This window comes from Terrabacter sp. LjRoot27, from assembly GCF_964254175.1.
Lineage (GTDB): Bacteria > Actinomycetota > Actinomycetes > Actinomycetales > Dermatophilaceae > Terrabacter.
Window position 1 is genome coordinate 57,672 of record NZ_CAXUSS020000001.1, and the last position, 57,671, is coordinate 115,342.

Annotated in this window: 36 protein-coding genes (2 of these 36 cut by a window edge); 21 read left to right on the plus strand and 15 right to left on the minus strand. The window is 71.6% G+C overall.

What is annotated here, in order from left to right; genetic code table 11:
- From ACSQ2D_RS00235 to ACSQ2D_RS00290, 12 genes are all read left to right on the plus strand, one after another.
- Positions 1–1,841, plus strand: the 3' portion of a protein-coding gene (locus tag ACSQ2D_RS00235; RefSeq protein ID WP_435984008.1) for an FHA domain-containing protein. The gene continues 958 nt to the left of window position 1, outside the view; the window shows 1,841 of its 2,799 coding nt (coding positions 959–2,799); its start codon lies off the left edge, out of view; its stop codon occupies positions 1,839–1,841.
- Positions 1,842–1,884: 43 nt separating this feature from the next.
- Positions 1,885–3,585, plus strand: coding sequence for a protein kinase domain-containing protein (locus ACSQ2D_RS00240; RefSeq protein ID WP_435984009.1), 1,701 nt, complete (start codon positions 1,885–1,887; stop codon positions 3,583–3,585).
- A 177-nt stretch (positions 3,586–3,762) separates the two neighbouring features.
- A complete protein-coding gene (locus tag ACSQ2D_RS00245; RefSeq protein WP_435984010.1) occupies positions 3,763–4,548 on the plus strand; it encodes a hypothetical protein in 786 nt (261 codons plus the stop codon).
- A complete protein-coding gene (locus ACSQ2D_RS00250; protein ID WP_435984011.1) occupies positions 4,545–10,868 on the plus strand; it encodes an Ig-like domain-containing protein in 6,324 nt (2,107 codons plus the stop codon). The genes ACSQ2D_RS00245 and ACSQ2D_RS00250 overlap by 4 nt, the downstream gene beginning before the upstream one ends.
- 93 nt (positions 10,869–10,961) lie before the next feature.
- On the plus strand, positions 10,962–11,954 hold the full coding sequence (locus ACSQ2D_RS00255; protein WP_435984012.1) for an AAA family ATPase: 993 nt from the start codon (positions 10,962–10,964) through the stop codon (positions 11,952–11,954).
- A 31-nt stretch (positions 11,955–11,985) separates the two neighbouring features.
- Positions 11,986–13,485, plus strand: a complete 1,500-nt coding sequence (locus ACSQ2D_RS00260; protein ID WP_435984013.1) for a DUF58 domain-containing protein — start codon at positions 11,986–11,988, stop codon at positions 13,483–13,485.
- Positions 13,482–16,241 carry a transglutaminaseTgpA domain-containing protein gene (locus tag ACSQ2D_RS00265; protein WP_435984014.1) on the plus strand — a complete coding sequence of 920 codons (2,760 nt, stop codon included), beginning with the start codon at positions 13,482–13,484 and terminating at the stop codon, positions 16,239–16,241. Before ACSQ2D_RS00260 ends, ACSQ2D_RS00265 begins: the two co-directional genes overlap by 4 nt.
- Positions 16,238–20,638, plus strand: coding sequence for an FtsK/SpoIIIE domain-containing protein (locus ACSQ2D_RS00270; RefSeq protein WP_435984015.1), 4,401 nt, complete (start codon positions 16,238–16,240; stop codon positions 20,636–20,638). Before ACSQ2D_RS00265 ends, ACSQ2D_RS00270 begins: the two co-directional genes overlap by 4 nt.
- A 284-nt stretch (positions 20,639–20,922) precedes the next feature.
- A complete protein-coding gene (locus ACSQ2D_RS00275; RefSeq protein ID WP_081633740.1) occupies positions 20,923–21,198 on the plus strand; it encodes a WXG100 family type VII secretion target in 276 nt (91 codons plus the stop codon).
- Between the two features lie 54 nt (positions 21,199–21,252).
- Entirely contained in the window at positions 21,253–21,528 is a 276-nt protein-coding gene (locus tag ACSQ2D_RS00280) for a WXG100 family type VII secretion target (RefSeq protein ID WP_435984016.1), read from the plus strand.
- Positions 21,529–21,720: 192 nt separating this feature from the next.
- Positions 21,721–22,305 (plus strand): RNA polymerase sigma factor, encoded by a 585-nt coding sequence (locus ACSQ2D_RS00285; RefSeq protein ID WP_435984017.1) that lies wholly within the window; start codon positions 21,721–21,723, stop codon positions 22,303–22,305.
- Entirely contained in the window at positions 22,305–22,790 is a 486-nt protein-coding gene (locus tag ACSQ2D_RS00290) for a carboxypeptidase regulatory-like domain-containing protein (protein WP_435984018.1), read from the plus strand. Before ACSQ2D_RS00285 ends, ACSQ2D_RS00290 begins: the two co-directional genes overlap by 1 nt.
- A 22-nt stretch (positions 22,791–22,812) precedes the next feature.
- Here the strand turns inward: ACSQ2D_RS00290 and ACSQ2D_RS00295 are convergent, their stop codons facing one another.
- The gene (locus tag ACSQ2D_RS00295; RefSeq protein WP_435984019.1) at positions 22,813–25,341 is read right to left on the minus strand and encodes a CHAT domain-containing protein; all 2,529 of its coding nucleotides are present in this window, start codon (positions 25,339–25,341) and stop codon (positions 22,813–22,815) included.
- Between the two features lie 166 nt (positions 25,342–25,507).
- On the opposite strand from ACSQ2D_RS00295, the gene ACSQ2D_RS00300 reads away from it, so the two are divergent.
- On the plus strand, positions 25,508–26,830 hold the full coding sequence (locus tag ACSQ2D_RS00300; RefSeq protein WP_435984020.1) for a S8 family peptidase: 1,323 nt from the start codon (positions 25,508–25,510) through the stop codon (positions 26,828–26,830).
- Between the two features lie 72 nt (positions 26,831–26,902).
- On the opposite strand, the gene ACSQ2D_RS00305 is transcribed toward ACSQ2D_RS00300, so the two are convergent.
- Positions 26,903–27,541, minus strand: coding sequence for a peroxiredoxin (locus tag ACSQ2D_RS00305; RefSeq protein ID WP_435984021.1), 639 nt, complete (start codon positions 27,539–27,541; stop codon positions 26,903–26,905).
- 174 nt (positions 27,542–27,715) lie between these two features.
- Here ACSQ2D_RS00305 and ACSQ2D_RS00310 point away from each other — a divergent pair, with 174 nt between their 5' ends.
- Together ACSQ2D_RS00310 and ACSQ2D_RS00315 are read left to right on the plus strand one after the other, a co-directional pair.
- Positions 27,716–28,390, plus strand: a complete 675-nt coding sequence (locus tag ACSQ2D_RS00310) for a DedA family protein (RefSeq protein ID WP_435984022.1) — start codon at positions 27,716–27,718, stop codon at positions 28,388–28,390.
- Between the two features lie 126 nt (positions 28,391–28,516).
- Positions 28,517–29,350, plus strand: a complete 834-nt coding sequence (locus ACSQ2D_RS00315; RefSeq protein ID WP_435984023.1) for a DUF4190 domain-containing protein — start codon at positions 28,517–28,519, stop codon at positions 29,348–29,350.
- A 92-nt stretch (positions 29,351–29,442) separates the two neighbouring features.
- Here ACSQ2D_RS00315 and ACSQ2D_RS00320 read toward each other — a convergent pair whose 3' ends face one another.
- The 11 genes from ACSQ2D_RS00320 to ACSQ2D_RS00370 form a co-directional block, all read right to left on the minus strand.
- Entirely contained in the window at positions 29,443–30,534 is a 1,092-nt protein-coding gene (locus tag ACSQ2D_RS00320) for an inositol-3-phosphate synthase (protein ID WP_435984024.1), read from the minus strand.
- 3 nt (positions 30,535–30,537) lie between these two features.
- A complete protein-coding gene (locus ACSQ2D_RS00325; RefSeq protein ID WP_435984025.1) occupies positions 30,538–31,194 on the minus strand; it encodes a PadR family transcriptional regulator in 657 nt (218 codons plus the stop codon).
- A 167-nt stretch (positions 31,195–31,361) separates the two neighbouring features.
- Positions 31,362–32,453 carry a hypothetical protein gene (locus tag ACSQ2D_RS00330; protein ID WP_435984026.1) on the minus strand — a complete coding sequence of 364 codons (1,092 nt, stop codon included), beginning with the start codon at positions 32,451–32,453 and terminating at the stop codon, positions 31,362–31,364.
- Entirely contained in the window at positions 32,450–32,965 is a 516-nt protein-coding gene (locus ACSQ2D_RS00335) for a SigE family RNA polymerase sigma factor (protein WP_435984027.1), read from the minus strand. The genes ACSQ2D_RS00330 and ACSQ2D_RS00335 overlap by 4 nt, the downstream gene beginning before the upstream one ends.
- 131 nt (positions 32,966–33,096) lie before the next feature.
- Entirely contained in the window at positions 33,097–35,142 is a 2,046-nt protein-coding gene (locus ACSQ2D_RS00340) for a S8 family serine peptidase (protein ID WP_435984028.1), read from the minus strand.
- A complete protein-coding gene (locus tag ACSQ2D_RS00345; protein WP_435984029.1) occupies positions 35,139–37,190 on the minus strand; it encodes a copper resistance CopC/CopD family protein in 2,052 nt (683 codons plus the stop codon). The genes ACSQ2D_RS00340 and ACSQ2D_RS00345 overlap by 4 nt, the downstream gene beginning before the upstream one ends.
- Positions 37,187–37,696 (minus strand): hypothetical protein, encoded by a 510-nt coding sequence (locus ACSQ2D_RS00350; protein ID WP_435984030.1) that lies wholly within the window; start codon positions 37,694–37,696, stop codon positions 37,187–37,189. The genes ACSQ2D_RS00345 and ACSQ2D_RS00350 overlap by 4 nt, the downstream gene beginning before the upstream one ends.
- Before the next feature lie 54 nt (positions 37,697–37,750).
- On the minus strand, positions 37,751–40,696 hold the full coding sequence (locus ACSQ2D_RS00355; protein ID WP_435984031.1) for a multicopper oxidase domain-containing protein: 2,946 nt from the start codon (positions 40,694–40,696) through the stop codon (positions 37,751–37,753).
- 15 nt (positions 40,697–40,711) lie between these two features.
- Positions 40,712–42,079 carry a multicopper oxidase domain-containing protein gene (locus ACSQ2D_RS00360; protein ID WP_435984032.1) on the minus strand — a complete coding sequence of 456 codons (1,368 nt, stop codon included), beginning with the start codon at positions 42,077–42,079 and terminating at the stop codon, positions 40,712–40,714.
- Between the two features lie 3 nt (positions 42,080–42,082).
- Positions 42,083–43,513 (minus strand): multicopper oxidase domain-containing protein, encoded by a 1,431-nt coding sequence (locus ACSQ2D_RS00365; RefSeq protein WP_435984033.1) that lies wholly within the window; start codon positions 43,511–43,513, stop codon positions 42,083–42,085.
- Positions 43,514–43,575: 62 nt separating this feature from the next.
- Positions 43,576–49,818 (minus strand): IPT/TIG domain-containing protein, encoded by a 6,243-nt coding sequence (locus tag ACSQ2D_RS00370; RefSeq protein ID WP_435984034.1) that lies wholly within the window; start codon positions 49,816–49,818, stop codon positions 43,576–43,578.
- A gap of 336 nt (positions 49,819–50,154) precedes the next feature.
- On the opposite strand from ACSQ2D_RS00370, the gene ACSQ2D_RS00375 reads away from it, so the two are divergent.
- From ACSQ2D_RS00375 to rplI, 6 genes are all read left to right on the plus strand, one after another.
- Positions 50,155–52,389 (plus strand): transglycosylase domain-containing protein, encoded by a 2,235-nt coding sequence (locus ACSQ2D_RS00375; RefSeq protein WP_435984035.1) that lies wholly within the window; start codon positions 50,155–50,157, stop codon positions 52,387–52,389.
- Between the two features lie 45 nt (positions 52,390–52,434).
- On the plus strand, positions 52,435–53,778 hold the full coding sequence (locus tag ACSQ2D_RS00380) for a glycosyltransferase 87 family protein (RefSeq protein WP_435984036.1): 1,344 nt from the start codon (positions 52,435–52,437) through the stop codon (positions 53,776–53,778).
- A gap of 260 nt (positions 53,779–54,038) precedes the next feature.
- Positions 54,039–54,326 carry a 30S ribosomal protein S6 gene (rpsF, locus tag ACSQ2D_RS00385; protein ID WP_028785248.1) on the plus strand — a complete coding sequence of 96 codons (288 nt, stop codon included), beginning with the start codon at positions 54,039–54,041 and terminating at the stop codon, positions 54,324–54,326.
- Positions 54,327–54,386: 60 nt separating this feature from the next.
- Positions 54,387–55,004 (plus strand): single-stranded DNA-binding protein, encoded by a 618-nt coding sequence (locus ACSQ2D_RS00390; protein WP_435984037.1) that lies wholly within the window; start codon positions 54,387–54,389, stop codon positions 55,002–55,004.
- Positions 55,005–55,120: 116 nt separating this feature from the next.
- The gene (rpsR, locus tag ACSQ2D_RS00395) at positions 55,121–55,357 is read left to right on the plus strand and encodes a 30S ribosomal protein S18 (RefSeq protein WP_013494395.1); all 237 of its coding nucleotides are present in this window, start codon (positions 55,121–55,123) and stop codon (positions 55,355–55,357) included.
- A 27-nt stretch (positions 55,358–55,384) separates the two neighbouring features.
- Positions 55,385–55,831, plus strand: a complete 447-nt coding sequence (gene rplI, locus ACSQ2D_RS00400; protein ID WP_435984038.1) for a 50S ribosomal protein L9 — start codon at positions 55,385–55,387, stop codon at positions 55,829–55,831.
- 217 nt (positions 55,832–56,048) lie between these two features.
- Here rplI and ACSQ2D_RS00405 read toward each other — a convergent pair whose 3' ends face one another.
- Together ACSQ2D_RS00405 and ACSQ2D_RS00410 are read right to left on the minus strand one after the other, a co-directional pair.
- The gene (locus ACSQ2D_RS00405) at positions 56,049–57,077 is read right to left on the minus strand and encodes a LacI family DNA-binding transcriptional regulator (RefSeq protein WP_435984039.1); all 1,029 of its coding nucleotides are present in this window, start codon (positions 57,075–57,077) and stop codon (positions 56,049–56,051) included.
- Positions 57,074–57,671 carry the 3' portion of a GH1 family beta-glucosidase gene (locus ACSQ2D_RS00410; protein WP_435984040.1) on the minus strand. The gene runs 938 nt beyond the window's last position, so the window shows 598 of its 1,536 coding nt (coding positions 939–1,536); its start codon lies off the right edge, out of view — the gene reads right to left on this strand; its stop codon occupies positions 57,074–57,076. The genes ACSQ2D_RS00405 and ACSQ2D_RS00410 overlap by 4 nt, the downstream gene beginning before the upstream one ends.

The following is a 57,671-nucleotide window of genomic DNA, read 5'->3' on the forward strand; positions in this document are numbered from 1 at the left end:
CAGATTCGGACGTGCAGCCCGAACAGCCGCGGGCGGCCGAGTCCGTGGCACCCGAGCCTCCTGCCGCTCCGGTGCCTGCGCTCCGCCCGTGGACGTCGGTCACCCCTGCCGTGCCCGTGCGTGCCACGCCGCAGACCAGTGGAGGCGTGAGCGGCGAGGCCGACGCGTCCGGCGGGGCGCCGCCGCCGGCCCCCGTCCGCGACGAGGCCGCACCGGAGCCGGGGCGCGCGGAGCCCTCGGCTCCCGCGTCGCCGGAGCCCACGGCTGCGGTGCCGGCGTCACCAGAGCCCGCGGTCCAGGCGCCCCCGGCGTCACCCGCGCCGACGCCGGCAGCAGCCGCGGCACCGGCCGCAGCAGCCGCACCGACGGCACCGACGGCACCCGCGGCACCCGCGGCACCCGTGGCCGACGACCTGCCCGTCGCGGCACCCCGTGACGTCGACTCGACGTGGTCGGCCCGCCCGGTGCTCGACGCGGACCCCGCGTCCCCGCCGTCCCCGGCACCATCGGCGCCGGCCGCGTCCGGCCAAGGCCGTCCGCCGGTCCCCTCGGCCGACCCCGCCGGGACCGACGACGCGGACGACGCGGACGACGACCAGCCCGCCGCACCGCCGAGCTACGACTACCTCTTCGGGCACACCACGGCCGCCGACGAGCACCGCAAGGTGCTCGCGTCGCTGACCCGGCCCGACGACGACGAGACCGGGCACGACGAGGACGACCACCTGCCGGGCCCGTCCGTCCCCGCCGTCGCCGACGCGTCCGACGTCGCGGTCACGAACGAGGCCCCCGCGCCCGAGGTGCCGGCGCGACCGATCCCCTCGGCCCCCGTCGTGCCCGAGGGCGGTCTCATCTCCTCGGTGCCGTGGGCCCGTTCGACCCCGGCCGCAGAGGTCCCCAAGCCCGAGCCGGAGCCACAGGTCCCGACGTTCTCGGGTCGGCACACGCCGCCGCCCGCCCCGAGCCTGCTGCCTCCCATGAACACCCCGCCGCCCGGCGTCCGTGCGCCCGAGGCGACTCCGCTCATCTCGACCGGACCACCACCGGCGACCACCGGCCCCGCGCCGACTCCGGCACCCACCTCGGTGCCCGCGAGCCCCCCACGCCCGCCTGCCACGCCCTCGACGCCGACGGCATACTCCGGCACGGCCCAGCCGCCCGCGGAGCCGACCTTCGACGTGCCCATCTCGCTCCCCGGCGCCGTATCCCCGGCCGCACCGGTCGCCCCGGCGACCCCGGTCGCGGAACCGATCACGCCCACGTCCGCTCCCACCCTCGACGTCGGCGCCGTGACCGACGAGGACGAGACGGAGCTGACCGTGGACCGAAGCGCCCTGCTCGAGGCCCGCAACGCCGCGCAGAACCAGACCTTCTCCGGCCCCAGCGTCCTGGCCGTCCTCTGCTCCACCGGTCACCCGACGCCGCCCCACAGCGACCGCTGCCGGGTGTGCGGCTCGAGCATCCCGCCCCAGGAGCCGTTCACCATGCCGCGCCCACCGCTGGGCGTGCTGCGCCTCTCGACGGGCGACGTCGTGACCCTCGACCGCAGCGTGCTGCTCGGCCGGGCGCCCAAGCTCGGCGACGGCCTGGCCGTCCACGACCGACCGCACGTCGTCAAGGTGCCGAGCCCCGAGCGCGACGTCTCGCGCAACCACGTCGAGGTCATCCTCGAGGGCTGGCACGTGCTCATCCGTGACCTCGGCACGACGAACGGCACGACGGTGACGCTGCCGGGCGAGAGCCCGCTCCGCCTGCGCGCCAACGACCAGCAGGTGCTCGAGCCCGGGTCGCTCGTGTCCATGGCCGACGAGGTCTCCTTCACCTTCGAGGCGGCGTCGTGACGCGCACGCCCGACCACCTGCCGGCCGCGGACGGGGGTGTCTCGTGAAGAAGGGCGCGCCCCCGAAGATCCCGGGCCTCGTCTTCGTCCAGCCGCTCGGCTCGGGCGGGTACGCCGACGTCTTCCTCTACGAGCAGCAGAGCCCCCGCATGCCGGTCGCGGTCAAGGTGCTCAAGTCCGAGGGCCTGACCGACGCGCTGCGCCAGCAGTTCGTCGAGGAGGCCGACACCATGGCCGCCCTCGGCGACCACCCGTACATCGTGCAGGTCTTCCGTTCCGGTGCCTCCGACGACGGCCGTCCCTACCTCGTCATGAAGTACTACCCGCCGCCCAACCTGGCGATGCGGGCCCGCGCCGAGCGCTTCTCGGTCGAGGACGTCCTGCGCACCGGCATCCAGCTCGCGAGTGCCGTCGAGACGGCGCACCGCGCCCGCATCACGCACCGTGACATCAAGCCGGCCAACGTCCTCATCAGCGCCTACGGCGCCCCTGGCCTGACCGACTTCGGCATCGCCGGTCGCGGCGCCCGCGAGGGTGACGTCGAGGCCGAGACCACCGACGACGTCGGCGTCTCGGTGCCGTGGGCTCCGCCGGAGGTGCTCTACGGCCAGAGCAACGGCGACGAGCGCTCCGACGTCTACTCGCTCGCCGCGACGCTCTGGCAGCTGCTCGTGGGCCGTTCGCCCTTCGAGATCCCGGGCGGCGACAACTCGGCGTACGCGTTGATGCCGCGGATCCGCAGCACGGCGCCGCCCGCGACGGGTCGCCAGGACGTGCCGGCCGGCCTCGAGCGCCTGCTGGCCCAGGCGATGGCCAAGGACCCCGCGCACCGACCGGCCTCGGCCCTGGAGTTCGCCCGGGCGCTGCAGGCGGTCGAGCAGCAGCAGCGTCTCAACCGCACGCCCATCGTCGTCCTCGACGAGCAGGGCCACACGACCCTCGTCAGCCAGACCCAGGGCTCACCGACCGGCCGGGGCGGTGACGACGACGACCGGACGCGCATCAAGGCGCCGCAGACCGTGGTCGCGCAGCCCGTCGGTCCGTCGCCGACGATGCTCGACGACGAGACGCGACGCCGCTCGGAGGCCGGGGCGCAGCGCTGGTCGCCGGCCCCGATGCCGAGCCCGAGCCGCCCGGCCGCGGCCGCTCCGGTCCGCCCGGCCGCCGTGACCGATCCGGTCAGGAGCCAGACCGCGCCGCTCGGGGCGGACTCGGCCGAGGAGGCGACGGTCCGCCGCGCCGCGAGCGCGCCCGGGACACAGGCCCTTCCGGCTGCCGCGCCGGCATCGACGTCTCCGCTCGCGAAGCCGGCAGTGCTCTGGGGCCTGGCCGCCGGTGTCGTCGTCCTCGTCGGTCTCGTCGTCTTCCTCCTGCTCCGATCGGGGTCCGGCGACCCGACCCCGGCGACGCCCACACCGAGCGCCACCGTCTCGATGCCGGGTGACGACAGTGCCATCGGCGACGGTGTCTTCGAGAAGCCGACCATCTCGGCGAGGTCCGGTCAGGGCAGCGTCAGCTTCACGTGGAGCTACCCGCAGCCCTCGAAGAAGGACACCTTCCGGGTGTCCTACGGACCGACGCCGTCCGACGCCGGGAACCCGGAGCGGGCCAAGCTCGTCTCCGTCACGGCCAGGACCTACACGGTCAAGGCCCCGAAGGGGACCAAGGTGTGCGCCACGGTCGTCGTGGCCCGCTCCGGCCAGGCCTCTCCGGGGTCCGACGTGCAGTGCGAGACCGCGCAGTGAGGGCGGGCGGTGTCAGCTGCCTGAGTATGCCGGCGGGTGGACACGAAACGGTCGGAACGGCAACCTCGACACAGACACCAGCAAACCACCACAGACGTCCGTAACGCGCAGCGACTGGACATCGTTAGCCGCAGCGCCCGCGCGAGAGCGTGTCGACAGGGATTAGGGGACCTGATCGTGATCCACAGCAAGGTGACCGTCGTGTTCTGCGGCGAGGAGTACTCCGTGTCACCCGACACCGGACTGACCATCGGTCGGACCGGCGACGTCGAGGTGGATGACAACCCCTACCTGCACCGCACCTTCCTCGTCGTGTCGTTCGAGAACGGCTTCTGGTGGCTGAGCAACACCGGCTCGACCCTGACGGCCACGGTCGCCGACGAGCAGGGCCTCTTCCAGGCGTGGCTCAACCCGGGAGCGAAGATCCCGCTCGCGATGAAGCAGCTCATCGTCTGGTTCACCGCCGGCCCGACGACCTACGACTTCGAGATCCACGTGGCGAGCCCGGCCTTCAAGTCGGTGACGGCCGACCCTCCGGCCGAGTCCGACGACGACGAGGTCGGCGCGGCCACGGTCGGGCGGGTGTCGTTCACCCCCGACCAGAAGCTGCTCATCGTCGCGCTCTGCGAGCCGTTCCTGCGCCGCCGTGAGGCGGGTACGAGCCAGATACCCTCCTCGGCGGCCGCCGCCGACCGGCTCGGCTGGACCATCACCCGTTTCAACCGCAAGCTCGACAACGTCTGCCAGAAGCTCGCCGACGCCGGCACGCGCGGCCTGCACGGCGGCGTCGGCAAGCTCGCGACCAACCGCAAGGCACGGCTCGTCGAGCACGCGCTCTCGACCAAGCTCGTCACCGAGGACGACCTCGCCCTCCTCGACGACCCGGTCACCACCGTCACCACGCCAGATGAAGAGAACCGGCCCGACGACCGCATGGCCGTCGCCGAACAGGGGAACGCATGAGCACCGCCGCCACCAAGCGACGGGTCGGAGTCATCTCCACCGTCGTCGTCGCCCTCGTCGCGAGCCTGCTCGTGTGGCTCGCCACCCGCAGTGACGGTGAGATCGTCCGCAAGGCCGACCTCAACGACGGCGGCATCTGGGTCACGAACTCCGAGCAGGCGCGCTACGGCCGCATCAACAAGCCGGCCGGCCAGCTCGACGCCGGTGTCCTGTCCGACGGCTCGACCGGGTCGGGTCTCGACATCTTCCAGGACGGCGCGGCGATCGTCGGCTACTCCAAGGCGAGCAACCAGATCGTCCCGATCAACCCGGCCGAGGGCACCCTCGCCCCCGAGCAGTCGATCGTCGTGCCGAAGCCGAGCACGGCGACCGGCAACCGCGTGTTCACCGCTCCTCTCGTCGACGTGCGGGGCGGCACCATCGCGATGATCGACCCGGCCAAGGGCGAGCTGCGGGCGCAGCGCGTCGACGACCGGAGCGGCATCACCGGCCTCGACGCCCTGCAGACGCAGGCCAAGCCGCTCGCCAAGGTGGGCGGCAACTCCGCCGTCGCCGTCGGCGTCGACGGCACGGTGTATGCCGTGTCCGCCGAGGTCGGCACGGTCACCGTGCTGAGGCCCGAGGGCAACGCGTTCGCGAAGCCGGTCACGACGAAGCTCGGGTTCACGTCGAAGTCGGCGCAGGTGACGGCCGTCGGCAGCCACTGGGCCGTCTGGGACTCCGCCACCGGCAAGCTCTACTCCGACGCCCTCGCCGAGCCCGAGCAGCTGTCGGTCGGCAACGCCGAGCCCGGCAACCCCGCCTTCGCGGCGCTCCAGCAGCCAGGCCCCGACGCGGCCTCCGTCCTCATCCAGGACGAGACGCAGCTGACACAGGTCTCCCTGACCGGCGACAGTCCGACCACCGGTGGCGTGAAGCTGAGCCAGGGCGCTCCGGGGCAGCGGCTCTTCCTCTCCGCGCCCGTGCGCCTGGCGAGCTGCATCCACGCAGCGTGGGCCGGGGCGTCCAACGTCTACTACGGCCGCAACTGCGGCGCCCCCACCGACGCCGACACGGTCGACCTCGGCGCGATGAAGAAGGGCGTGCGCACCGACGGCGTCAAGCTGCGCGTCAACCGCGGACTCATCGTCCTCAACGACCTCGACTCCGGTGACGTGTGGGACATCGACCGCAACCGCGTCAAGATCGACAACTGGAACTCCGTCATCCCGCCGCCGCAGACCGACGACAAGAACAAGAAGAAGGACGAGAACCTCGTCGACGACGAGGTGAGCCGCACGCCGCCCAAGGCGCAGCCGGACAACCTGCAGGTGCGCCCGGGGCGCACCTCGACCCTGCACGTCCTCGACAACGACTCCGACTCGCAGGGCTCGATCCTCGCGATCTCGCCCGGTGACGTCAGCCAGCCGGGGGCCACCGGCATCTCGACGAGCGCCTCGGCCGACGGCCAGACCGTCCAGGTCACCGTGCCCGAGGAGGCCAGCGGCTCGTTCTCCTTCGACTACACCGTCAACAACGGCACGACGGCCAAGAACGGCCGCGCCACCGCGAAGGTGAACGTCCGCATCGTCGGCGCCGACGTCAACACCGCGCCCAAGCTGCGCTCGGGCCAGGCGAAGCTCGCGCAGGCGAAGTACCCCGTCGTGGCCAGCGGCTCGGTCCGCGTCGGCGTCATCGCCGACTGGCGCGACGCCGAGAACGACCCGATCCAGGTCTCGGCGCTCGACCCGGCGACGACCGGCGTCGACGGCTCGGGTGCACTCACCGTCAAGGCGCAGGGCGACAAGGGCGACCAGGTCGTCGACTACCAGGTCGACGACGGCCGCGGTGGCACGCAGAAGGCGTCGGTCACGCTCGACGTCCTGAGCGAGCAGGACAGCAAGGCGGTGCCGCCCAAGACCCAGCCCGACGTGCTGCGCGCCGTCGTCGGCAAGCCGGTGCAGCTCCAGCCGCTCGGCAACGACATCGCCGGTGCCGACCCGACCGACCCGCAGGCCCGCATGCGCCTCGCGCAGGCCGTCAAGGGTCCGGGCCAGCTGACGCTCGACACCAACCTCGACACCAACGTCCTCACGGTGACGGGCCAGACGCCCGGCACCTCGACGGTGACGTATGCCGCCCAGGTGGGTTCCGGTGTCAGCGTCGGTCGCATCCGCGTCGACATCATGCCGAACCCCTCGGTCGACCTGCCGCCCGTCGCGACCCCCGACGCGGCAGTGCTGCGTGGGCAGACGCCGGTCATCGCCGACGTGCTCTCCAACGACTACAGCCCGCGCAGCGACGTCCTCGTCGTCCAGCGCGTCGTCACCGGTGACGCGTGGCTGCGCGTCTCCGTCGTGCAGGGCCGGTGGATCCGGGCTGAGGCCACGGCCCCGCTCGACGGCGACACCCCGCGACGCGGCACCGTCAGCTACACGATCAGCGACGGCACGAAGACCGCCGTCGGCCAGCTGTCCGTCGTGCAGAAGCCGGAGCCCAAGGACAAGGTGCTGCCGACGGTCGTCGACGACGTCGCGACGGTCCGTGTCGGTGACGCCGTGACCATCCCGGCTCTCGACAACGACTCCATGAGCGAGGGCATCCCGCTCAAGCTCGACCCCGCCAGCGTCAAGGTGCTGTCGGGCGGCGGGCAGGCGTTCGCCTCCGGCACCGTCGTGCGCTACGTGCCCGACCAGGAGACCCTCAAGGGTCCGAAGTCGGCGATCCTCGAGTACGCGACCTACCCCGAGGGCCTCCGAGCGCGGGCGGTGACCGGTCGCATCAACGTGACGATCAACCCGCTGCCCGACGCCGTGAAGTACCCCAACCAGCCGCCGTCGGCGCGCAGCTTCTCGGCCAGCGTCACGGCCGGCGACACCCTGGCGATCACGGTGCCGACGAGCGGGGTCGACCCGGACGGTGACCTCACCTTCGTCAGCGGCATCGTCGGCGAGGACGGCAAGGCCGTCGACCTCAAGCTCGGTCGCGTCCTCGGCTTCGGGGCGGCGACGATCCGCTACGAGGCCTACCCGCGCAGCGCCGGCACCGAGGTCATCCGCTACCAGCTGCGCGATCGCTTCGGCCTGACGAGCGAGGGTTTCGTGCGCGTCGGCGTCGTCCAGCCGGGCGACCCGCAGCCGCCCGTGGCCGTCGAGGACGACATCGTCGCCGCCCCCGGTCGCACCGTGCGCGCCGACGTCCTGTCCAACGACCTCATCGCGGCCGGTGACTCGGTCTCGTTCGTCGACCTGTCGACGCTCAACGACGCCGACGTGCTCAAGGACTTCCAGAAGCAGAAGGACGACACCTTCAAGGTCGTCGCGCCCGACGACGGGCCGGCCAAGGTGCTGACCTACGGCATCACCGACGGGCTCTTCGACCCGTCGAAGTCGACGCTCACCGTTCGCGGGCAGAAGGACTTCAACAACCCGCCGATCGCCGTCGACGACACCGGCCTGGCCAAGCAGGGCGAGACCTCCATCCTCGTCGACGCGCTCGCCAACGACCGCGACCTCGACGGGGAGCAGGCCAGCCTCAAGATCACGAAGTTCATCGGCGACGGCGTCGTCCGCGAGGGCCGCAAGCTGCGCATCCAGCTGCGACCGCAGGCGCGCGTCGTGCCCTACGTCATCGAGGACGCCGACGGCGCCTCGGCCATGGCGCTCATCTACGTGCCGGCCGGCACCAACGGTGCGCCCTACGTCGTCGACGGCAAGACCATCAAGATGGGCGCCGACTCCACGGTCGATGTCAGCCTCGCCGACTACGTCGTCGACCCCCGCGGCGGCAAGATCGCCCTCACCTCGCCCGACACGGTGTCGACGTCCCCCGACGAGGACCTCCAGTCGGCCGTGTCCTCCGGCACCGAGCTCAAGCTGACCTCGACCAACGGCTACGTCGGTCCGGCCGCGCTCATGCTCGAGGTGACGAACGCGACGGGTCCGGCCGACAAGGCGGCCCAGACGACGTACGTGACGATCCCGGTCCAGATCGGCCCCGACGTGCCCGTCCTGCGCTGCCCCGACCACGAGGTCAGGCTCGTTGCCGACGGCCCGGCCCGCACCTTCGACATCCCACGGCTCTGCCACGCCTGGCTGCCCACCGGGATGGACGCGAACAACGCCCAGTACGAAGCCACGTGGGACCCGGCCATCGACCGCGTCGACCTGAACCAGGCCGGCGCCGGTGGGCGCCAGGTCGTCCTCCGGGCCCAGCCTGCCGCCCAGGAGGGCTCCACCGGTGCGGTCACGGTCAAGGCCAAGGGCGGCGCGGAGTCCTACAAGATCAAGGTCCGGGTCGTCAGCGCCCCGCCCGCCGCGACCCTGCGTCCCGTGCGGATCGAGGGCCTCATCGCCGGGACGAGCCGCACCGTCAACCTGTCGCAGTACCTCGACAGTCCGCTCACGGCCCCCAAGTGCCAGGTGCAGTCGGCCCGGGTGATCTCGGGCACGGGAGTCAGCGTCACGCAGAACGGCTGCCAGATCACGGTGTCGGCGTCCGACAAGGGCCGCGGCGACGCGCGCATCACGGTGCAGGCCGTCGACGCACCCGGTCGACCCGCGGCGCTCGGCCAGGTCTCCGTCAGCGTCCGCAGCAAGCCCGACCCGATGGCCGCCCCGACCGCGGTCGCCGACCGCATCCTCGGCAGCAGCGCGCGGGTCGACTTCCGCCCGCCCGCCTACGACGGCGGCCTGCCGATCCAGGGCTTCGAGGTCACCGCGATCGGACCGGGCGGCGGCACGAAGGCGTGCTCGTCCTCCCCGTGCACGATCACCGGGTTGACGAACGGTCAGGACTACTCGTTCACCGTCCGCAGCCGCAACCCCGTGGGCTGGTCCGACCAGAGCCCGCGGAGCAACACGGTGCGCCCGGACACCAAGCCCAAGGCGACGTCGATCACCGACATCACGCCGGGCGACCGCAAGCTGACGGTGCGCTGGAGCGAGCCGCCGAACGAGGGCAGCAAGGTGCTCAAGTACCGCGTCCAGTGGGTCAACATCGGCGGCAGCGCCGGCGCGACCGGCCAGGCGGAGGTGCCCGCGCCGGGCCTCACCAAGGTCATCAGCGGCCTCATCAACAACGACGCCTACAACGTCCGCGTCCAGGCCAACAACGAGGCCGGCTGGGGCCCCTTCGGCGCCCAGGTCAAGGCCCAGTCCTTCGGCAAGCCGGCTGCGGTGCCCGCTCCGACGTTGAGCCCGCGGGAGCCCGTGCCCGGCGAGACCAACGCCCAGGTCTCCATCGCCTGGGCGGCGACGGACCCGAACGGCCCACCCATCACGAAGTACGACGTGTTCCGCCGCACCGGCGGCGGCGCCTGGAACCTCATCGCGACCCGCTCCGGCGGTGACTCGCGCGTCGCGAGCGACACCATCCCCTACGAGGGCCAGACGGTCCAGTACGTCGTGACCGCCACCAACGGCGGGCCGGCAACCTCCGACAAGGCCAACTTCTCGAGCTACACGGCCAACGGCTACCCGGACACTCCGACCCTCCTCACGGCAACGACCCCACGTGAGGACAAGACGATCGACATCACCTACCGGATCGGGAGCCCGCACGCCGCTGGGTACGACCGGATCCACTGGACGACCGACGGAGTCACCGGCTCGTTCCCGTGCTCGGGCACCAGCTGCCCGACGGCAGGGACGACGCGGCCCCTCGACACGACGTCGAGGACCATCGCCATCCGGGCCTGCAACTCCGCCGGCTACTGCTCGCCGATGTCCAACGCGATCCGGGTGCACCCGTACGGGCCGACCAACGCCATCCGCAACCCCGGCGAGAACCACGACAACAACAGCATCACGTTCACGTGGAACGCCCCGGTCAACAACGGTCGCCCGATCACGCAGTACCAGGTGACCGGCGACAAGAGCGAGACCTTCGGCGCCAGCCGTGAGTCGACGACGATCGGTGGCCTCGGCTACAGCGACACGCGCACCATCCGGGTGCGTGCCTTCGCCACCGACTCGGGCTGGGGTCCGTACACCTCGATCACCGGCACGACGAACGCCGCGCCCAAGCCCAAGGTCAACTCGGTCTACAAGGGGAGCGGCTGCGGGGCGACGGGCTGCCTCAAGCCGGACGGCACCCAGTGCGGCAGCAACTGCAACCACATCGGCTACAACCTGTCGAACTACAACGGCGCCATCAGCTGCTCGGTCGACAGCTCCGACGGCGGCTGGTCCAACCCCGACAACGGGACGGGCGGCTCGCACGAGCCCAGCAACGGCGGCAACGACTCCAACAAGTTCTTCGGGTTCCCCAACGGCTGGGTCCGCGTGACCTGCTCGTCGTCGAACGGGTCCGACTCAGCGATACGCAATCCCTGGGGGTGACGGCCCGCTCCCGCGAGGGAGCCGGCCGCGCCCCGACCCAGCCACACGGCATACCCCACGATCGATGAAACACATGACAGGAGAACGACACCCATGACGGCCACGCCCACCACAGGTCGCATCACGCAGGAGCAGGTCACCTGGTTCGCGCACACCTTCGACCAGCTCGTCGGCAACATCGAGAAGGCCGTCCTCGGCAAGCAGCACGTCACGCGCCTCGCCCTGACCTGCCTGCTCTCCGAGGGCCACATGCTCCTCGAGGACTTCCCGGGCACCGGCAAGACCCAGCTCGCCCGCGCCCTCTCGGCGACGGTCCAGGGCACGCACAGCCGCATCCAGTTCACGCCCGACCTGCTCCCGAGCGACGTCACCGGCGTGACGATCTACGAGCCGACGAAGCAGACCTTCGAGTTCCACCCCGGCCCGATCTTCGCGACCATCGTCCTCGCCGACGAGATCAACCGCGCCTCGCCGAAGACCCAGTCGGCGCTGCTCGAGGTCATGGAGGAGGGGCGCGTCACCATCGACGGCAAGCCGCACTCCGTCGGTGAGCCCTTCATGGTCATCGCGACGCAGAACCCCATCGAGCAGGCCGGCACCTACCGCCTCCCCGAAGCGCAGCTCGACCGCTTCCTCATGAAGGCGAGCGTCGGCTACCCCGACCACGAGGCGACGATCGCCGTCCTCGCCGACGCCAAGACGCGTGACCGCGCCAAGACGCTGAGCCCGCTCATCGCGAGCAACGTCATCGTCGAGATGTCCAAGCTCGCCGACGAGGTGCACGTCGACCCGGCGATCCTCGGCTACGTCAGCCGCATCGCCGAGGAGTCGCGTCGTCACCCGTCGCTCAAGCTCGGCCTGTCGGTCCGTGGCTGCCTCGCCTACGTGCGCTGCGCCAAGACGTGGGCCGCGAGCCAGGGCCGCACCTACGTCGTGCCCGACGACATCAAGCTGCTCGCCGAGCCGATCCTCAGCCACCGCCTGCTCCTCAACGCCGAGGCGCAGTTCGCCGGGACGACCGTCGAGCAGTGCGTCGACCAGATCCTCGGCGACATCGCGCCGCCGGCCGAGCGCGCCTCGGCCTGACCGCGTCCGCAGAAGCAACCAAGGGGACCGCATGACCCAGCAGGACCAGGGGGCCACGTCGTCGCGTCGCGGCGGCCGCTTCCGTATGCCGTCACGCAAGGGAGCGCCGGCCGGTGCCGGCGCGCCCGTGGCGGCGTCCGCGTCGGCGGCAGGCCCGTCGGCCGGCTCGTCCGCAGCCACGACCGGCGGACGCGCGCGGGCCGTCACGGGCACGACGAGCCGTGGCATCCGCCAGATCACCGCGCCGATCACGCGCTCCATCGAGCAGGTCGCGGGTCAGACCGAGGGCATGTGGCGCCCGCTCGCCGGCGTCCTCCGGTGGGTCTCGCCGCTCGGGTGGACGATCCTCGCGCTCGGTCTCGTCTGCTGGTTCGTCGGGGCCCGCTGGGGCTGGACCGAGCTGCTCATGGTCGCCGCGGCGGCCCTGCTCCTCTTCGCGATCTGCTTCGTCCTGGCCCTCGGTCGCACCAAGGTCCGCATCCTCGCCGAGGTCGACCCGCGCCGGGTCGTCGTCGGCGACCCCGCGACCGGTCGCATCCTCGTCACCAACGAGGCCCGCACCCCGATGCTGCCGATCCTCGTCGAGCTGCCCGTGGGGCTGTCGGCCGCGCGCTTCGTGCTGCCGGCCCTGACCCCGGGCAACGCCCACGAGGAGCTCTTCGTCGTGCCGACCTCGCGCCGCGGCGTCATCCAGGTCGGCCCGGCCACGACGGTCCAGGGCGACCCGCTCGGCCTCATGCGCCGCACGCTGACGTGGACCGAGCGCACCGAGCTCTTCGTCCACCCGCGCACCGTCGCGCTGGAGTCCCTCGGCGCCGGCCTGCTGCGCGACCTCGAGGGCAGCACCACCGAGGACGTCTCGATGAGCGACCTCGCCTTCCACGCGCTGCGCGAGTACCAGCCCGGCGACGACCGCCGCTACATCCACTGGCGCAGCTCGGCCAAGGCGGGCAAGCTGCTCGTGCGCCAGTTCCTCGACACGCGCCGGTCGCACGTGACGATCCTCGTCGACCCCGACCCGGAGCAGTACCGCTCGGGTCACGGCAAGACGGGCCGGGCCGACCGCGACGTCGAGCGCGACGTCATGGCGGCGAACGCCCCGACGGCGATCCAGGCCGACGTCGAGACGGCCATCTCGGTCGGCTCCTCGATCATGGTCCGCGTCATGCTCGACGAGCAGGACTGCACCATCGTCTGCGGCCCGCAGAAGGTCACGAAGTCCGTCCCGCAGATCGGTCTCGACGCCATGTCGCGCGTCGAGCCCGGTCCCGTCGACCTCTTCACGACCTCGCTCGACGCCGCCGAGCTGGCCCCCGACACGAGCACCTGCTTCATCGTCACCGGTCCGCACCGTCCGTTCATCGAGCTGCAGCGCGCGGCCGGGCAGTTCCCGCCCGAGGTGACGCGCGTCATCGTCGTCATCGACCCGCAGGCCGACCACGGCATCCGTCGTGGTGGCGGCCTCGTCATCCTCACGCTCGCCGCGCTCGAGGACCTCCGCACGCTTCTCGTCTCAGGGGTGGCCCGATGAGCTCTCCGATGTCCGCCGGCGCCGCCGGGTCGATCCCGGCCCCGCCCCCGTCCGCACTCGTCACGCCCCCGACCGCGGGTGAGCGCGTCCGCACGCAGCTGGCCCGCCTGCGGCCCAGCACCGCCCACCTCGTCGACGCCGGCTTTACCGTCGTGCTCGTGGGCCTGGCCCTCGTCGGCTTCCGCACGACGTTCTTCGGCCTCGGCTGGCTCTGGGTCGGCCTCGCCGGTCTCGTCATCGGACTGCTCGTCGCGCACGTGACGGCGACCTTCCGGGCACCCGGGGTGCTCACGCTGCTCGCGGTCGCGGCGGCATACCTCCTCCTCGGCGGGCCGCTCGCCGTCCGCGAGGACCTCATCGCGGGGTTCATCCCGTCGGGCGAGACGTTCGCGACCCTCGTGCACATGGCCGTGCCCGGCTGGAAGGAGCTGCTGACCGCGCTCCCGCCCGTCGACTCGGAGGGCCCCTACATGGCCCTGCCGTTCCTCTTCGGGCTCGTCGGGGCGTCGCTGACCTACGGCGTCGCGCGCCGGTGGACCGGCGCCGTCACGGCTCTCGTCGCCCCGGTGCTGCTCCTCGTCGCGTCGATCGTGCTCGGCACGCTGACGCCCGCGGCCGTGCTGCTCCAGGGCGCCGTCTTCGCGCTCGTCGCCATCGGCTGGACGGCGCTGCGCAGCAACCGCAACCGGCCCGCCCTGCAGAACGGCGCCGGGCGCACGACCCGCGCCGTCACGACGGCGGCGCTCCTCGCCGTCGCCACCGTGGGTGGCTTCTTCGTCGGCCCGATGCTGCCCGGCGCCGCCGGCGCGGAGCGCACCGTCTTCCGTGCCTCGCTCGTGCCGCCCTTCGACGTCACCCAGTACGCCTCCCCGCTCGCCGGCTTCCGCCAGTACACCGAGCCCAACGGGTCCGAGCTCTTCGACAAGACGCTGCTCACCGTCAAGGGGCTGCCGGCCGGGGTGCCCGTGCGCATCGCGGCGCTCGACTCCTACGACGACTTCGTCTGGGGCGCCGGCAACGTCGCCAACCTCGGCACGGGCGACGACCCGGAGGGGACGAGCTTCCGCAAGGTCGGCAGCCACATCGCCGCCGAGGGTGTGGGCGACCCGGTCACCGCGACCGTCGGCGTGCCGGCCGGCGGCTACAGCGACGTCTGGCTGCCGACCTTCGGCACCGTCACGGGCCTCGACTTCGGCGGCTCGCGCGGGGACCAGCTCGCCGACGACCTGCGCTTCAACGTCGACAGCAACACCGGTGTCCTGCCCGAGAAGCTCCAGGCCGGCGACACCTACACCGTCAGCGCGCTGGCCCAGAAGGTCGACGCCGAGCTGCCCAAGAACGTCGACGTGGCCGACGGCACCGTCGTCGACAGCCAGAACCTCACCTTCGTCGACGACAAGATCTCGCCGTGGACCGAGCGCGTCGACGGCCAGTGGCAGAAGGTCGTCGCCGTCGCCAAGGCGATGCAGGACGGTGCCTACACCGACGGCGGCGCCCCGGGCGACTACCAGAACGTCTTCCTCCCCGGCCACAGCCTCCGGCGCATGACCCAGTTCATGAAGGCCACCCAGCTGGCCGGCAACGACGAGCAGTACGCCTCCGCCCTGGCCCTGGCCGCCAACCGCCTCGGCGTGCCGGCCCGCGTCGTCCTCGGCGCCGAGCCCGACGCCACCGGCGCCATCAAGGGCAAGGACGTCCACGCCTGGGTCGAGGTCGCCAGGGCCGACGGATCGTGGCAGCCGATCTACTGGAAGCAGTTCATCCCGGACCGCAACAAGAAGCCGCAGCAGCTGATCCAGAAGTCCGAGGAGAAGAAGACCGGCGCCCAGGTGCCGCCGCCCGCGGCCAACAACCCGCCGAGCGTCCTCCAGGGCCCCGACCAGGCGCAGAACGCGACGCAGCTGAAGAACCCGCCCAAGGACGACGAGAACCCGCTCAACCCCGACAACTGGCCGGACTGGCTGCGCTGGCTCATCTTCTTCGTCGTGGTGCCGCTGCTCGTCCTGCTCGTCGTCTACGGCGCGATCCGGCTCGCCAAGTGGCTGCGGCGTCGTCGCCGGCGCACGATCGGCGAGACGGCGAGCCGCGTCAGCGGCGGGTGGCGCGAGGTCGTCGACACCGCCCGGGACATGCGGATGCCGCTGCCGGTCAAGGGCACCCGTCTCGAGCAGGCGCGCGCCCTCGAGGAGCACGTCTTCGGGCCGCCGCCGCAGAAGCCGAGTCCCGTCGTCGACGGTGCCCTCATGGGCGCCCCCGTCCGTGCGACGTCGTCGGTCTCCGAGCTGACCGACCCGGGCCGCACCGAGCCGCTCCGCCCGGGCGAGGCCCCGCAGACCCAGGCGGTGCCCACGGCGGCCCCGAGCCTGGCGCTCGTGCCGCTGGCGGCTGCGGCCAACGGGCACGTCTTCGACATCGCGCAGCCGACCCCGGAGGAGGTCGACGCCTTCTGGGCCGACGTCGAGACGGCGCGCAAGCGGATCCGCAGCGAGCAGTCCTTCTGGCAGAAGCTGCGCGGCGACGTGTCCCTGCGCACCTTCCGCGACCACCTGCCCACCGGCGCCGGTCTCGGCCCCGCCCTCGCACGGACCTCGCGCCGGCAGGATCGGCCGCAGCAGCCCACCCGTCGGGGCAAGGCCACCAAGGCCGGGATCGGCACGACCGCACCGAGCACCGGTGACGCAGGACGCCGCGGCGGCAGCCGTCGCGGACCGGGCTCGACCTCGAACGCCTCGAAGAGCACGAAGGGTGACGCGTGAAGCTGAAGTTCGTCCTCCGGTCGGGAGACCGTGAGACCGACCTCGTCGCGACGACGGACTCCGCCACGACGGTCGGGGACCTCGCCGCCTACCTCGCGGCGGCCGACCCGCACCGCTCGACCGTGCTGGGTGTCGACGCGGCGATGACACTCGCACTCGTCGACCAGGACATGCGCGGCCTCGACCCCCGTGCGACCGTCGCCGAGAGCGGACTCCAGTCCGGCATGCGCGTCACGACGACCCGTGCCGGGGAGGGTTTCGTCGACCGCGGCCGTCCCGCGGCCGTCGCCTCCATCCGGTCGGGCCCCGACGCGGGGCGCGAGTTCCCGCTCGCCCGCGGGACGGCATACATCGGCCGCGGACGCGGCTGTGAGGTGCAGCTGTCCGACGAGTCCGTCTCGCGCAAGCACGCCAAGCTCGTCATCCAGGAGGTCGTCGAGGTCGTCGACCTCGGCTCGGCCAACGGCATCACCGCGGGCGGGCAGCAGGTCACCCGTGCCCACCTCAAGAGCGGCGACGTCGTGCGCGTCGGCGACACCGAGCTCGAGGTGCACCTGCAGGGCGACGGCGTCGTCAGCCGCCCCGGCAGCGGCGTGCTGTCGGGCGACGCCGGCACGGTGGCGTTCTCGCGGTCACCCCGCGTCGCGCCCCTCTTCGCCGGCCAGGAGTGGCAGGTCCCCGACCTGCCCGAGCGCGGCAAGCTCCAGCCGATGCCGCTCGTCGCGATGATCGTGCCGCTGCTCATGGGCATCGTCATGTACCTCATCACCCGCAGCGCCTTCTCGATCATCTTCATGCTGATGATGCCGATGATGATGGCGGGCACGTACTACGAGTCCCGCCGCCAGCAGAAGAAGGACTTCAAGCAGGCGATGGAGGACTTCAAGGAGGACCTCGCCCTGCTCTCGCAGCGCATCCGCGGCTCCCTCGAGGTCGAGGGCCACACCCGTCGCGGGGAGCACCCCAGCGGCGTCGACTGCCTGACGGCCGTGCGCGACCGCAGCGCCCTGCTCTGGACCCGCCGTCGTGACGGCAACGGCTACGCCGAGCTGCGGCTCGGGCTCGGCACCCGCCCGTCCCGCTCGGCCATCAAGATGCCGGCCGTCGGCCGCTCCAAGGCCGAGGCGTGGCTCGAGGTCTCCGAGCAGCTGCGCGGCCTCGAGGTCGTGCACGACGTGCCGATCGTCGCGACCCCGCTCGCCGACGGCGCCATCGGTGTCGCGGGCCAGCGCGCCAACGCCCTCGGTGCCGCGCGCTCGGTCGTGCTCCAGACCGCGGCGCTGCACTCGCCCGCCGAGCTCGTCGTCTGCTCGTTCGCCTCCGGCAGCTCGGCCCGCGACTGGGACTTCCTCAAGTGGCTGCCGCACACGACCTCGCCCCACAGCCCGATCGGCACCGACCACCTGGCTGCCAGCGCTCCGGCCTGCTCGGCGCTCGCCGACGCCCTCGAGGACATCATCGAGGCCAAGGGCACCGCGAAGGAGCGGGAGCAGGCCAGCGCCGAACGCCCGACCGTCCTCGTGCTCGTCGAGAGCGACGCACCGATCGACCGCAGCCGCCTCGTCGCCATCGCCGAGCGCGGCCACCACCAGGGCATCGTCGTGCTCTGGGTCGCCGAGACCCAGCAGCTGCTGCCGGCCGCCTGCCACACCTTCCTCGTCGTCAGCGACGACCAGAGCTCGCTGGCCGGCTACGTCCACGCCGGCGAGGAGGTGCAGCCCGTCGCCGTCGACCGCATCGGCTACGACGAGGCGATGGCCTGTGCCCGCCAGCTCGCCCCCGTCGTCGACGCCGGCGTCCCCGTCGACGACGCGAGCGACCTGCCACGCGCCGTCTCGCTCCTCACCCTCGCCGGCACCGACCTCGCGAGCTCCGAGGAGGCCGTCATCGAGAAGTGGGGCGAGTCGCGCTCGATCCTCACCGGCCCCTACGCGCCCGCCGTCCTGCCCCGCAAGCCCGGCAACCTGCGCGCCATCGTCGGACAGTCGAGCCAGGGCACCTTCTCCGTCGACATCCGGTCCGACGGCCCGCACGCACTCGTCGGCGGCACGACCGGTGCCGGCAAGTCCGAGCTGCTCCAGGCCTGGATCCTCGGCATGGCCGCGGCCCACTCGCCGCAGCGCGTCACCTTCCTCCTCGTCGACTACAAGGGCGGCTCGGCCTTTCGCGACTGCGTCAAGCTGCCGCACACCGTCGGTCTCGTCACCGACCTCTCGCCGCACCTCGTGCGCCGTGCGCTGGCCTCCCTCGCGGCCGAGCTGCACTACCGCGAGCACCTGCTCGCGCGGCACAAGGCCAAGGACCTCGTCGAGCTCGAGCGCCGCGGCGAGGTCGACGCCCCGCCGTCGCTCATCATCGTCGTCGACGAGTTCGCGGCCCTCGTCCAGGAGGTGCCGGAGTTCGTCGACGGCGTCGTCAACGTCGCGCAGCGAGGCCGGTCGCTCGGCCTGCACCTCATCCTCGCGACGCAGCGACCCGCGGGCGTCATCAAGGACAACCTCCGGGCCAACACCAACCTCCGCATGGCGCTGCGCATGGCCGACGAGAACGACTCCGACGACGTGCTCGGCTCCAAGGAGGCCGCCTTCTTCGACCCCGCGCTGCCCGGCCGCGCCGTGTCCAAGACCGGCCCGGGGCGGCTCGTCCCCTTCCAGACGGGGTATGCCGGTGGGTGGACCTCCGACGTCCCGCCGCCGCCCGACATGAAGGTCGAGACGCTCACCTTCGGCCGAGGCGTCGAGTGGGAGCCGCCGCGCGTCGAGGGCGCCGACGAGGCCGCCGACCTCGGGCCCACCGACATCCAGCGGCTCGTCAGCACGCTCGGCCGCGCCGCCCGCGTGGCCGAGCTGCCCAAGCCCCGCAAGCCGTGGCTGCCCGACATGCGCTCGGTCTACGACCTCGCGACCCTGCCGACGCAGCGCCGCGACGACGAGCTCGTCTTCGGCGTCGCCGACGACCCCGACAACCAGGCCCAGCCCGAGATCGCGTTCCGCCCCGACAAGGAGGGCAACATCGCGATCTACGGCACGTCGGGCTCCGGCAAGTCCGTCTTCCTCAGGTCGATGGCGATCGCGGCCGGCTACACGGTGCGCGGGGGGCCCTGCCACGTCTACGGCCTCGACTTCGGCAACCGCGGCCTCGCGATGCTCGAGTCCCTGCCGCACGTCGGCTCGATCATCCCCGGCGGCGACCACGAGCGCGTCATCCGCCTCATCCGGACGCTCCGGGCCACCATCGACGAGCGCGCCTCGCGCTACTCGGCCGTCAGCGCCGCGACGATCACCGACTACCGGCGCCTCGCCGGCCGTCCCGACGAGCCGCGCGTCATCGTCCTCATCGACAACATGACGGCCTTCCGCCAGGCCTACGAGGTCGGCGGCCGCTTCCAGTGGCTCGACATGCTCGCCGGTCTCGCGGCCGACGGCCGACCCGTCGGCGTGCACTTCATCATCGCGTCCGACCAGCGCACCGGACTGCCGACGAACCTCGCCGCAGCCGTGCAGGGCCGGATCATCCTGCGCATGAGCAACGTCGACGACTACTCCGTCTTCGGCGTGCCCGGTGACGTCCTGACGATGGCCTCGCCCCCCGGCCGCGGTCTCATGTCCGGCTCCGAGGTCCAGGTCGCGGTGCTCGGCGGCTCGTCCGACGTCACCGTGCAGGCCGCCGCGATCGAGGCCTTCGCCGACGCGACCCGCAAGGCCGGCGTCAGCCAGGCCCCGCCGATCGAGAGCCTCGCCGAGGTCATCCCGCTCGGAGACCTCCCGTCGGAGTTCGGCGGGCGTCCGGTCGTCGGGGTCGCGTCCTCGACGCTCGAGCCGATCGGCTTCGACCCCAAGGGCACGTTCATCATCACCGGCCCGTCCGGCTCGGGACGCACCACGGCCGTGGCCACGACCGCAGCCGGCCTCTTCCGGTTCAGCTCGGGATCGGCGCTCTACCTCATGACGCCGCGTCGCACGTCCGAGCTGCTCGACCTCGGCATCTGGGCCGAGACCGCCGTCGGTGGCGAGGCCACGTCGGCCCTCGCGGGCCGGCTCGCTGCCGAGATCGAGGAGGGGCGCGTCACGAGGCCGATCGCCGTCTTCGTCGAACGCATCGACGACCTCGCGCCGTCGGGTGCCGAGAACGCGCTGACGACCCTGGCCAAGGCCTGCGTCGACAACGACCAACTCGTCGTCGCCGAGGGCGAAGCCGCCTTCTTCAGCAGCAACTTCGGCCTCCAGGCCCTGCTCAAGACGTCGCGCTCGGGCCTCGCCCTGCACCCCGACGGCAACGAGGGCCTGTCCGTCTTCAAGGCCAACCTCCCCGCCCTCAACCGGGCAGAGCTCCCCCCGGGCCGTGGTTTCATCATCGAGAAGGGCAAGTTCGAGCTCCTCCAGGTGGCCCGCCCGTGAGTGTGAAGACCACGCCGAAAGCGTTGGCGCACAAGGGAATCGGACGACGCACACGGCATACGCCATCGGTGTCCGACGCGCCCCTCGAATCATGGGGAGTGCTCCCCATCGACACCCCCCGAGGGCTGACATAGGTTTCTGCATGTCGACGAAAGCCGCCCATCGGGACGAACTGCCCGGAGGCGCAGCGGACGTCGAGGAGTTGGCACAGCGCGGGCCTGCACGGTTGGTCCGGAAGAGAACTTCCCGAATCAGTCGGGGGAACACAGGCAAAGGAGAAGGTCATGGCTTGGCTCGGAATGAACGACGATGAGGTCAACGCCCAGGGCAACGTCCTGCAGCAGCAGGCGGAGGCCATCCAGAAGCTCATCACGAAGGTCGACCAGGAGGTCGAGTCCCTGAAGCAGAACTGGCAGGGTGACGACTCCAAGCAGTTCGAGCAGGAGTGGACCGGCACGCACCGTCCCGAGCTCCAGAAGGCCCAGAAGCTGCTCACCGAGATGAAGTCGACGATCGACCACGAGGTCCAGCAGCAGCGCAGCACCTCGTCGCAGTACTGATCCACCTCATCTCCAGACCAACCCACACACGCAGACTTCTGAAGGGGAACTGACATGGCTGTTTACAAGAAGGGTATGAACGCCGACGCGGTGTCCGCGTCCGGTGACAAGCTCGTCGGCTACAAGGGCGAGCTCGAGGGCATCGTCGAGGCCGTCAACGGCGCCGTCTCCACGATCAAGAGCAACTGGGGCGGCACGGACGCCGACCGCTTCCAGAGTGACTGGCACGGCCAGCGCCAGGTCGTCTCGGCTGCCGGCGACAAGCTCGACGCCATGGGCAAGAAGTGCAAGACGAACGCCGAGACGCAGAAGCAGACGTCGTCGAAGTGAGCCCGGCTGCCGCGTGAGCCACGAGCTCCGCAGCACCCGTCGCGAAGGGTGGTCGCTCCCGTACAGGGGAGGAGCGGCCACCCTTTCGCATGCCCCGGCCCACCACGTGTCGACCTCGACGTATCAATTCGCTTGACAGCCGCGTCTGCCCGGTGTGAGACCTAGACTGAGCACCCAGAGGAGGGGCGACGCATGGGCGAACCTGGTGAACTCACCGAGCTGGTCGCCCGCGCCTCCCACGGAGACGCCACCGCGTGGAACACCATCGTCGAGCGCTTCTCGTCGTTGCTCTGGGGAGTCGCGCGCGGCCACCGGCTCCGACAGGAGGACGCCGCCGACGTCGTGCAGAACACGTGGCTCAAGCTCCTCGACCACCTCGACTCGATCAAGCAGCCCGAGGCCCTGGCGGGGTGGCTGTCGACGACGGCCCAGCACGAGGCCCTCGCCGTCCTGCGCAAGGGCAAGCGTGAGCACCTCGTGCGCGACGACGACCTCGCGACGGACGTTCCCGACGAGCAGGCTCTCGCTCTCGACGCGGCGCTGCTCGACGACGAGCGCGACGGTGAGCTCTGGTCGTGCTTCCGCCACCTGCCGGAGCGCTGCCAGGTCCTCCTCCGGGCGCTCATGGCGAGCGACCGACCCAACTACAAGCTCATCTCGGAGGCGCTCGGGATGCCGGTGGGCTCGATCGGGCCGACGCGGATGCGCTGCCTCGAGGCACTCAGGACGATCGTCCGGGAGTCCGGCTCCGACCTCGACACGGAAAGGAGGGCGTGATGAGTGACCACGACCTGCACGTCGACGACGAGCAGCTCCTCGCGCGACTGCGGCGCGTCGCCGACGCCGTCGACCCGGTCCCCGACGACGTCGTCGAGCTGGGCCGAGCCGCCTTCGCGCTGCGGCACGCCGACACCGCCCTCATGGCACTGGTGACCGAGGCCCTCTCCGAGGTGGCCGTGCGCGAGGCGGACGGGTCGGGGACGGCCTCTCACCTCATCGTCTTCGAGCACGAGGGCACCTCGATCGAGATCGAGGTGAGCCGCCGTGGTGACTTCACGCGCGTCATCGGCGTGGTCATGGACGGCACCGAGCCGTATGCCGCCGGGTCGGAGGTCGTGCTGGAGACCTCCGCGTCCCAGACGCGAGTCGTCCTCGACGAGGGCCGGTTCACCTTCGAGCGGGTGCCCCTGGGGCTCGCGCGCGTGGTGCTCGAGCGCGCCGGGCACAGGGTCATGTCGACGCGGTGGTTCGAGGCGCGCTGAGCCAGCAGGCCGGCATACCTCCTCAGCTGCCCCACACGGTGAACGACGCCGCCGTGGCCGCGAGCATCGGGTCGCCGCCTGCGGCGGACCGAGCCGCGCGCAGACCGTCCGCGAGTGAGCCACCGGCGGCGACGGCGGTGTGCACGACGGCCATGAGCCGCACGGTGGCGGCGTCGTTGACGGGGTTGACGCTGGCGACGACCGAATGGGTGCCCATGGCGAGCAGGCTCGACACGAGACCGAGGGCCTCGTCGGCGCCGATCGGGTGGACGCCCCCGGAGTCGCAGGCCGACAGCACGACCGAGCGGGGCGGACGGGACAGGCGATCGAGGTCGTGGACCATGAGCGGTCCGTCGGCGAGCATGAGGGAGGAGAAGAGCGGAGCGTCGCCCCGGAAGGTGCCGTGGGCGGCGATGTGGGCCAGGCGGGCGCCCTCGAGCACCTCCAGCGTGCGGTCGACGGTCGCCGCGCCGCCGCCGAGCACGACGGCGTCGGCGTGGAGGCGCCGCAGGTCTGCGACCTCTCGCTGCTCGGTGCTGAGCCCCGGCCCCGTCACGAGGGCGACGTGGCCGCCGTGGCCTCGGCCCGCCCGGACGTCCTGCGCGCGGTTCCACAGGGCGATGGACGGCGACACCGTCAGGGCGGAGTCACGCATCGCGGGCATCATCCCGAACGGCACGGTGAGCAAGGACGCGGCGGGCACGACGAGGACCGATGCCCGCGACCAGGCGGGGTCCGGGTCGCCCAGGATCCCGGCCTGGAGACGCTGTCCGACGGCCGTCACGTCGACGACCCGGCCGTAGGCGGCCCGGCGCAGGGCGAAGCGCGCATGGGCCGCCTCGCGCTCGGCGGTCACGGCATCTCCGAGACGTCGGAGCCGCGCCCGGCCGTCGGCCACGGTGACGGTGAAGAGGCTCCCGCGCACGATGGCGACGTAGAGCAGCGTCGTGCCGCCGAGCCGTTCGGTCAGGCGGGTCAGGTCCGGCCCGGGCGCGTCGGAGCTCTCGGCGCGAAGGCGGCGGTAGCGACTGCGCACCGCCGTCTCGAGGCGGTTCCGCTCTCGGACGAGGTGCCCCTCCTCGCCCCGGAGCGTGAGCCGGCGGGTCACGTCCCGCAGGGCGGAGACCTGGCTGGCCAGCTCGGGGTCGTCCGGCGGACGCGCGGCCGGGCCGGTCAGCGCCGTCGCCCGCCAGCGGTCGGTCCACCACAGCACGGCCCGCGCGTCCCCGGCCCGCTCGGCGTCCTCGACGGCGAGCGAGACGAGCTCGAGCCCGTAGCCGCTCGCGAGGGCGCGCAGCTCGAGGTCGCCGATGAGCGACCGGTGCTCGTCGACGGCATCCAGGCCGCGGCGGCAGGCGTGGCGCAGGGAGCGACGGTCGCCCACCTGCTCGGCGAGCATCGCCTGTGCGAGCCACGCCGCTGCCCGCGGAAGCGGCGCCCCGTCATGCCGTCGCGCCGCTGCGTCGTCGAGCGCCTGCGACCGGACCCGCACGTGACCGGTGTCCCCGGCCACCTGCGCGAGGAGCAGGAGCGCCTCGGGCAGAGCCGGGTCCTCGAGGCGGCGCAGGACGCGTACGAGCGCGCGGACGCGCTGGAGCAGCTCGGGAAGGGAGGGCCGGGGCCGGGCGCTGATGCCGTCCGTGGACCTGCGAGCCTCCTGCTCCGCGGCGTAGGCCGCCTCGAGGCCGAGCAGGGTCGAACGGGCAGCCCAGCGGGGTCGGCGGTGGGCGCGGAACGTCTCCTCCGCCTCGTTCGCGCGGGACGCGGCTGTCTCCCACTGCTCCTGGAGCAGAGCGGCGCGTGACGAGGCCAGCAGGAGGTCGGCGCGCCAGACGGCGGCGAGGTCGGGCCGGGAGAGTGCGGTCTCGAGCATGGCCTGCGCCTCGGCGGCGAGGCGTGCCGTGAGCAGGGCGTCGGCGTGGTCGACGAGCTGCTCGACCTGGTCGACCCCCGCCGCGCGGTAGCGCTCCTCGGCCTGCTCCATGAGAGTCAGGGCCGCGACGACGTCACCGCGCTGGAGAGCCACGAGCGCCCGGTTGCGGGCCGAGAGCGTCGCCTCGAGGACCGCGCCGATCTCGAGGTGCGCGGCCTCGGCCGCGGCGTAGTCGGCGCTCGAGCCGGCCGTGTCGCCGAGGGCCCGCCGGGCGTCCCCACGCGACCCGAGCGCCCGTCCCTCCCAGAGCTTGTCGTGGGCGCGCCGGCTCAGCTCGACGGCGCGGGTGAGGTCACGGACCGCCTCGTCGTAGCGCCCGAGGAGCCAGAAGGTGCAGCCGCGCAGGTGCAGCACGCGGTGCCGGGCCGGCCCGGTGCTGAGACGCAGGGCGCGCTCGAGCTGCAGCAGTCCCTTCGTGGTCTGTCCGGCGAAGACGAGCGTCGTCCCGAACGTCGCACGCACCTCCGCCTCCCGGTCGGGGCCGGCGCGACGCGCATACCGCAAGGCCTCTCGGCACTGCGCCAGCGCCGGCTCCGTGCGGCCGCGATCTCGCTCGACGATCGCGATCGCATGGTGCGCCAGCGAACGCTCGCGGGGCGCGGCTGCCTGGGCGAGCATCTCCAAAGCCGTGGTGGTGGCGAGTGCCGGCTGGGATATTGCCAGAGGTAGGAGGTCCTCGGCGAGCGGCCTCGGGGGAGGTGTATCAGGCGCGGCGACCGCCTCGTCTGCTGCATGTCTGGCGCTCATGTCGGACCTGTTTCATGTCCCCGCCCCGGAGGTACTGATGACTACTAGTGATGATGGCACCACCGATGCCCCGCTGCCCCAAGGATTTCCCGAGCCCGCGCCGGACGAGCTGTGGTGGGGTCCGCCGCCGAACGACCCGCTCAAGGTCCGCCGCTCCATCGTGCAGGCCCGGCTCATCCAGCAGGCCTGGCAGGCCCAGGGCGTCGACCTCGTCGTGGCCCGTGATGCCCAACGGACCGCGGTGTCGATGTATGCGCCCCGGCGGGTCCTGGTGCGCACCGCCGCCGTCGATGCCGTGTGCGGACAGCTCGGCATCGAGCCACCGGGCCAGCGGACGTCGAGGCTGGAGGGCCTGACGGTCCTCGGGATCCCCGACGACCCGCGCCCCCTCGAGGTCATCCTGCGCGAGCTCGACGAGAGCGTCGGCGAGGGCGTCGCCACCCCGGACCACCTCCTGCACGTCTGCAAGACCTGGTGTGCCCCGGCCGAACCCGTGCCCGGCACGGGTAGCGTGCCGACCGGCTTCAACCTCGACGTGGAGCTGGACGGTCATGACCGCCGCGTCGCCGTCGTCGACACGGGGCTCTTCGAGGACGTCGTCGCCGAGCACTCGTGGCTCGCGGGCGTGACGGGCGAACCGGAGCCCGCGGGCGTCGGCCACTACCGCGGTCACGGCACCTTCATCGCCGGTGTCGTGCGGTCGTACGCGCCGGCGGCGGCAGTGAACGTCGAGGCGGTCCTGACCGTCGGTGGCACCGTCTTCGAGAGCGACATGGTCGACGGGCTGTGCGACTCGATGGACCTCTCGCTCGTGGAGTCGCGTCCCGAGGTCATCAGCTTCTCGGGTGGCACCTGCACGCGCCTCGACCGTCCGCTGCTGTCGTTCGAGGTCTTCTGGGAGGAGGTCCTCCAGGGCACCGAGGGGGAGACCGTTCTCGTGGCCGCGGCCGGCAACGACGGCGACGAGGGGCCGTTCTGGCCGGCTGCCTTCGAGTGGGCCTACGGCATCGGGGCGCTCGACGGGCCGGGCGACGCCCGGGCGGGTTTCTCGAACTTCGGGCCGTGGGTCGACGCCTATGCCCTCGGGACCGACATCCTCAACGCCTACCCGACCGGCCCGTACGAGTACCTCGAGCCGCCGCGGACGGGGCAGGTCGAGGACTTCCCGGACGGCCTCGCAGTCTGGAGCGGCACGTCCTTCGCGACCCCGATGGTCGCCGGCCTCATCGCCGCGCGGGTCACCCTCCGGGGCGGCAGCGCCCGGGACTCGGCGGACGCGCTCGTGGCGTACGCGGCCGCCAACCCGGGCTCGGACGGCTCCCCTGCCCTGACGAGCGCCGAGGCCGCGCGCCTGTCGTGACGGGGCGGGTCGCACGACGTCGGAGCGGTCACTCCTCGGGGAGGGTGACCGCTCCGTCGTGTCGTCCGGCGCTCAGGCGGGGGCGGTGGTGAAGCGCAGGTAGGGCTTGACCTCGTCGACGGCGTCGGCACCGAAGCGCTCGCGGGCGTCGGCGGTCGAGACGGTCGGGGCGACGATGACCTTCTGGCCCTCACGCCAGTCGGCCGGCGTCGAGAAGGGGCCGCTGTCGGTCAGCTGGAGCGCGTCGACGGCGCGGAGGATCTCGTCGAAGTTGCGGCCGACGCTCTTGGGGTAGGTCAGCGACAGGCGGACCTTGTGGTTCGGGTCGATGATGAAGACCGAGCGCACGCCCGAGGTGTCGCCCTCGCCGGGGTGGATCATGTCGTAGAGCTCGGAGACCTGACGGGAGTCGTCGGCGATGATCGGGTAGCCGACGGTCGCGCCGCTGACCTCCTCGATGTCGCCCTTCCACTCCTCGTGCTGCTCGATCGGGTCGACCGACACGGCGAGCACCTTGACGCCGCGCCTGGTCCACTCGTCGTCGAGGGCGGCGACGCGGCCGAGCTCGGTGGTGCAGACCGGCGTGAAGTCGGCCGGGTGGCTGAAGAGGACGGCCCAGCTGGCGTCCTTCCAGTCGTGGAAGCGGATCGGGCCCTCGGTCGTCGTGGCCTCGAAGTCGGGGGCGATCTCGCCCAGTCGCGGTGTTGCCATCGGCTCGTCCTCTCGCGGTCGGGCGCACGGCGCGCCCCGGTCTGCGACTCATTGTCGCCACAGAACCATGCATCGCGTTATGGGTGTCCAAATGTTGTGATGCACATCCAGCGGGCGCCCAGCCGACTCGCCGAGACTGCGCGTGGAACCTGTCGCCGTCCCGAGGAGCCCGACGTGAGCGCCCTGCTCGACACCATCACGAACCAGGTGCTCCACGCCCCGGTCTGGCTCGTGCTCCTCGTCGTCGGGGGCGTCGTCTTCGTCGAGGACGCGCTCTTCGTCGGCTTCGTCGTGCCCGGCGAGACCGTCGCCGTCCTCGGCGGCGTCGCGGCCTCGCTCGGGCACGTGCCGCTCGCCGCGGTGCTCGTCGTCGTCGTCGCGGCCGCGATCGTCGGCGACACCGTCGGCTTCGAGGTCGGCCGCCACCTCGGCGGCCGGGTCGTCGCGCTCCGCGCCTTCGACCGGCACCGCGAGCGCATCGACCAGGCGCAGGGCTTCCTCGGCCGGCGCGGCGGCGCCGCTGTCTTCCTCGGCCGCTGGACCGCGTTCCTGCGCGCCGTCATGCCGGCGCTGGCCGGGATGTCGAAGATGCACTACCCGACCTTCCTCGTGTGGAACGCCGCCGGCGGGATCGCCTGGGGGAGCGCCGTCGTCACGGCCGGCTACCTCGCGGGCCGCTCCTACGCCCGGGTCGAGACGTGGCTCGGCCGCGGCGCCGCCGTCGCGGTGGGCGTCGTCGTGGTCGTCGCGCTCGTCGTCTGGCAGGTGCGCCGGCACCGTGACGAGGGCGCCGGGGGTGCCGAGGCGGAGCGCGCTGAGAACCCCTCGCGTATGCCGTCAGCCGGCTGAGCGGGAAGCCTTCCCGCCCGCTCGCGTGGGCGCGGTTCGCCGCGCCGGACGCGGTGCTCGTCACGATCCGGTCGCGGACGTCCCCTTTCGTCCCGAGTCGCGCAGTGACCTGCGATGCTCCCCGTCGTGACCGCCGAACTGCCGCCGCCGAGCGGCCCGCCACAGCCGAACCCGGACGCCGACGCGCCACCCGTGCAGACCGCCGACGCTCCGAGCCCAACCGGCTACCCGGCACCGCCGCCGATGATGCCGCCCGGCGCCCCGGCGCCGTGGACGGTTCCGGCCGGGATCGGGCTGCCGCCCACGGGAGCGATGCCCTCGTCGGGTTCCCTGTCGTTCGAGCCGGTGCCGACACCGGGCACCAACGGGCTCGCGATCGCGGCTCTCTGCTGCGGCCTCGTCGGCATCTTCCCGATCGCGGCCATCGTCGCGATCGTCCTCGGTGCCGTCGCCCTGAACCAGCTGCACAGCCGGATCCAGCGGGGCCGCGGCATGGCCGTCACGGGCATCGTGCTCGGCGTGCTGTGGCTGCTCGGCTGGGTCGTGCTCTTCGTCGCCGCCGTGGTCACGAGCGGCCCCGAACGCACCGCATCAGGTGCGGTCACGCAGACGACCGATGCCTACGTCGAGGACCTCGAGGCCGGCGACTGCTTCTCCGGCGCCGGCCGCGACGAGGTCGACAGCGTCACGATCCTGCCGTGCACGTCGGCCCATGAGAGCCAGGTCGTCACGATCTTCGCCATGCCCGCCGGCCGGTGGCCCGGCGAGGACAAGGTCGTGCAGGCGGCCGAGAAGGGCTGCTCGGAGAAGGCCGACCCTCTCATCACCGACCGGGCCTACGACGACCTCAGCCCGTCCTTCATCTACCCGACGGACGAGTACTCCTGGCGCGGCAGCCGCGAGATCATCTGCGTCGTCGACGCACCCAGGGGCACGACGACCGGCACGGCCCTCAGGTAGTCGCTCCGCACGTCACGCGGCGCGCGTGAGGCCCCCTTCCGGACGGAAGGGGGCCTCACGGCATACCGGATCGTGCGGTCGTGACCGGAGGGTCAGCGCTCCTCGGTGCCTGCGATGAAGGCCTCGAGCTTGGCGCGACCGAGGTCGTCCGGGCGCTGCTCCGGCGGGGACTTCATGAGGTAGGACGAGGCGGACAGCAGGGCGCCGCCGATGCCACGGTCCTTGGCGATCTTCGCTGCACGGATGGCGTCGATGATGATGCCGGCCGAGTTGGGGGAGTCCCACACCTCGAGCTTGTACTCGAGGTTCAGCGGCACGTCACCGAAGGCGCGACCCTCGAGGCGCACGTAGGCCCACTTGCGGTCGTCGAGCCACGCGACGTAGTCGGACGGGCCGATGTGGACGTTCTTGCTGTCGACGAGACCCGAGAGCGGGCCGGTCAGGTTGCTCGTGACGGCCTGCGTCTTGGAGACCTTCTTGGACTCGAGGCGCTCGCGCTCGAGCATGTTCTTGAAGTCCATGTTGCCGCCGACGTTGAGCTGGTACGTCCGGTCGAGCACGACACCGCGGTCCTCGAAGAGCTTGGCCATGACGCGGTGCGTGATCGTCGCGCCGACCTGGCTCTTGATGTCGTCGCCGATGATCGGTACGCCGGCGGCCTCGAACTTCGCGGCCCACTCGGGGTCGGAGGCGATGAAGACCGGCAGGGCGTTGACGAAGGCGACCTTCGCGTCGATGGCGCACTGGGCGTAGAACTTGTCGGCCTGCTCGGAGCCCACCGGGAGGTAGGAGACGAGGACGTCGACCTTGCGGTCCTTGAGGACCTGCACGACGTCGACCGGCTCGGCACCCGACTCGTCGATCGTCTGGCGGTAGTACTTGCCGAGACCGTCGAGCGTGTGGCCGCGCTGGACCTCGACGCCCGTCGTGGGGACGTCGGCGATCTTGATGGTGTTGTTCTCCGAGGCGTTGATGGCCTCGGACAGGTCCTTGCCGACCTTCTTGTCGTCGACGTCGAACGCGGCGACGAACTCGACGTCAGAGACGTGGTACTCGCCGAACTTGACGTGCATGAGGCCGGGGACACCGGTGGTCGGGTCGGCGTCCTTGTAGTACTCGACGCCCTGCACGAGCGAGCTCGCGCAGTTGCCGACGCCGACGATGGCGACGCGTACGGATCCCATGGATCACTCCTTGTTGTTGGTGGTCGTGCTCTGGGGGGTGGTGGTGTCTGTGGTGGCCGGTGCCGCGGGCTCGTCGTATGCCGCCGGGCCCGGGTCGAGGGCGGCGCGGCGTTCGGCGACGATGAGCTCCTCGAGCCAGCGCACCTCGCGCTCGGCGCGCTCCTCGCCGTGCTGCTGGAGGGCGAGGGTGTAGCTGTCCATCCGCTCGCGGCGGGCCTGCGAGGCGTCGCGGATGTTGGCGAGGCGCTCCTCGAGCCGGGAGCGCCGGCCCTCGAGGATGCGGAGGCGGACCTGCGCCTCGGTGCGGGAGAAGAAGGCGAAGCGGACGTCGAAGTCGTCGTCGTCCCAGGCGTCGGGGCCGCTGGCCGCGACGAGGTCCTGGAAGTGCTCCTTGCCGTCGGCCGTCAGCTCGTAGGTGATGCGGGGGCGCTTGCTGCTGCCGGTCGCGGCCTCCGTGGTCTCGTGGATCCAGCCGGAGTCGACGAGGTGGCGCAGCGCCGGGTAGAGCGAGCCGTAGGACAGCGCGCGGAAGATGCCGAGCGCGGTGGTGAGGCGCTTGCGCAGCTCGTAGCCGTGCAGCGGGCCGTCGTGGAGCAGGCCGAGGACCGCGAACTCGAGCAGCGCGGCGCGGCGGCTCTGGGGGCGTTCGGACTTCGGCACGCCTTCACCATACACGCAGATATATCGCTGCGATACATCAGGCCGACGCATCGGGGGCCTTAGTAGCCCCCCGCCGGGTCAACCAACAGGCTCGAACCCCGGGTTCCGGCGTCTGCGCGCCGTCTCGGTGGGTGGAGCCTGTTGGTTGACCCCGCGCCCGGGGTGGGTCAGGGCTCGGGGGTGTAGATGGCGATGTAGCCCGTGCCGCCCGGCGGCGCCGACCCTTCGGCGACCTCGAGTCGGAGCGGGCGACCGTCTCCCGAGCGTTGGGCCGTGGTCTCCGAGCCGCCTTCCTGCGTCTGTGTCTGCTCACCGACAAGACCCTCGAGCTGGAAGTAGGCCGGTTCGCGGCGGGGGGAGCCAGTGGCGGCGGTGCCGTAGGTGACGAGGAACGGCCCGCTCGCCGGGGCCGCTGTCTCCTGGGGCGCACCGGCGACATCGAGTGGCCCGGCCACCGATGCCGTCAGGCGGTACCTGTAGCCGGCGTGCTCGCGCACCTCGGGGATGGCTGCCACGGGCTTGCCGGACAGGTCCTTCATCGTCGCCTGGGGACCGAGCTCGTAGATGGCGCCGGTCAGCTGGGCACCGTCGACCGCGGCCGGCTTGTTCGTCGTCGCGTCGACGAGCTGGATGCGGACGGAGGCGGCGCGGCCCACCGTGAGCTCGGACCAGCCCTGGCCCGGCTCGCCGGGGACGGTCCCCCCGGCGGGCAGGTCGCGCAGCTGCGGTCGGCCACCTGTGCACGAGCTGCCGAAGAACCCCGGGGTCCCCCGGAGACTGACGCTGACCATGTATGCCGAGGCCTTCTCGGCGGTCAGGCCCGGCAGCCAGCACTCCGCGCCCACGGACACGTGCGTCGTCGTGGGCTCCCAGAGCAGCGAGAACTGCCCCTGGCCACGGTCACCGATGAAGCCGGCGACGAGGGTGTCGTCCGCGACCTCGGCCCGGTAGCGCAGGCCGTCCTTGACGACGTCGCCGGGAGCGTCGGGGACGGAGCGGAACGGCATGCCGTCGGCCCCGATCATCGGGGCGGCGCTCGACGGCGACCCGGCGGGGACGGTCGGCGCCGGTCGGCCGAGCGAGGTCACGACCCCGACGGTGAGGGCCGCGACGGTGAGAGCCGCGACCGAGCCGGCCGCCACGGCGCGGCGGCGCCTGGTCGTGCGCACCCGGCCGGCGACACCGGCCGAGAAGTCGGGGGCGGTGCCGAGGTCGTCGGCGTGCGTGGTCAGCTCGTCGCGCAGGTCGGTGAGGTTCATCGGACACGCTCCTCGTCGGAGGTCGGGCTCAGGGTGGGGTCGATGCGGAGCTTGGCGAGCGCGCGGCTCGCCTGGCTCTTCACGGTGCCGACCGAGCACTGCAGGATCTCGGCGGTCTCGATCTCGGACAGGTCCTCGTAGAAGCGCAGCACGACGACCGCCCGCTGGCGCCTCGGCAGCCGCGCGAGGGCCCGCCACAGGTCGGTGCGGTCGTCCACGCGTCCGTCCTCGGTGGGACGGTGCCCCGCGCCCGCGGCGCGCTCGGGCAGCTCCTCCGTCGCCACCTCGCCGTTCCAGCGGCGCCGCCACCAGCTCGAGTACGTGTTGACCATGACCCGACGGACGTACGCGTCGGGCTGGCCCTCGATGCGACCCCACGCGAACCACGCCTTGGCGAGCGAGGTCTGCACGAGGTCCTCCGCGAGGGCGCGGTCGTGCGTGAGGAGGTATGCCGTCCGCAGCAGTCGGGTGGACCGCGTCGCCACGAAGTCGTCGAAGGACCCCTGGTCCACGGCGCGTCCCCCTGTCAGCAGCCCGGTCGGGGGGCTGCTCGCCCCCGCGTCGGTGCCCGTCACTGTCGTCACATCCTGCAGGACCGGCTGACCCCGCAGAAAGGTTGCACGCCGGTGTCGGGCCGGGCCGCCTACGTGACGACGAGGGTCAGCACGACGCTGTGGGTGCGTCCGCCGGAGGTGCCGGTGACGGTGATGGCGTAGGTGCCACGGCGGGTGGTGCTGCCGGGCTTGACCTTGAGAGTGGTGCTGCCGGGCACGATGACCGGGTTGGAGGTCCACGTCGACGTGGCGCCGGCCGGCAGGAACGACCGCGCCATCGTGACCGTGCCGGAGAACCCACCGGTCGCGGCGAGCGTGAGCAGGTAGCTCGCGGTCTGGCCGCGCTTCACGGTGCGGCTCGTCGGTGACGCCACGAGCGTGAAGTCGGGGGCTGCGGTGACCGTCAGGGTGCCGGGGACCGAGCGCGTCAGGCCACCCGGGTCGCTCTGGGCGGCCGTCACGGTGAAGGGGTAGCTGCCGGGAGCCAGCGACGTCGTGGTGGTGACGGTGAGGCTCGACGACCAGGCCCCCGCGCCGAGCGTGGCGGGACTGAACGACGCGGACGCGCCGACGGGGAGCCCGGACACCGACAGCGAGGTCGTGGAGGCGTACCCGTTGGCCGGGGTGACCGTGACGCCGTAGGTCGCCGTGCCACCGGCCGGGGCCGACGCGGTCGACGGGTTCAGGGCCAGCGCGAAGTCCGGTGTCGCCGGCGGTGGCGGCGGTGGGGTGTCGGAGATGGCGGCGCTCGCGGCGGGCACGTCGACGCGTCCCCAGCCGAAGCGCCCGTCGGGGCCGGCGGTCCCGAGGTCGTGGGCGGTGGAGCGCAGGGCATCCTCGAGGGTGGCCACGGGTGCGCCGCGGTGCGCGCCGAGCAGCAACGCCAGGGCACCCGCGACGTGCGGGGCCGCGATGGACGTCCCGCTGGCGTACGCGTACCCGTCGTAGCGGTCGGCGACGAGGACGTTGGCGCCGGGTGCGACGACGTCGGGAAAGACACGGGTGCGCCCACCGCACGTCGACGGGCCGTTGCTCGACGCCGACCAGATGCTGTCCGTCGCCGTGATGGCCCCTACCGAGAAGGCCTCGGGGTAGTTGGCCGGGCTGGCGCTGGTGGACGCCGACGGGCCGAAGTTGCCCGCAGCGAACACCGGGACGATGCCGGCGGCGGCCAGCGCGGCGACGTCGGCCTGGAACGAGGTGTCACAGCCAGGGCCGCTGCCGAGCACCCAGGATCCGTTGACGACCTGCGGGGCGTCTGCGGTGGCGGGGTCGTGGTCAGGGTCGAGGACCCACTGGAACGCCTGGTGGATCGCCGTGGCGCTCGCGGCGCCGCTGTCGTCGAAGATGCGCGCGGCGATGAAGGAGGCGCCGGGGGCCATGCCGTAGCTCGAGCCGGCGTCCTGGTCGCCGACGACGACACCGGTGGTCATGGTGCCGTGTCCGCTGAGGTCAGTGGGTGTCGAGTGCTGTCCGTACGGGTCGAACCAGCTGTTCGTGCCACCACGCCAGCGGGCCGCGAGGTCCGGGTTGCTGGTGTCGACGCCGGTGTCGAGCATCGCGACGACCGCACCCTGTCCGGTCTGCCCTGCGGCCCACATGCCGGGGGCGCCGAGCGCGGTGATGTTCGGCTCCACCGGCACGGAGGTCGGCGTGACGGTGATGGCGTCCGGGGTGACGCTCAGGACGTCGGGACGGGCGGAGAGCTCGCGCACGGCCCTGGCCGATGCGGTCACGGTGACCGCGTTGGTCACCCACAGCGGCGTCTCGCCCGACACCTCCCCGGCCGCGGCCAGCGTGCGCAGCCGTGCCCTGAGCGGTGCCTGCTTCGTGGCGGTGTCGGACTTCAGCCCCGCGATGACGCGTGAGAGCAGCTGCCCGCGAGTCTGGCCCCGAGTCAGGTTCGGGATGGCGGAGAGGTCGGTGCCGTCGCGCAACGTCACGACGACTCGGGCGCGGCCCGTGCTCGCCGACGGGCCGGGGTCGTGGGTGCCGAGCGGTGCCGCCACGCCCGTCGAGGCCGGTGCGACGAGCGCGCCGGCCGCGAGCCCGACGAGCACCGCGGCAGTCCCGGCTGATCGTAGGGCCCGAGCCGGGCCGCGGCGTGGCTGGGTCGTGTGCGAGCGGGTCGTCATCGGGTGCTCACTTCCTCGAGCGTCGGTCTGGGGTGCTCCCGCTCCTCGCGGTCCTCGCGAGGGGCGTCGCCGCCATCCGCACCACCGGCTCTGTCGGGGGAGGAGGGGGAGCCGGTGGTGCGGCGTCGTCGCACGATGACGACGACGGTCGCGAGCCCCAGGCACATCGCGACGGCGATACCGCTCGCGGCGAGCTCGAGGGGGGTGGCGGTGTCGGCCGAGCGAGAGGACCACGGCACGAGGACGGCCGAGTCGGGCCGGCCCGTGCGGTGCACGACGACCTCGGCGGTCCAGTCGGCGGCGGTCGGCTCGGCGGTGCTGCCTTCCCACCGACCTGCCTCGACCGTCGTGAGGACGACGCGCTGCCCGTCGGTGGTCGTCAACATCGACGAGGTGCCCTCGGCGATGCCGACCTCGACGCCCGTGGGCGGCGCGGGCTGCGGACGCACGACCGACCCGACTCGCACGGTCAGTCGCACGTCGGCGCCGAGGGGGACCGCTTCGAAGGTGACGAAGAGCCCGTCGATGGTCGCGCTGTGCGGGGCGGTGACGGCCTGGGCGGCGCGCACCTCCCGCGCTGTCGGCACCGAGGTCATGAGCGCAGCCACGGCCACCGCGACGGCGAGCACGAGCGACTCGACGGCCACCGTGTCGGCCAGCCGGCGCCGGCGTGGCCGCCAGTGGGACCCGAGGCGCAGGGCGCGGCCGACGCGCGAGGCGATGCCCGGGTTGACCAGCACCGTGTTGTAGCCGGCGAGCGCGAGGGCGACCGCGACGAGGAGCAGCTTGGCGACGACAGCCGTGCCGTAGACCGTGCGGGTCACGTCACCGACGGTCTCGACGTGGCGGCCGGTCTCGTACAGGCCGGTGGCGACGAGCACGACGGTCGAGATCGCGGCCATCGGGCTGAACGCGCGCCACGCGGCCGGCGTGACCGACCGTCGGGTCGCCGGGTCCGTCCGCATGAGCGGCACCACGGTGAGCACGAGCACGAGCAGCGCCCCGGCCCAGATGCCCGCGGCGAGCACGTGCAGCGTCGCGGCGACGGCTGTGACCGTCGAGCGCATCGGCACGGTCGACGCGTGCCCGGCCCAGCCGTCGAGCCCGGCCGCCACGACGAGCGCACCTCCGGCCACGACGGCAGGCCGCAGCTGCGTGAGCCACGAGAGGCGTCGGCCGGGGCCCGCGTCGGAGGAGGGTGCCGGCGACCGGAGCGCCAGGAGGAAGCCGACGAGTGCCACCGCCAGCATGAGCAGCCGCCCGATCCACAGCAGTCCCCACGAGCTCCCCAGGAGCGCGTCGCGCACCGCCGCCAGCCACTGCGACACCGAGGCGTCCGCGCTTCCGGCCTGGGTGCGTGCCGTCAGCATGGCCGTCCCGGCGGCGGCGGCGAGTGCCACCGCGGCACCGACGGCCCCGATGGCGAGGACCCGGCGCCGCAGCCCTGCGGCGATCGGGCCGAGGGCGCCGACCACCTGACCGGTGACGGCCAGGGCCCCGATCGCGACGAGGGTGCCGGCGAGGTCCGCGAACCGCAGGGCGACCTGTCCCGCGTCCGGTGCGGCCGAGTCGGCTGCAGGGACCCCGTCGGGCCGGAACCCGACCCCGAAGACGATGGTGCCCCGCGTCGGGTGCCCGTCCTCGGCGACGACCGCCCAGGTGATGGTGTACGTCCCGTTCGCCAGCGTCGGGGTCCTCAGGTGCACGACGGTGTGGTCGGCGTCGATGGTCGACGTCGTGGCGACGGGTGGAGCCGACAGGTCGTCCCCCCGCACCGAGAACGAGCTGGTGGCCATCGTGATCGGCTCCCCGAACCACAGCGTCAGCGTCGTGCGGCTGCTCGCCACCATGCCGCCGTTCGGCGGGTCGGAGCGCTCCAGGGTGCTGTGCGCCGATGCGCCCCCCGCCGCACCGACGATCCCGAGCAGGACGAGCAGGAGCAGCCCGAGAGAGCGGGCCAGCGCCGGACGACTGACGGTGACACGGGGGGCAGGGCTCCCGGCCCGCCGGCGAGCGGGGGTGGCTGAACGGCGGGCCGGGGAGTTCATGCGCGGGCGACCACGTGCTCGAGCCGGACGCCGCCGACGATGACCGTGACCTTGGTGCCGTCGTGGATGGCGTTCCGCGTGTTCGCCATCATGAAGAAGTAGGTGCCTCCGGCCTTGAGGTCGGCCTTGTGGTTGTGCGGTCGCGAGAGCATCGCCAGCGTGACGCCGGAGTCCTCGGCGACGAGGATCGGGCGCCGGTCGTCCTGGTGCAGGAGCAGGCTCGCCTTGTCGGGATCGACCACCTGGTAGCGGAACTCGATCATGCCGCCCTCGGCCGTGACGCCGAGGAGCGTCAGGTTGACGCCGGTGTACGCCGCGAACTGCTGCGTGTCGACGAGGTCGGTGCCCGAGCGGACGTCGGCGGCAGAGTTCACGGTGGCCCGCACCGCGAGCCCGATCGCGACGGTGAGCACGAGGACGATGACCGCCCAGGCACGCCACCGCCGGGGGCGGGAACGACGGTCGCCGTCACGGGGGGCCGCTGCGGTGATGGGCTGGGCGGTCATCGCCTCGCTCCTTTCGAGGGGGCGCCGGCCTCGAGGGCCGGCGCCCGTCTCGGGTCAGGGGATGTCGAACGCGTCGACGTCCAGGTTGGTGGAGGTGTTGAGTCCGTGCACCGAGCCGTCGAAGTACGTCGACCACGCCGTTCCGGTGCGGTGGATGACGTCCTCGTCGGCGGCGGTGCCGAGACCGGTGACGGACGCGTCCGAGCTGAACGACAGGTAGTAGTCGCTCGAGCCGACGTACTTGACGCCGTCGACGTTCGCCGCGGCCGGGATGCCGACGGTCGAGGCGTCGACGACCCGGGTGTACGTGCTGCCGCTGGTCCAGCGGTAGATGTCGGCGTCGTCGCCCGCCCCACCCGCTCCGGGCGGCGTGGTGTTCGTCGCGAGGGAGAGGTAGAGGACGCGCGAGGCGCCGGATCCGACGACGCTGACGCCGTCGACGTTGGCCGTGAGGTTGTGCGTCGAGCCGTCGAAGAACAGCTGCCACGAGGTGCCGTTGCGGAAGATGACGTCCTCGTCCTGGACGGTCCCGAACCCACTCACGTTCGTGGTCCCGCTGAACGAGACGTAGAAGTGCGTGTCATCCACACGGCTGTAGCCGTCGACGTTCGCGCTCGTCGGCACACCCAGACCGCTCATGTCGACGAGCCGGGAGTGTGCCGTGCCGTTGAACCGGTAGATGTCCGCGTCGTCGGCCGTACCGCCCACGCCGGGCGGGTTCGAGCTGCCCGCCGTGGAGTAGTACAGCTGGCGGCCCGACACGGTGAGTGTCCGGGTGACGACGGCGCCCCAGTTGCCCGCGGCGTCCTTGGCGCGGAACGACAGCGTGGTCGCACCCTCGTTGAAGGTGTTCGCGTCGATCGTCCCGCTGATCGCGCCCGCCGGCGAGACGGTGAGGGGCGTCCCGTTGCCGACACCGGGGTCGGTGCCACGGAAGTACTCGACGGCAGCGAGTGCCGACAGGGTGTCTGTCGCCGTGCCGGTCACCATCACGGAGGCCGCGCCGCCGGTCGGGTTCGGCGAGAGCGTCAGCGATGCCACCACCGGGCCCGTCTTGTCGACGTGGAGGTCGACGAAGTTCGCCGCGCCCCAGTTGCCGGCCGCGTCCTTGCCGCGGACGTAGAGGTGGTGCGCGCCCTCGGTCATCTGCCGCACGGTGGCGAGCGGGATGTCGAGGTAGACGTTCTCGGTCGTCGACGACCAGGCGCCGTCCGACGCCTCCATCGGGATGCCCGCTCCGAGCGGGCCGAGCGTGTCGACGAAGGCCTCCGCCTTGACGACGGGGCTCTGGGCGCCCCCGGCCGTGTCCTCCACGGTCGCCGACAGGCGGACCGACGGAGTCGACTGGTTGAGCGGGACGAGCCCGTTGTTCGGGTCAGGGGTGACCGAGACACCGGACGCGGCGGGACCCGTCTTGTCGACGACGAACGTCGCCGTCGCCGGGGCGCCCCAGTTGTTGGATGCATCGCGCGAGCGCACCGAGACGGTGTGCGTGCCCTCGGACAGCGGCGCGACGATCGTGGCCGGGATGGTGCCCTCGAGGCTGGCCACCGTGCCCTGCGTCGCGAGCGTCATCGCCGTGGCGCCGCCGCCGTCGAGGGTGAACTCGGCTCCGGCGATCGGGGTGCCGCCCGAGGCGGTGTCGTTGGCCGTCGCGGTGACGCTGACGTCGACCGCTCCGTTCGTCGTGGCCGGCGCGAGTGCGACGGCGCTCGTCGTCGGGCCGGTCGCGTCGCCGGCGCTGACGAGCACCGAGCTCCACTGACCCCAGTTGCCGGCCGCGTCCTGGCCCCGCACGTACACGACGTGCTGACCGGACGCGATGCCCACCGGTCCGCTGACCGTTGCGGTCGGCGAGCCGAAGGCACCGGTGAGTGTCACGGGTGCCCCGCCGACGGAGTCGAGTCGCGCCTCGGCGGCGGCGACGGTGCCACCGCCCGTCGTGGCGTCGCTGACGGTCGCGGTGACGGTGCCACCGGCCCAGGCCACGCCCGAGGTGACCGGGCCGGACGTGTCCGGACCGGACGCCGCGCCCGTGACGACGACGGAGGTGAGCATGCCCCCGAGGCCCGGCGCGCTCGAGTTGTGCAGGGCGAGGCTCGCGTCGTACACGGGGAGCCGGCCGTTCGTGACCGGTGCCGTGACGACGGCGTCGGCCGTCTGCCCGGGCCCGAACGTCTCCGCCACGTAGCTGCGCGAGATGTCGGTGGTGCCGTTCTTGAGGCGACTGCCGTCGACCCCGACGAGGTGCTGCGAGGCACCGAGCACGCCCATCGAGCGGTAGTCGACGCCCGCGTTGACGTAGCGCAGCAGCACCTTCTGGCCCGCGGTCGCGGGGATGGGGGCCGTCTGCGGGTGCACCTTGCCGTTGACGAGGGAGTACCTCGGCTTGAAGGTGCGCATGTCGAACGTGGCCGGGCTCGCGCTCATGGCCGGGTCGAACTGGCTGAGCACGAGGACCGCGTCGGTGTCGTACGCCGAGGCGGCGTCGCCGTACGCCTGCGGCTGCGAGGTGGTCGCGTCCGGGGCGCCACGGACGACGAGCGCGCCGTAGAGGCCCATGGCCACCTGGTGCTCGTTGTTCGCGGTGAGGCCCGCCTCGTAGAGGTAGGTCCCCGGCCGGGTCGCCTTGAAGGTGTAGTCCTTCGGCGTGCCGGCGGCGGCACCGGTGGTGTCGGGCACCATCTGCTGGCCGCCGACGTAGAGCGACGTGCGCTCGGCGAGCTGGTTGTGCAGGTGGATCGTGACGTCGTCGCCGACGTCGACCGTCAGCACCGGCCCACCGGGGGCGGTGACGGCGGCTCCGGTCGGGGAGTAGCCCCAGACGCCCACCGAGGCGCCGTTGAACGAGGTGGTCCCGGTCGTCGCGTACAGGTCGAACGACCGGTCCGCAGCGTGTGCCGCCGACGTCGGGCCCAGGAGGAGCCACGCTGCGGTGAGGGCGCCCCCGGCCAGCAGGGACCGGACAGCGACTCGGCTGCCACGGGTTCGTGTAGTCATCTCAGTCACCTCTTCTCAGCCGCAGTTCGTGGCGTTGGGCGGTTCGATCCGCATGTACGTGATGGGACCGGTCATCGTCACGCCCCACGAGGTGATCTGGTACAGCGCGTGGTTGTGGCTGATGATGTAGTACTCGCCGCACTGGTTGAGCGTCTGCACGCCCGGCGGGAGTGCCTGCGACTCGCCCAGGTAGGGGCTGCCGGAGTAGAACGTGCCGACGACCTGGTTGGCGAGGTCGGGGACGGTGATGTCCACGGGGTTGCTCGAGCTGTAGCCCTCGGCGTCGTACCACTTGAAGAGCACGTCCCACGTCTGCCCCGGGCCGATGTTGATGGCGAACTTCTCCATGGACAGGTCGTTGCCGGCGTTGGCCAGCTCGTGCCCGTCACGCCCGACGACGAGGCCGTTGTTGCCGTGCGGGTGGAACGGGTAGTCCTCGCTGCCGACGCTGAGGTAGCGCGCGAGGCCGCCCAGCGGGTGGTATCCCGGCTTGGTCGGGTCGGGCTGGTACGGCTTGACCGACGCGAGCGACCCGTACGGCTGGTTGGGCAGCCACGACGCGCCGTTGTCGGCGATGCTGTCGGGGTACCCGCGGCCGTTGATGAGCCAGTACCGCGGCTTGTAGTTGTTGAGGTTGAAGTTCTTGCCCGCCTCGGCCGCCTGGTGCTGGTAGGGGTCGATCTCCGAGAGGAGCACCATGAACTCCTCCGACGCGGTGAAGCGGTCGCTCGCGTTGTCGTACGCGTAGTCGTCGCCCGTCGACGGCCGCACGATGAGTGCTCCGAAGAGTCCCATCCGCACCTGCTTCTCCGGGTTGGTTCCCGACTCGTAGAGGTAGGTGCCGGCCCGGCTCGCGGTGAAGGTGTAGCTGATCGTGCTCGGCGGGTTGCCGGCTGAGACGCCGGCCGCACCGGGTGCGAGGCTCGTCATGAGGCCGGCGCTGGTGGGCGGCTGGGACGGGACGCCGTTCGCGAGGACACCGTCCATGCCGGGGAAGACGATCGACGTCTCCTCGGTGAACGTGTTGTGCAGGACCACGGTGACGACCTCGCCCGCGTGGGCGCACAGCACCGGACCGGGGTGCTGGAACGGGTCGAAGCCGCTCGAGTAGCCCCACATGAAGGCGGTGTTGCCGTCCGGCAGGTCGATGTAGCCGGTGCGCGTCGTCAGGTCGAAGACACGCTGGGTCACGGTGGTCGTGCCGCTCGTCGTCGTCGACGTCGTGCCAGGGGTGCAGACGATGCCGTTGCGCGGAGGCGGGTCGGCGGTTGCCGGCGCTCCCTGGACGACGGCTGCGCCGGCCGCCCCGAGGACGGCGACCGTGGCCACCGACAGGACGCGACGCAGGGCCTGCCCGCGACGCCGGAGTGATGTGGCGTTCATGGCTCAGTTCCCCCAGTCGTTCGGGTAGCTCTGGCTGCCGACGCCGCTCGCGTAGACGCGGATCTCGGTGGTCTGTCCACCGAAGCCGCCGGGTGCGAGGTTGTTCGACCGCGCGAAGGAGCGGTTGTAGAGGTAGTACGTGTCGTAGGCCCCCGACCCGGTCTTCGTCGGAGCGGTGAAGAGCACGTCGTAGCTCTCACCCGGCCCGATGTTGAGGGTGTCGGTCTCGTACGACGAGTCGGTGCCGTCACGGCCCTTCATCGGGGTGGCGTCTCGGCCGACGACCCGCATCCGGATCCCCGTGATCGTCATGGCCGACTCGCGGAACCCGAGGTTGGAGAACCGGAGCGCGACGCGCTCACCCTGGTTGCAGCGGACGAGCGACGAGATCGGCTGGTACTGGAGGTCCGACCGGCCGGCGGGCGGGATGAGGTCGCCGTCGGCCGTGAAGGTCTCGCCCGACACGGTGTGGAAGGCATCGACCGACGGGCCGTTGGCCTCGACCGTGTCGGGGTAGACGCGGCCGTTGAGGAGGGCGAAGTCGGCGTGGTAGTCGCTCCACTCCGGCAGCTGGATGTGTGCGTCGGCCCAGTGGGCCTCGGCCCACACCTCCGACAGGAACATCGCGAACTCGCGGTCGTATGCCGTCGACGCCGGGCTCGACGTCGCGACCCCGTCGTTGTAGAGGTAGCCCATGGGGGCGCCGGTGGCGCCACCGTTGACCCGGGCCACCGGTGCGCCGGCGGCGTTGCCGGTGCGGTTCTGCGACGGGCGGACGAAGACGAGACCGGTCATGCCCATGTGCACGTGCTCGACGTCCTCGACGTGGCAGTGGAACATGTAGGTCCCCGCCTCCCGCGGCCGGTACACGTACGTGAACTCGCGTCCTGCCGGCACCGACACCGAGCCCGACGGCTCCCCGTCGAAGAACGGGATGACGTTGCGGAAGCCGTGCCAGTGCAGCGTGTGCGCGTCGAAGAGGTCCGGCCTCAGGGCGAGCCCGAGGTTCGTCAGCTGGACGCGGAACTCGTTGTGCGCGGCCGGGTCGTACTGGTCGACCCAGAACATCGGCGCGGAGTGCTGTGCCTTGTTCTTCTGGTTGAGCCGCTGCGTCGTCGTCATGCCGGTGACGTTGCGGAAACCGAAGATGTACGTCGTCAGGCCCGGCGGCGCGAGGTTGTCCGGGTGGAACGGCGCGATCGCGGGCGTCGGCGGCAGGTGGATCCAGCCGTCGGTACCGGCGAGGTACAGGTTCGGTGGACCATCGGCGGCGGCGGCGACCTGCTCGGGCGCGAGGACGCGTCCGGTCCAGGTGCCGACCCCGGCGACGAGGGCCGCGCCGCCGGCCAGGCCGAGGAACCGGCGACGGCTGACGCCGCCGAGGCTCCGCCCGGGCGCCGGAGCGTCCGGGGTGTGCGGGTCGTGGGTGTCCATGACGTCCCCTTGTCGAGTGGTCGTGAGCGAGGTGTGGGTGGGCTCGGGGCCCGTCGGCCCGGTCATCGGACCGGCCGTCCCGGTCCCGGGATCGACACCGCGGTCCCGGTGACGGTCGCCGCCGACGCGGTGGCCGGCGACGCCGCGTTGCCCGGGATCGAGAAGGCGTCGATGTCGAGGTTGTTCGACGTCAGGCCGTGAGCCGTGCCGTTGAACCAGACCTTCCACGTGCCGGTCGTCGTCGCCGTCCCGGTCCACTCCACGACGTCCTCGTCCTGGACCGGGCCCACGCCGGGCAGCGTGGTGTCGGCGCTGAACGACACCCACCCGTGGCCTGCGGTGTCGACCGCGAAGCCGTCCACGCGTGCCGTCGTCGGCACGCCGTGGGCCGAGGCGTCCCAGACCCGGGCGTAGCTCGTGCCGTTCCAGCTGTACACGTCCGAGTCGTCGGCCGTGCCTGAGACGCCGGGCGGGTTGTGCGTGCCGAAGGTCGAGAAGTAGAGGACCCCGGACCTGACGGTGATGGCGTCGACGTCGAGCGAGCTGCTCGTCAGGCCGTGCGCCGTGCCGTCGAACCAGAGCGACCAGGCGCTCCCGTTCCAGTAGACGACGTCCTCGTCCTGCACCGCGCCGAGGCCGGGCAGTGTGGTGTCGTTGGCGAACGTCGCGTAGAAGCGGGTGCCGTCCACCCGGGCGTACCCGTCGAGGTTGGCGCTGGCCGGCACTCCGTACGGCGCGGCCGACAGGTCGAGCGTGCGGGTGTATCCCGTGCCGGTCCAGCCGTAGATGTCGGACGTGTCCGCCGTGCCGCCGACTCCCGGCGGGTTGCTGGCGCCGGCCGTCGAGAACCAGAGCTGCGGGTCCGTCGCCGGCGGGGTCGCGGTGCCGGGCACCTCGTCGGCGCCGGCCTCGTAGCCGCCGCTCGACGGGCGGGTGTCGCCGTCGATGTCGGTCGTGGCCATCGTGACCCCGCTCACCGTGGCCACGCCGAGGTTGCAGGCGGGCGACGCCGAGCCGGTGGCGCACGACTTCAGGTGGTAGTCGCCCATGAGGTCCGGCGGCTGCTCGACCGTGACGACGTTGGCGTCGACGAAGGCCGGGTTCTGCCGCCAGGTCGCGAACGACACGGACACGTTGTACTGCTCGACGACCTGCGGGTCGGTCGTGCGGTTCGTCCCGCTCGTCACGTACTGGTGCGCGGCGTCCTGCTGGATGACCGAGCTGGTGGGCGCGAGCAGTCCGGTGTTGTCGGCGTTTCCGACGGCCCACTCGTCCACCGGCGAGGCGTCACCGGCGAGGCCGATGCCGGTCACCGTGGTGCCGGCGCGGGTGCCGGCCCGGTTGTCCCACAGGATGTTGTCGAACATGAGGGGGTTGCTGTACAACGAGGCTCCCGCGGCCCGGAGCTGGTCGCTGTTGGTCGACGTCGAGACGCCGGCCGGTGCGGGCAGCCCGTTGGACGTCACGGCGGTGGCCGTCGTGATGTTGCCCATGATCGTGTTGCCGTAGATCCGGACGTTGGGGGCGTCGTTGATGGCGATGCCGCCGCCCTCGTGGGTCGAGACGTTGTTCGCGATGACGTTGTCGTGCACGTTCATCGGGAAGTTGCCCGACATGAGGAACCGGATGCCGCCACCGTCGTCGTTGGCCAGGTTGCCCTTGATCTCGTTGGCGACGATGTTGACCGAGCCGGATCCCGGCGAGAGCGTGTTCGGGTCGGCCGGCAGCTGCCCGGCGATCATGATGCCCGCGCCCTCGTCGTTCGAGTTGTTGAGCGTGATCCGGTTGTGGTCGATCGAGCCGTTCGGGCTCAGGCCGTACACGCTGACGCCGGCGCCGTACTCGAGCGAGAAGTTGCCGCAGATGTCGTTCCCGGAGACCGTGTAGCCGTCGGAGCCGGCGAAGAGGCCGATCGCCCCGGCGAGGTTCGTGCCGGCGTTCTGCACGATCCGGTTGCCCGCGATCCGGACACCCTCGTTGTGCTGGTTGGTGTCGGGCGCCGCGAGGTCCGGGGTGCCGATGCGGATCGTGCCGTAGCCGCCACCGTTGTTCTCGACCACGTTGTTCGTGACCTGGAGCTGGCGGACGTAGGCGTTGGCGAAGACCGCGCCACCCTGGGTGATGATGTTCGGCGGGAGGTTGGTCAGCTGCCCGGTGAGGTCGTTGATGTTGCCCGGGAAGCCCTGCTGGTCGCCGCCGCGGATGTCGAAGCCGTCGATGCTCGGCTTGAACGTGGCGTTGCTCGGGAAGGCGCTCTGCTGGGCGAGCAGGTAGATGACCGCGCCGTCGCTGACGGTCTGGTTGCCGTCCCACGTCAGGCCGTCCACCTTGGTGAACCAGTCGGTCGCGAGGTCGGTGTCGCCACCGAAGGCGCCACCGTCGAGGATCGTGCCCTGGATGTACGGGCTGTTGGCGTTCGGGCCCTGGAACCCGCCGCCGCCCACGCCCTGGAGCTTGACGCGCTTGGTCACGATGAGGTTCTCGTAGTACGCGCCGCGCGGGTTCGTCACCGCCACTGCGGTGTTCGGGTAGACGACGACGAGGGCGTTGCCGGCCGTCGCGTCGTCGATGGCGTTCTGGATCGCGTGGCTGACCCCGGCGGTGCCGGACTGGCTCTGTGTCGTGCCCGGCCGGTAGCGGAGGTTGGACACGGCCGGCCCGACCTCGTACACGGTCGGGTTGTAGGCATTGGTGCCCGACCCGCCGAGCACGTGGAAGGTGATGCCGTTGACCGTCTTCTTGCCGTTGCTCCCGGTGATGACGAGGTTGTGCGCGCCCTGCGTGACGCCGGAACCGACGGCGGGGATGGCGAGCTGGATCGTCGTGTCGTTCCAGGACTGGTAGGCCGTGAGCGGCAGTGCGACGCCGTCGAGGGTCACGGTCCCGGTGCCACGCGTGGCCCCGAAGCCGAGGCCGTTGATGGTGACGTTGCGGCTCGTCCCCGTGTCGCTGCTGCGGACGAACGGCTTCGACACCGAGAACAGCTGTGGCTGCACCGGGTTGACGGGGCACGACACCGTCGACGGACTCGTGCCCGGCGTGCCGACGCTGACACCCACCTGGGTCGGTGCGAGGTCGGTCGGGATGGTGACGCCCGGCATCGCCTCGAACTCGGTCGCGATGGTGCGGAACCGCGGGTTGTAGTCGGCGTTGAGCGCGCCCGGAACTCCGGGGTCGTTGCCGACGAACCGGTACACGTTCGTGCACACGCCGGACGGCGTCGGGCACGAGATGTGGTCGGTGGACGGCATCAGCACGTCGTAGAACCCGTTGAAGTCGGACTGGGCGGTGTAGACGAGGCGGTTGCTGAAGTCGTAGATGCCCACCGGTGCGTAGGGGACGCCGGCCTTGTCGCCGTAGAGCGTCGTGCGCTTGTCGACGGAGAAGTTCAGGTCGTCGACGATGAGGCCGCGCAGGCGCGACGGGATCGGCACGTCGGTGAAGATGTTGAACATCGGGACGATCGACTTGCCGTTGTTCAGCTCGACGAGCTTGGTGTCGCAGCGAGCCTTGGCCGTGCCCTCGTAGGGCGAGCCGCCCATGTCGGCGAAGACGCCGTTGTCGACGGGTGAGGACGCCGGGACCTTGACACCGGCCGGGAGGCCGTTGCTGCCGGTGCCGATCTTGGCCGGGTAGCCGTCGCCGGAGTACCCGGGGTCGCCGGGCTTGCGGCCGGCCGCGTCGATGCCCGCGACGTCGACCTGGTGCAGGACGCCGGCGCACGCGGGCGGCGGGACCTGCGGCACGACGGTGTCACCGCGGGCGATGTTGATGTCCTCCTCAGAGGTCACCGAGTACATCGGGTGGCCGCTCTGGTCGTTCGGGATGTCGACCTGCACCAGGTAGGCGTGTGCACCGGGCAGGGGCTCGAAGGCGTCGCTGCCGTCAGGGGCCGTGCACGTCGGGTTGGCCGGGTCGGATGCGTTGAGCGTGCCGGTGAAGCAGCCGTCGCCGAAGCCGTAGTTGCCGTCGACCGCAGCGCCGAAGTTGGCGTCCGCCGTGCCCTGGCCGGTGGCGTACGAGCCGACCTGGACGCCGTTGACGAGCGCGGACAGGCACTCGCCGTCGGTCCCCTGGTCGGGCACGAGGACGTCCTCGCCCGCGGGGTGCGGGATCGGGTTGCCGTCGACGTCACGGGCGGTGCACCCGGTCGGACGGCCCCACGTCTCCGAGACGTAGGTGTTGAGCGGCCTGCCCTTCATGTAGGAACCGTCCTCGGCGAGCGCGTACGTCTCCGAGGGGTCGCACGGCGTGACGCCGTCGAGCGGGCAGTCCACGGTGTCGTAGAGCGTCACCGGGATGTTCGGCACGCCGGGCTGCCAGTCCTCGGACGCCGCGTACTGCGGGTCGAGCTCGTTGCGGGTCGTGTCGTAGGACACGGAGCCGACGATGCCGCCGTTGCGCGGGCCACCCTTGGTGCCGGCCGCGTCGTACTTCTGCACGCCCCAGTCGACGGTGCCCGAGAGCCCGATGATCGGCAGGATGCTGACGTCGTCGCCCGCTCCCTTGATCGTCGTCGGTGTGGGCTGGTTGTCGGCCTGGTAGGTGATGCCGGTCGTGTAGAAGCTGTCCGAGTAGGCCTCGAGGATGAGCCACTCGGCGAGCGGGTAGCCGGCCTCGAAGTCGTAGAAGCCGGTGCTGTCGGTGCCCACGGCGTTCGAGCCGCGGTCCATGAGCGAGTTGTCCTTCTTGCGCAGCGTGAGCGGGAACTGGGCGACGCCCTGCTCACCGGTATCACGCTTGCCGTTCTTGTTGTCGTCGAGGAAGACGTGGCCGCTGATCTCGGTCCACCAGCCGTTCATCGGCAGCTGCTTCAGGTCGACGGTCTCGCCGCCGGCGACGGTGACGTTGACGAGCTGGAGGATGTAGTTCTGCGGCTCGTCCCACCACGTCAGCTGGTACGTCCCGTCGGGGACGTTCGGGATGGTGAAGGAGCCGTCCGTGCCTCCACGGCCGACCCACACGGCCCGGTCGCCGTTGTCGAGGTCGTTGAGCGACAGGATGGGGTTCTCGATCGGCTTGTCGAGCCTGCTGCCCGTCATGCCGTTGTAGATGGTGAAGCTGCCACCTGTCGGCGGGTAGTACTGCTTGGCCGCGACGACGACGCCCTTGATGGTGCCGGCGCCGGCCGCCATGGAGTTCTTCGGTCGGATGAAGCCGAACTGCGGCGTGGGCACGGGCTCACCGGCGACGGTGAACTCGGTGTCGTAGCCGGTCGCGCCCTCCATGAGCCAGGTGTCCCAGTCGTGGTTGCCCTCGAGGGTCGTCGTCTGCAGGTAGCCGCTGCCGTCGGGCGGGGTGACCGTCGTCGTGTACCGGTTCGTGCCGACGTGCGGGATGGCGATCATGCCGGTGGCGTCGCTGAAGCACTTGCCGCCGATCGTGTCGACGACGGGGAGCCCCTCGGCGTCGCGCGACGTCGAGTTCCACGGGATCATGTGCGTGTCCGGGTCCTCGCCGACGTAGGTCGTGCAGAGGGGGTTGCCGTAGACGTCGGTCGTGACCTCGCCGAGGGTGTCGTTGATGTGGCCCTGGAAGCGGGTGTCGACCAGCTCGGTGCGATCGGTCTCACCGTTGTCGATGGCGCCGTTCGTCGACGCGTCGTCGATGAAGACCTGCGCGCGCAGCGTCGCGTCGGGCAGCGGGTCCGGCTGGACGCCGATGTCGAGGACGGCGGGGCCACCCGTCGTCGGCTGGGTCATCGGGACGGTGAAGTGGGCGCCGTCGATCTTGTAGCCGTCGGAGAGCACGGTGATGAGGTAGTCACCGTCCGGGAGGGTCAGGCCGGCGCTGCCGAAGTCGGCGTCGGTGCCCTGCCGGTAGATCGGCGCGGCGCCCGGGTCCTCGAGGATCGAGGCCCACGAGCACGACGCCGGGTAGCCGGGGTCGTCGGCGGAGCAGCCGGACCCTGCCTGCGGACCGCCGGCGGGGTCGCTCTTGCCGCTGTTGTCGACGTTGATCATGTAGCGGAAGCCACCCGTCACGGCGGCGCCCTTCGTGACGGGCGGTGTCGCGTGCGCCTCGGACCGGGCCGCGTGCAGCGTCACGGTGACGGCGTTGGTCTCGGCCGCCTGCGCGGGCGATGCGGTGAGCAGGGGGATCGACACGAACGTGCCGGCGGTCAGCGCGAACGCGCCGATCGCCGACACGATGCGGCGTCCGAGCCCACCCCGACCTCGAGGTCGCAGTCGTCGTCGGGGGGCGTGTCGCACGGCGGAGGCGGCGGCCTGCGGCCGACGCGGCACGGCGGCGGGCACGTCCGTCCCCGGTGCTCCGATGGTGTGAACCTGGTCGTGTCCGTCCATGCCACTCACCCTCTGTTCCGTCCGGGCACCCGCCCCGGGTGCCCGCCTAGAGGCAATGGCACCGGGCGCCGGCGAGGGCGACATGCCGAACGCCGCAACCTCTCAGCGAGCCCTCAGCGCGAGGTCAGGACGGCGTCAGTGGCGCGTCAGCCGGCCGACAGGAGCCCGTCATGATCGCGTCATCCGGGAGCTCCGCACGGGTGACGCGAGCCTGTGAAGAGCGTGTGACGGTCGTGTGAGCCCCCTCCTTCGTTTCGTCGTCACGGCGCCGGTCAGGTCATACTGAGTGGCGGCCCGGGACGGTTTCTCGGGCCTGATCAGTGAATGGAGCAGGTTGTGACGCAGAGCAGGCGCGACATCCGCGCTGCCCAGCTGGCGGCCGACAAGGGCCGGCCCCAGCGCGCAGGCAATGGCAAGGGCAACGGCCGGTCCGCGGGAGGCGCAGCCTTCCAGGACGGGGACGGCGAGGGCCGTACCGGCTGGAAGAAGTGGGTGCTCGGCACGCTCAAGTGGGGCTCGATCGCCGCTGCCGTGCTGCTCGTCCTCGGCGTCGTCGGCGTCGTCATCGCCTACAACCAGACCGCCATCCCGCAGCCGAACCAGCTCGCCAACAAGCAGGTCTCGATCGTCTACTACAGCGACGGCAAGACCGAGCTCGACCGCATCGCCGTCCAGGACGGCAACCGCGAGTCGGTCAAGCTCGACCGGGTCCCGAAGTTCGTCCAGGACGCGCACATCGCCGCCGAGGACCGCACGTTCTACCAGAACAACGGCATCTCGGTCGGCGGCATCCTGCGCGCCGTCAAGACGAGCGTCACCGGTGAGTCCCAGGTCGGTGGCTCCACGATCACCCAGCAGTACGTCAAGAACTACTTCCTGACCCAGGACCGCACGATCTCCCGCAAGGCCAAGGAGATCCTCATCGCCGTCAAGATCGACGGCCAGCTCTCCAAGTCCGAGATCCTCGAGAAGTACCTCAACACGATCTACTACGGCCGCGGCGCGTACGGCATCCAGAGCGCCGCCAAGGCGTACTTCGGCAAGGACGTCTCCAAGCTCACCGTCGGCGAGGGCGCCGTCCTCGCGTCGGTCATCAACGCTCCCTCCCTCTACGACCCGGCCAACGGCGACTCGGCCGAGGCCAACCTCACCAAGCGCTACGCATACGTCCTCGACGGCATGGTGCAGGAGGGCTGGCTCAGCGCGGCCGAGCGGGCCAAGTACACCGAGCTGCCGAAGATCCAGGCCTACAAGGGCAACAAGTTCTCGTCGGGCCCCAACGGCTACATCACCGCCCAGGTCAAGCGCGAGCTCGTCTCGACCGGTCTCTCGGAGCAGGACATCGACAACGGCGGTCTGCGCATCGTCACGACGATCGACAAGAAGGCCCAGACCGCGGCGATCGCCGCGATGAAGGACAACCTGCCCAAGAAGGTGCAGGGCGGCCTCGTGGCGGTCAAGCCCGGCGACGGTGCGGTCGTCGCGATGTACGGCGGCGCCGACTACGCCAAGTCGCAGTTCAACACCTCGACCCAGGCGATCATGCAGGGCGCCTCGAACTTCAAGCCCTTCGCCGTCCTCGCGGCCGTCCGCGACGGGATCTCGACGAAGACGAAGTTCGACGGTGACCAGCCCCAGGAGATCGACGGCACGAAGATCACGAACTTCGGTGAGCGCTCCTACGGCATGGTCGACATGCGCCGCATGATCGGTCGCTCGATCAACACGGCCTTCGTCAACCTCAACAACACGATCACGCCGGCGCTGACCCGGCAGGCGGCCATCGACGCCGGCATCCCGGAGCGGACCCCCGGTCTCGACGAGACGCTCACCAACGTCCTCGGCACCGCCTCGCCGCACGTCATCGACATGGCCACGGCCTACTCGACCATCGCGTCGCAGGGCGTGCGGGCCAAGCCGTACTTCGTCAAGAAGGTCACCTCGACGACCGGTGACTTCACCTACGAGGCGAAGCCGCAGACGAAGCGCGCCTTCGACAAGGACGTGACCGCCGACGTCACCGACGCCATGACCTACACCGTCAAGGACGGCGGCACCGCGACGAAGCTCCAGCGGCTCGACCGGCCGGTCGCCGGCAAGACGGGCACGTCGTCCTACGCCAAGTCGATCTGGTTCTCCGGCTTCATCCCGCAGCTGGCCGTGTCGATCGGCATGTACAAGCCCGACGCCGACGGCAACCCGCAGACGCTGACGAACGCCGAGGACACCAACCTCACGGGTGGCACGATCCCGGCCGACGTCTTCTACGACTTCATGAAGGTCGTGACGGAGAACATGGAGGTCCAGGACTTCCCGGACCGCGTCGGTGTCGGCGACGACAAGATCCCGACCCCGACGACGACGTTCACGCCGCCGCCGCAGACGACGACCCAGGCGCCGACCACGACGACGCAGGAGCCGACGACCACGGCCCCGACGACGACGCAGGTGCCGACGAAGACGAACGGCACGGGCAAGCCGCAGCCGACGACGACGACGGCGGAGCCCACGATCACGATCCCCCTGCCCGGACCGTCACCGACCTCGACGAAACCCGGCAACGGTCCATGACGCGGGCGCGAGCATCGAGTGGCGGGGTGACGGGGTGACCGCCCGGTGACCGAGAAGGTCGACGACCCCGTCGTGCGGGCGGCCTCCGAGGTCATCGGAGGCCCCCGCGGACGGTATGCCGCAGCCCGTGAGCTCCCGTGGGTGCTCACGGCCGCGCTGCTGTCCGCCCTGACGGCGGTCACCGCCGGTCTCGCGATCCTGCTGCGCGCGCCCTGCCTGCGCACCGGCTTCACGGGCGACACCCAGTTCTGGAGCGCCTGCTACGCCGACCTGCCCACCGCGTACCGCGACTCGAAGGTCAAGGCCGGCCTCGCGGCATACCTCCAGGGTGGCGACGGGGCGCCGCTCACGGGGCAGCCGCCCCTGACCGGGCTGGTGCTCACCGCCGTCGCGAGCCTCGGGCCCGACGACGGCTCGCTCAAGACGCGCGCCGCGTGGTACTTCGCGCTGTGGTCGGTGCTGCTGACCCTCCTGCTGCTCGCCATCGTGTGGCTCGTCGCGTCGTCGGCCGCGCGCCCCTTCTCGGCCGCGCACGTCGCGCTGTCGCCGGTCGTCGTCCTCGCCGGTTTCATCTCGGCCGACCTGCTCGGGGTGGCGCTCGCCAGCGCCGGCATGTGGGCGTGGTCGCGGCGCAACCCGACGCTCGCGGGCGTCCTGCTCGGACTCGCGATCGGGGCGCGGTCCTATCCCGTGCTCATCCTCGTGGCCATCGCCCTGCTCTGCGTGCGGTCCGGGCGGCTGCGCGAGATGGGTCGCGTCGTCGGCTACGCGCTGCTGACCTTCGGCGCCCTGCTGTCGGCGCTCTGGCTGCTCAACCGCGAGGCGGCGGCGTCGTCCTACCAGAGCTGGGCGTCGGCCGGGGCCGGCTACGGCTCGCCGTGGCTGCTGCCGCAGCTCGCCGGGCACCCGCTGCCCCCCGGGGCCGTCACGGCGCTCGCCGTCGTCGGCTGGCTCGTCGCCCTCGTGGCCGGTGCGGTGCTCGCGCTGTCGTCGGCCCGGCGCCCGACGATCGCCGAGGTGTCGCTCGTCATGGTCGGCCTCGTGCTCGTGACCGGCAAGTCGTTCACCGTGCAGAGCTCGCTCTGGCTGCTGCCGCTCGTCGCGTGGTGCGCCCTCCAGTGGCGTGACCACCTCCTCTGGGCGGGCGCCGAGGCGCTCAACTTCGTCGCCGTGTGGCTGACGATCGCGGCGACGACCGTGCCCGACCGGGGACTGCCGGCGCCGTGGTACGCCTTCTTCTCGATGCTGCGCGTCGTGGCCGTGCTGTGGCTCGTGGCGGTCGTGTGGCTGCGGGCGCGCGACCGGTGGAGCCGGTCGAAGGGGGAGCCCGACGACCTCGCCGGCCCCATGAGCGGCGCCGAGGACCGGCTCATCGTCCGCTTCTCCTGAGCGGAGGCGGCGCGGAGGCGGCCCGGAGGTGTTGCGGAGGCCCTCCGAATTCGGCGTATGCCGTCCGGCCCGGTAGTCTTGCCCAGTTCGCCGTGTGCCCGGTGGCCTGTGGATGGAACCGACCGATGTCGGTGAGGTCTGCGAGGCTGAACCCGGCTGGAAGATCAGGCCGGGCCCCAGGCTCGCGGCGGGACGAATGCAACCCTCCTGTCACGAGAGAGACTCGTGACCGCCAAGACCAGAGGAGGTGGGTTAGAAGCATGCGTCAGTACGAACTCATGGTCATCCTCGACCCGGAGACCGAAGAGCGCACCGTCGACAAGACGATGGACAAGTTCCTCACCGTCGTGAAGAACGACGGGGGCACCGTCGAGAACGTCGACATCTGGGGCCGCCGCCGTCTCGCCTACGACATCAAGAAGAAGTCCGAGGGCATCTACGTCGTCGTCAACATGACGACCGAGCCGGCCACCGCGCAGGAGCTCGACCGCCAGCTGAACCTCAGCGAGTCGGTCATGCGCACCAAGCTGCTGCGCCCCGGCGCCTGATTCAGCGACAGTCACTGAACCCGCTCGATCACCCGACGAAGGACTGAACGGAGCCCACGCATGGCAGGCGACACCGTCATCACGATCATCGGCAACCTGACCGCCGACCCCGAGCTGCGTTTCACGCCGTCCGGAGCCGCGGTCGCGAACTTCACCGTGGCCTCGACGCCGCGGCAGTTCGACCGCCAGAGCAATGAGTGGAAGGACGGCGAGACGCTGTTCATGCGCTGCTCGGTGTGGCGCGACGCGGCGGAGAACGTCGCCGAGTCGTGCCAGCGGGGCATGCGCGTGATCGTGTCCGGCCGGCTGAAGTCTCGTTCCTACGAGACCAAGGAAGGCGAGAAGCGCACCGTCGTGGAGATGGACGTCGACGAGATCGGCCCGTCCCTGCGCAGCGCCACCGCCAAGGTCAACAAGACCCAGCGCGGCGCGGGCGGTGGCGGCGGCTTCGGCGGCGGCCAGGGTCAGGGCGGCGGCTGGAGCGGTGGCTCCGGTGGCGGCCAGGCCGAGGACCCGTGGGCGACCGGCGGCTCCGCCGGTGGCCAGGCGGCCCCGGCTGCGGGCGCCCAGCAGGGCGGCGGCTGGAGCGGTGGCTCCGGTGGCGGCCAGCCGGCTGCCGGTGGCCAGCAGGGTGGTGGTTGGGGCGCAGCCCCCAGCTACGACGAGCCCCCCTTCTGATCGAGCAGGTCAGCACCGTCGTCCGGTGACCCAGCCGGACGGCATACCCCAGTAGTTCTTTAAACCCATCCCGGGGCACGAAACCCCGGGCTCTCATCAAGAAGGAGAGCACCACGATGGCAAAGCCCGTTGTGCGCAAGCCCAAGAAGAAGGCCAACCCGCTGAAGGCGGCGAAGGTCGAGAACATCGACTACAAGGACACCGCGCTCCTGCGCAAGTTCATCTCCGACCGCGGCAAGATCCGCGCGCGTCGCGTGACCGGTGTGTCCGTCCAGGAGCAGCGCCTCATCGCCACGGCCGTCAAGAACGCCCGTGAGATGGCCCTGCTGCCCTACTCGAGCTCGGCTCGCTGAGCTAAGTTCGGGAACGAGGAGAACACCATGAAGCTCATTCTCACGCACGAGGTCACCGGCCTCGGTGCTGCTGGTGACATCGTCGAGGTCAAGGACGGCTACGGCCGTAACTTCCTCATGCCGCGCGGTCTCGCGACCCCGTGGACCAAGGGTGGCCAGAAGCAGGTCGACGCCCTGACCAAGGGCCGCGAGGTCCGCGAGATCAAGGACCTCGACACCGCCAAGGGTGTCAAGGGCCAGCTCGAGGCCACGTCGGTCAAGGTCCCGGCCAAGTCCGGCCAGTCCGGTCGCCTCTTCGGCGCCGTCAGCAACGGCGACATCGCTGCGGCCGTCAAGGCTGCCGGTGGCCCGGAGCTCGACAAGCGCAAGATCGAGGTCAAGCAGGCGATCAAGACGCTCGGCTCCTACGAGGCGACCGTCCGTCTGCACCCCGAGGTCGCGGCGACCCTCAAGTTCGAGGTCGTCCCCGCCTGAGGCACGCCTCTCGCACGGTCGAAGGGCCGGGACCCGCATCGCGGGTCCCGGCCCTTCGCCATGCCCCGCCGGACCTGCCCGACCCGCAGCGAACCGCCCCCTGCCCGTGCCGAGCCACGCCGACGGCACGAAGCCACGGGCGTGCCGGTGGCTCGGGCCCGCGAGGGTGGCTCGGTGCCCGCCAGGTGGCGTCACGTGACGACGTCACCGGGCGGGGTCAGGTGGAGTCGCGGACGATGAGCTGGGTGTCGAGGGTCGTGACGCGGGGCGGTGACTCGCCGGCGAGCAGGCGCAGCAGCGTGTCGGCCATGACGACGCCCATCTCCTGGGCGGGCTGGGCCACGGTGGTCAGCCCGACCTTGCCGCGCGTGGCGTACTTGCTGTTGTCGAAGCCGACGATGGCCACGTCGTCGGGCACCCGCAGCCCACGTTCGTCGAGCGCGAGCAGCGCCCCGCTCGCCATCAGGTCGCTCGCGACGAAGAGCGCGTCGATGTCGGGGTACTCGTCGACGAGGGCGAGCGCGGCGCGGATGCCCCCGGCCTCGGTGAAGTCGCCGCGGGCCAGCCGGTGGTCGGACAGCCCGGCCTCGGCGAGGGCGTCGCGCCAGCCCTGCTCGCGGTCGACCGAGGCCGGCATGTCGGCCGGGCCGGTGATCGTCGCGATCGCCCGGCGTCCACGTTCGATGAGGTGCTGGGTGCCCCGGACGCCGCCGAGCCGGTTGTCGACGTCGATGTAGTAGTCGCTGTCCTTGGCCTCGCCGATCGGGCGTCCGCCGAAGACGACAGGCAGCGACCGGCTGAGGGTCGTGAGGAAGTGGTCGCCGGAGTGGTGCGAGACGACGATGGCGCCGTCGACGTTGCCGCCGAGCAGGTAGCGCTTCGTCTTCTCCGACGGCGAGCTCGGGTGCGTCAGCTGGAGGTTGAGCACGTAGTCGCTGTCGTCGAGCCGGTCGCTGATGCCCTGGACGACGTCGGCGAAGTACGGGTCGCCGAAGAAGCGGTGCGTGTCCTCGGGCACGACGAGGGCGATCGACATCGTCGCGCGCGCGACGAGGGAGCGGGCGGCCCGGTTGGGCACGTAGTCGAGCTCGGCGATGGCCTTCTCGACGACGGCGAGCACGTCCGGGCTGACGCGGGGCGAGCCGTTGATGACGCGCGAGACCGTGGCACGGGACACGCCGGCCACCCGGGCGACCTCCTCGAGGGTGGGTCGCCCGACGGGGTGGGCCAGTGTCCCGTCGCTCATGGTGTCGATTCTCCTGCGGGTTCGTCGCCGCCTCCGTCCGCGTCCAGATCGGCCCACGGAGCGGGCAGCCGGCGCGTCGAGATGGTGCGGGCGTAGTCGAGGGCGCTCGCCTTGGGAGTGCGCACCTGGGTGTCGTAGTCGACTCGGACGATACCGAAGCGCTTGGCGTAGCCCCACGCCCATTCGAAGTTGTCGAGCAGCGACCAGTAGAAGTAGCCGCGCACGGGGACCCCCGCGTCGACGGCGTCGAGGATCGCGCCGAGGTGCGCGCGGACGTATGCCGTCCGGCCGCGGTCGTCGACGAAGCCGTCCTCGTCGGGGGCGTCGTCGAAGGCGGCGCCGTTCTCCGTCACGTGCAGGGCGACCCCGGCCGGGCCGGCATACTCCTCGTGGAGGCGGACGAGCAGCCGGGTCAGTCCCTCGGGCTGGATCTCCCAGTCCATCGCGGTGACGGGCAGGCCGCGCGGGTGGCGGTGGGCGTCGTCGGCGGCGGGGAACGGCGACCGGGTGAACCGGCCTCCGTTGACGCTGTCGGCGAGCGCGGCGGGGGGCGCCTCGTGCCCGATGGCCTCGCCGTTGTAGTAGTTGACGCCG

Excerpts from the sequence above, each read along its gene's own strand:
- ACSQ2D_RS00250 (WP_435984011.1), top strand. The coding sequence starts at position 4,545 with ATGAGCACCGCCGCCACCAAGCGACGGGTCGGAGTCATCTCCACCGTC.
- ACSQ2D_RS00255 (WP_435984012.1), top strand. The coding sequence starts at position 10,962 with ATGACGGCCACGCCCACCACAGGTCGCATCACGCAGGAGCAGGTCACC.
- ACSQ2D_RS00260 (WP_435984013.1), top strand. The coding sequence starts at position 11,986 with ATGACCCAGCAGGACCAGGGGGCCACGTCGTCGCGTCGCGGCGGCCGC.
- ACSQ2D_RS00265 (WP_435984014.1), top strand. The coding sequence starts at position 13,482 with ATGAGCTCTCCGATGTCCGCCGGCGCCGCCGGGTCGATCCCGGCCCCG.
- ACSQ2D_RS00275 (WP_081633740.1), top strand. The coding sequence starts at position 20,923 with ATGGCTTGGCTCGGAATGAACGACGATGAGGTCAACGCCCAGGGCAAC.
- ACSQ2D_RS00280 (WP_435984016.1), top strand. The coding sequence starts at position 21,253 with ATGGCTGTTTACAAGAAGGGTATGAACGCCGACGCGGTGTCCGCGTCC.
- ACSQ2D_RS00285 (WP_435984017.1), top strand. The coding sequence starts at position 21,721 with ATGGGCGAACCTGGTGAACTCACCGAGCTGGTCGCCCGCGCCTCCCAC.
- ACSQ2D_RS00290 (WP_435984018.1), top strand. The coding sequence starts at position 22,305 with ATGAGTGACCACGACCTGCACGTCGACGACGAGCAGCTCCTCGCGCGA.
- ACSQ2D_RS00295 (WP_435984019.1), bottom strand. The coding sequence starts at position 25,341 with ATGCTCGCCCAGGCAGCCGCGCCCCGCGAGCGTTCGCTGGCGCACCAT.
- ACSQ2D_RS00300 (WP_435984020.1), top strand. The coding sequence starts at position 25,508 with ATGACTACTAGTGATGATGGCACCACCGATGCCCCGCTGCCCCAAGGA.
- ACSQ2D_RS00305 (WP_435984021.1), bottom strand. The coding sequence starts at position 27,541 with ATGGCAACACCGCGACTGGGCGAGATCGCCCCCGACTTCGAGGCCACG.
- ACSQ2D_RS00320 (WP_435984024.1), bottom strand. The coding sequence starts at position 30,534 with ATGGGATCCGTACGCGTCGCCATCGTCGGCGTCGGCAACTGCGCGAGC.
- ACSQ2D_RS00330 (WP_435984026.1), bottom strand. The coding sequence starts at position 32,453 with ATGAACCTCACCGACCTGCGCGACGAGCTGACCACGCACGCCGACGAC.
- ACSQ2D_RS00340 (WP_435984028.1), bottom strand. The coding sequence starts at position 35,142 with ATGACGACCCGCTCGCACACGACCCAGCCACGCCGCGGCCCGGCTCGG.
- ACSQ2D_RS00345 (WP_435984029.1), bottom strand. The coding sequence starts at position 37,190 with ATGAACTCCCCGGCCCGCCGTTCAGCCACCCCCGCTCGCCGGCGGGCC.
- ACSQ2D_RS00350 (WP_435984030.1), bottom strand. The coding sequence starts at position 37,696 with ATGACCGCCCAGCCCATCACCGCAGCGGCCCCCCGTGACGGCGACCGT.
- ACSQ2D_RS00355 (WP_435984031.1), bottom strand. The coding sequence starts at position 40,696 with ATGACTACACGAACCCGTGGCAGCCGAGTCGCTGTCCGGTCCCTGCTG.
- ACSQ2D_RS00360 (WP_435984032.1), bottom strand. The coding sequence starts at position 42,079 with ATGAACGCCACATCACTCCGGCGTCGCGGGCAGGCCCTGCGTCGCGTC.
- ACSQ2D_RS00365 (WP_435984033.1), bottom strand. The coding sequence starts at position 43,513 with ATGGACACCCACGACCCGCACACCCCGGACGCTCCGGCGCCCGGGCGG.
- ACSQ2D_RS00370 (WP_435984034.1), bottom strand. The coding sequence starts at position 49,818 with ATGGACGGACACGACCAGGTTCACACCATCGGAGCACCGGGGACGGAC.
- rpsF (WP_028785248.1), top strand. The coding sequence starts at position 54,039 with ATGCGTCAGTACGAACTCATGGTCATCCTCGACCCGGAGACCGAAGAG.
- ACSQ2D_RS00390 (WP_435984037.1), top strand. The coding sequence starts at position 54,387 with ATGGCAGGCGACACCGTCATCACGATCATCGGCAACCTGACCGCCGAC.
- rpsR (WP_013494395.1), top strand. The coding sequence starts at position 55,121 with ATGGCAAAGCCCGTTGTGCGCAAGCCCAAGAAGAAGGCCAACCCGCTG.
- rplI (WP_435984038.1), top strand. The coding sequence starts at position 55,385 with ATGAAGCTCATTCTCACGCACGAGGTCACCGGCCTCGGTGCTGCTGGT.
- ACSQ2D_RS00405 (WP_435984039.1), bottom strand. The coding sequence starts at position 57,077 with ATGAGCGACGGGACACTGGCCCACCCCGTCGGGCGACCCACCCTCGAG.